Genomic DNA, 57523 nt, shown 5'->3' on the forward strand with positions numbered 1-57523 from the left:
ATGAGTGAAAGCGGGCTTCGGCCCGCTTTTTTTATGGGCTGGCAAATTGGTTGACTCGTCAAATCCTGACGTTGAGGAAGATTCCTGGATCGCCGCCGCGACACGGTGTGGGTAGCTCGATGTTCGGCGCGAACTTACGTGACCTAATTCGTACCGCATCCTGCTAATTCGTTTTAAAAATCGGAAGCGGCTTGCTAAAGCGTGCCAATAATCCGTTCCCGAATGCTAATTTGATCCAACCCAGGGCTTATAAACTAAATCAAACGAATTTCTCGTACGGCGATCCAACTTTTAGGCACATTTAGAAAGGATTGGATCATGTCATACCAGCCAACGCGGGCCGTGAACCTGCCCCTGGAAGATTTCTTCGATCTGGAATTCCATTTTGATGGACAACCGCCCCGGCGAGAATCCCGAGGCGTTCGTGGCACACTCGTGAAGCGCTGGCTCGCGGCCGAAACGGAGCGGCTCGCGCTGCAGAAGAACGGCCGGGCGCTGCGGGGCTTCCAGTGGAAGAATCTCTTTCTTCCCAATGGAACCAGTCTGCGAACCAACTATGCGAACACCATCGAATTTGCCAGGGTTGCCGGCGACTGCATCGTGGCTGACGACGGCGCGAAATTGTCGCCATCGTCGTTTGCGAATCGCCACGACAAGGGCCGCAATGCATGGCGCATGGTCTGGCTGCGTTTCCCCGGTAATGAGTTTTGGGTGCGGGCAGACGACTGCCGTCGGCGCTTCGACGGGGGGCCGCGAAAACGTTCTAAACGTGGATCGGAGACTTCCTAAACATGCTAATTCGAGACAGTCATCCGCGCTAATCTGGGCCAACGATTTTTACGGCGGTACGATTCCGGTCTAAAGTCGCGGACACACCTTCGATTTTGGTACGGGTTAGAAGTTCCTGGGACGATTTGGTAGGGATTAGTTCGGGCGCCGAAAAGGGCAACGGCCTGCACACCCATGGTCGAGCGCAGCGGCGGATTGGCGGCAGGAGCGCTTGCGCCGCGTCTGCATTTCGTCTTGTGCCGCGGTCTTTTCGGCGGCTGCCGCCCGGCCGTTGGCGCCGTTTTTCGCCATCCTCGTCGCAAGGCGCTGGGCGGCAGGATGCGGCCGGGCGAGACTGTTCCTGTCCCAACCGGAAAGGAGCCGCCATGAAGTCCATCATCGCCTGCTGCATCCTGCTGTCCTGCGTATTCAAGACGCAGGCAGCGGGTTTTCAAACCCGGGAAATGACCGGCCCGGCCGGCAAGCCGATCAAACTGGCGATCTGGTACCCCAGCGCCACACCGCCACAAGCCCGCAACACGGGCACCTTCATCCAGCAGGTCGCCAGCGACGGCGAGGTGGCGGGAACTGGCCTGCCGCTCGTGATCATCTCGCACGGAACCGGCGGCTCGCAGTACAGCCACTACGACACGGCGCTCGCCCTGGCCGATGCCGGTTTCATCGTCGTCGCGCCGATCCATCCGGGCGACAACTATGCCGACCGCAGCGAAGCGGCAAACATCCTGGAACGGCCAAGACACATCATCGCGACGCTGGACTACCTGCTCAGGGAGTGGCCGCAACGGGCGCAGATCGCACCCTCACGCATCGGCATCTTCGGGTTCTCGTCGGGCGGCTTCACGGCGCTGGTGAACATCGGCGGGCAGCCCGACCTGCGCAAGGTGGGCGTCCATTGCGCGGCGCATCCCGCGGAGTACGCCTGCCAGCTGGTCGCGCGGCATGGCGACGACTCAAAGCAGGTACCGCACGCCGCGACACCGCAGATGCATGACCGCCGCATCCGCGCCGCCGTCATCGTTGCGCCGGCGCTGGGCTTCACGTTCGACAACGCGGCGCTTGCCAAGGTGGACGTTCCCGTCCAGCTGTGGCGGGCGGAAGACGACATCGTCCTGCCCCATCCCTGGTACGCCGAGCACGTGCGCGCCGCGCTGCCCCGCATGCCCGAGTACCACGTGGTGCCACGCGCCGGCCACCTCGACTTCCTCGCGCCATGCACCGCACAGCTCGCTGCGCTGGTGCCGCAGATCTGCGTGAGCCAGGACGGCTTCGACCGTGGCGATTTCCACAAGCGCTTCAATGCCGACGTTGTCGGGTTTTTCCACCGATCCCTGTGACCGTCGGATTGGTACAGCTCCGGGTCGGCGGCCATTTCGGCAATCCTGAAATGATGGGCAAACAGGCTTACAATGGCCGGCTGTTCCTTTGCCGCATGACCTTTCTTGTCTTCATCACACAACTTGTCGAACGACCACCAATCCATGGCGCCGGAACCCACCGTCGCGCAACTGCAGCGCGAGCTGGCGCAGGCCCGCGAGGCGCTGCAACGGGAGATCGCGCTGCGCGAGGAGGGCGAGCGGCTCGCCGCGGAACATGCCGCCGACCTGGTCGAATTCCTCGACAACGCGGCCGAAGGCATCCACCGCGTGGGACCGGACGGCAGCATCCTGTGGGCCAACAAGGCCGAGCTGGCGATGCTGGGCTACGCGCAGGACCAGTACGTGGGCCGCCACATCGCCGACTTCCACGCCGACCAGCCGGTCATCGACGAGATCCTGCGCAAGCTGCTGGCCGGCGAGACGCTGTATGACCACCCGGCGCGGCTGCGCTGTGCCGACGGCAGCATCCGCCAGGTGCTGATCCACTCGAACGGCTACTTCGTCGACGGCCAGCTGCGCTACACGCGCTGCTTCACGCGCGACGCCAGCGAGCGGCACGAGCGCGACCTGGCCCTGGCCCAGTTGCGCGAGGCGCACCAGGAACGCGAGGCGATCCTGCGCGAGCTCACGGAAGCGAACCGCAACAAGGACCAGTTCCTGGCCATGCTGGGCCACGAGCTGCGCAACCCGCTGGCGCCGGTGGTGATGGCGCTGGAGATCATGGAACGCCATGGCGACGGTGCCACGGCGCCGCAGCGCGCCGTGATGCACCGCCAGGTGGGGCACCTGGTGCGGCTGGTCGACGACCTGCTCGATATCGCCCGCGTGACGCAGGGGAAGGTGGCGCTGCAGGCCGGCCACGTGCGCCTCGCCGATGCGGTTGGCAGCGCGGTGGAAATCGCCTCGGCCGAGGTGCGCCGGCGCGACCACGCACTGCAGGTGCATGCCGATCCGGCGCTGATCGTGCGCGGCGACGCGGTGCGGCTGGCGCAGGTGGTGGCCAACCTGCTGGTGAACGCGGCGCGCTACACGCCCCGCGGCGGCGCGATCCGCCTCGATGCCGTGCGTGCCGGCGATGCCACGGCGCGCATCAGCGTGGCCGACAATGGCCGTGGCATGGCGCCGGAGGAGCTGCGCCAGGCGTTCGACCTGTTCTACCAGGGCGAGCGGGGCATCGACCGGGCCGAGGGCGGCCTCGGCGTGGGCCTGGCGCTGGCGCGGCGCCTGGTGGAACTGCATGGCGGCCGGATCGAGGCCTACAGCGGCGGCCCCGGCACGGGCAGCGAATTCGTCGTGCACCTGCCGCTCGACCTCGATGCGGCCCGGCCGCCGGCGGCGGAGGGGCCGCACGCAGCCGGGCAGGGCACGCGCCGCTCGGTGCTGCTGGTGGACGACAATGTCGACGCGGCCGCCACGCTGGCGATGCTGCTCACCCAGCACGGCCACGCGGTGCAGGTGCGGAACGATCCGGCCGCCGCGCTGGTGCTGCTGCAAACGCTGCGGCCGGACGTGGCGGTGCTCGACATCGGCCTGCCCGGCATGAGCGGCTACGAACTGGCGCGGCGCATGCGTGCCACCCCCGGCGGGGCGCACTGCCGCCTCATCGCGCTGAGCGGCTATGGCCAGCCGGCCGACATCGCCCGCAGCGCCGCCGCCGGTTTCGAGCGGCACTTCGTCAAGCCAGTGCAGCCGGACGTCCTTCTCGCCCTGATCGACGCCGGCACCGAACCGCAGGCCTGACCCCGCGCGCGCCAGCGGCGCCGGTGGTTCCCGGCGGCGATTGCCACCGTTGCCGGCCATAACTATGGTATCGTTTTCAAAACGAAATTCGCCGGCAGCGCGGCCCTGCGCTGCCGGACGATGACAAGGAGACGATGCATGGGAACCACCGAAATCTATCTGCTGGCGATGGTGCTGATCTTCAGCGTGCCGTACCTGATCTGGCGCCTGGGCGGCACCGATTACTACGCACCGCTGGTGGTGGTGCAGATCATCACCGGCATCCTGCTGGGCCCGGGCATCCTGGGCCGCGCCTTCCCCGAGTACTACGGTTTTGTCTTCAACCCGCAGGTGATCACGGCGCTGAACGGCGTGGCCTGGTGGGCCGTGATGATCTTCGTGATGCTGGCCGGGATCGAGCTGGACCTGAAGCAGGCCTGGCGCCACCGCGTCGAGAGCACCATCACGGCAGGCTTCGCGCTCGGCACGCCGCTGCTGTTCGGCTGCGTGGCCGCGCTGGGCATGCTGCAGTACGGCGGCTGGCGCGGCGCCCAGTCGCACGAGTGGCAGTTCGTGCTGGGCGTGGGCATGTCGTGCGCCGTGACGGCGCTGCCGATCCTGATCCTGCTGATGGAAAAGCTGGGCCTACTGCGCCAGCCGATCGGCCAGCGCATCCTGCGCTATGCGAGCCTGGACGATATCGCGATCTGGGGCGTGCTGGCGCTCATCCTGCTGGACTGGGACCGCGTCGGGCGCCAGCTCGGCTTCCTGGCCGCGTTCGCGCTGGCTACCATCGTGTATCGCAGGCTGATGGCCAGGCTGGCCGAGCAGGACCGCTGGTACGTGGCGCTGGTGTGGCTGGCGCTGTGCGCGCTTGCCGCCGACTGGGCCGGTCTGCATTACATGGTGGGCGCCTTCCTGGCCGGCGTGGTGATGGACGCGCACTGGTTCGACCAGCAGAAGCTGGACCAGATGCGCCACCACGTGCTGCTGCTGCTGATGCCGGTGTTCTTCCTGTCCACCGGGCTGCGCACCAACTGGGCGGTGGGCGGCACCGCCGTGTTCGTGGCAGCCGGCGTGCTGCTGGCGGCGTCCGTCGCGGGCAAGCTGGCCGGCGTGCACCTGGCTGGCCGCATCCTGAAATGGGGGCCGGGCGAAGCGTCCATCATCGGCTGGCTGCTGCAGACCAAGGCCCTGATCATGATCATCTTCGTCAATATCCTGCTCGACAAGGGCATCATTTCCAGCGAGACCTTCACGGCGCTGCTGCTGATGGCGATCGGCAGCACGATGCTGACGATCCCGATGGTGGCGCCGATGCTGCGGCGCGTGCAGGCGCTGGTGCTGAAAACCGGCTGAACCGGCAGCGGGCGGGCTAGTGCACCGCCAGCCACTGCTCCAGCGCCGGCGCCGTCAGCGGCTGGCTGATGTAGTTGCCCTGCAGGCTGTTGCAGCCGTGGGCGGCCAGGAAGTCGTGCTGGTCGCGCGTCTCGACGCCCGTGCCCACCACGCGGATGTTCAGGTTGTGGCCGATGTCGAGCATCGTCTTGGCCAGGATGCCGCTGCCCGGCACGCCGTCGATTTCCTGCACGCGCTGGCGCGTCATCTTCAGCTGGCTGACGGGCAGGTGGCGCAGGCAGGTCAGGTTGTTGGCGCCGGCGCCGAACTCGTCGACCGACAGGCGGATGCCCAGTTCCTGCAGGCCGTTGGCCAGCCGCTGCGCCCCTTCCGGGTCCATCATCAGCTGTTCCTCGCGCAGTTCCAGCGTGAGGCTGGCCGTGCGCAGGCCATGGTGCGCCATGCGGCGGGCGATGTAGGGCAGGTAGTCGCGCTGCGAGAACTCGCGGCTCGAGGCGTTGATGGAAATCGGCAGGTCCGGGAAGCCCAGTTCCGCGAGCCGGCGCAGGGTGCCGCACACGTCCTCCAGCACGCGCCGGCCCAGCTGCACGATCAGGCCGTTCTCTTCCGCCTCCGGCAGGAAATCGGCCGGCAGCAGCTCCCCCCGCTCCGGATGGCGCCAGCGCAGCAGCGCCTCCACGCCCAGGATCTTGCCCGTCTCGACGGAGACATGGGGCTGGAACAGCAGGTACAGGTCGTCGCGCTCCAGGGCGTCGCGCAGCGACTGCTCCATGCGCTGGCGTGCTGCGGTATTGGCGGCCATGCCGGGCGAGTAGAAGTGCACCGCATCCGGCCCGCCATGCTTGCCCTGGTACATGGCCGTGTCGGCCGCCTGCAGCAGTTCGCCCACGCTCCGGCCGTCGCTCGGCCAGACGGCCACGCCCATGCTGGCGCCGACCGACAGGAGGCGGCCGTCGATCTCCATCTCGCTGGCCATGGCACGGCGGATGCGGTCGATCATCTTCAGCGTGAAGCGCAGGCTGGGCTGGCCGGCCAGCACCAGCACGAATTCGTCGCCGCCCAGCCGCGCCACGGTGTCCGTTTCGCGCAGCGCCGACTGCAGGCGCTGCGCGACCTGCTTCAACACCTGGTCGCCCGCCGCGTGGCCCATCGTGTCGTTGATTTCCTTGAACTTGTTCAGGTCCAGCAGCACCACGCCCACCATCTCGCTGGCCCGCTGCGCCGCGCCGATCGCATGCTCGAGCCGGTCGCGCAGCAGCAGGCGGTTGGCCAGGCCGGTGAGGGGATCGTGCGTGACGAGGTGCTCGAGCTGCGTGGTGCGCTGCTTCATCGCGGTAATGTCCTCGATGATGCCGATGAAGTGCGTGACGCGCTGGGCGTGGTCGCGTACCGGCGTGACGGTGACGTGATTCCAGAACAGTTCGCCGTTCTTGCGCTGGTTGCGGAACACCACGGTGGCGGGGCGGTGCGAGGCGATGGCGCTGGCCAGCTGGGCGCGCTGGTCGTCGTCCATGCCCGGCGCGGCCATGAAGCGGGCGTCGCGGCCCAGCGATTCGGCTGCGCTGTAGCCGCTGATGTATTCGAAAGCAGGGTTGAGGTAGGCGATCGGGTTCTCGCGGCCATCGTGCCGGGCGATGACGATGCCGTTGCTGGCCGCCATCAGTGCCCGTTCGAACAGCTCCAGCTTGTCGCGCTGGCGGTAGTGCTCGGTCAGGTCCATGCCCAGGCCGCACAGGTAGCGGCCGTCGCCCGGGATTTCCAGCCGCGAGCCGCAGAACACGTATGGCGTGGTGCCGCCGGCGCCATTGCGCAGGCGTCCTTCGATCTGGACCCGTTCGTCCTGCTGGAACACGTTGCAGAACGCCTGGGCGATGTGCGGGCGTTCGGCCGGCTCGAACAGCTCGAGCATGTGGATGCTGCGCAGACGTTCGGCGGACAGGCCGGTGGCCTGCTCGACCTGCCGGTTCCACAGCAGGAAGTAGCCGGCCTCGTCCAGCACGTAGAAGGCGCCGGCCACCAGGTTCAGCATCTCGCGCAGCGGCACGCCGCCGACCATGTCGACCGCTTCCGCCACCGTCCGGCCACTGCCCGGTGCGGCATTCTGCCCGCTTTCTCGCATTTCGTTTCCCGTGTCCGCTGCCAGCTGGCGCAGGACGCCGTGCCTGTCTCCGCTGGCTGTTTTTATCGATGCCGGTCCGGCAAATGCGCTTTGCCGCCGGCGCTGGCAGACCTTCGTCTGTCCCACGGCGAGTATGGACGTTTTTGCAAAACAGGGCGCGCGCTTGCGGCGCGTGGATGAGCCTGCAAGCAAGGGCGGCAGCCAGTTTGCGATGAGCAATGATGCGGAAGGGACAGTGGTTGGCAAGAATGTCTGTCCCAGCTTTGTCCATGCCAGCGTGCTGTCGAGTCCAGGGCCGAACCGGGCCGGCACCACGCCCGGGATAGCCCGGCAGCAGGGGCGGAAATGGCTGACTATTTATCTTGCTAGTGGTTGTTGCGTCTCAAGACGCCGTGCTATCCTAAGCGGCTGTATCTGGGAGCTCGCCGGAGACTTGTCTTTCGGGCAACCAAAGAGTCCTTCCCCCACAACTTGATGTGCGATCCGCTAACCGGTCAGGCCGTGTCGCGGAAGGTTGAATTAACCCGCCCACACTCGCGAAGCGCGAAGAAAGGTGAGCAAGAATGATGCAACAACTCGAGTCCAACTCCTACCTGTTTGGTGGGAATGCGCCGTACGTAGAGGAACTCTACGAAGCGTACCTGGAAAATCCCGGCTCCGTCCCGGACAACTGGCGTTCCTATTTCGACGCGATGCAGCACGTGCCTGCCGTCGATGGCACCAGCAAGCCGGACGTCAACCACTCCTCCGTCATCGCCTCGTTTGCCGAACGCGCCAAATCCGGCCCGATCCGCACCGTGACCGCCTCGGCCGATGCCGAGATGGGCCGCAAGCGCGTTGCCGTCACGCAGCTGATCGCCGCCTACCGCTACCTGGGCTCGCGCTGGGCCAACCTGGACCCGCTGCAGCGCCAGGAGCGCCCGCCGATCCCGGAACTGGATCCGGCCTCGTACGGCTTCACCGATGCGGACATGGACACCGTGTTCAACATCAGCAATACCTACTTCGGCCAGGAAACCGCCTCGCTGCGCGACCTGCTGAACTTCCTGCGCGACACGTACACCCGTTCGATCGGTGCCGAGTACATGTACATCTCCGACCCGGCCGAAAAGCGCTGGCTGCAGGAGCGCCTGGAATCGATCCGTTCCACGCCGAGCTTCGGCGCGGAAAAGAAGAAGCACATCCTGGAACGCCTGACGGCGGCCGAAGGCCTGGAACGCTACCTGCACACCAAGTACGTGGGCCAGAAGCGCTTCTCGCTGGAAGGCGGCGAGACGTTCATCGCCTCGATCGACGAGATCATCCAGCGCGCCGGTGAGAAGGGCGTGCAGGAAATCGTCATCGGCATGGCCCACCGCGGCCGCCTGAACGTGCTGGTGAACACCCTCGGCAAGGCGCCGAAGGACCTGTTCGAGGAATTCGAAGGCAAGCACGGCGACGACCTGCCGGCCGGCGACGTGAAATACCACCAGGGCTTCTCGTCCGACATCTCCACCGCGGGCGGCCCGGTCCACCTGTCGCTGGCGTTCAATCCTTCCCACCTGGAGATCGTCAACCCGGTCGTCGAAGGTTCGGTCAAGGCCCGCATGGACCGCCGCGGCGACACGCTGGGCGCGCAGGTGCTGCCGATCCTGGTGCACGGCGATGCCGCATTCGCCGGCCAGGGCGTGGTGATGGAAACGCTGAACCTGGCGCAGACCCGCGGTTACGGCACGGGCGGCACGGTGCACATCGTGATCAACAACCAGATCGGCTTCACCACCTCCGACCCGCGCGACGCGCGTTCGACGATCTACTGCTCCGACGTCGTGAAGATGATCGAGGCGCCGGTGCTGCACGTGAACGCCGACGATCCGGAAGCGACCGTGCTGGCCTCGCAGATCGCGCTGGACTACCGCGCCGAGTTCCACAAGGATATCGTCGTCGACATCATCTGCTACCGCAAGCTGGGTCACAACGAGCAGGACACCCCGGCGCTGACGCAGCCGCTGATGTACAAGAAGATCGCCCAGCACCCGGGCACCCGCCGCCTGTACGCCGACAAGCTGGCCGTGCAGGGCGTGATCCCGGCCGATGGCGGCGACACGATGGTCGCGGCCTACCGCGATGCCATGGACGCCGGCAAGCACACGGTCGATCCGGTGATCTCGAACTTCAAGGGCAAGTTCGCCGTCGACTGGCTGCCGTTCCTGAACCGCAAGTGGACCGACGCGGCCGACACCGCCGTGCCGCTGACGGAACTGAAGCGCCTGGCCACCCGCATCACCACCGTGCCGGAAGGCTTCAAGGTGCACTCGCTGGTCGAGAAGGTGCTGGGCGACCGCGCCAACATGGGTAAAGGCGAGCTGAACCTGGACTGGGGCATGGGCGAACACCTGGCCTACGCCTCGCTGGTGTCGTCCGGCTATGCCGTGCGCCTGACCGGCCAGGATGCCGGCCGCGGCACGTTCACGCACCGCCATGCCGTGCTGCACGACCAGAACCGCGAACGCTGGGATGCCGGCACCTATGTGCCGCTGCAGAACGTGTCCGAAGGCCAGGCACCGTTCACCGTGATCGACTCCGTGCTGTCCGAAGAAGCGGTGCTGGGCTTCGAATACGGCTACTCGACGGCCGAGCCGAACACGCTGACGATCTGGGAAGCCCAGTTCGGCGACTTCGTCAACGGCGCGCAGGTCGTGATCGACCAGTTCATCAGCTCCGGCGAAGTCAAGTGGGGCCGCGCTTCGGGCCTCGTGATGCTGCTGCCGCACGGTTACGAAGGCCAGGGTCCGGAACACTCGTCCGCCCGTCCGGAACGTTTCCTGCAGCTGTGCGCGGACAACAACATGCAGGTGGCGCAGCCGACGACGGCCGCGCAGATCTTCCACCTGCTGCGCCGCCAGATGGTGCGCCAGTTCCGCAAGCCGCTCGTCGTGATGACGCCGAAATCGCTGCTGCGCAACAAGGACGCCGGCTCGTCGCTGAACGAACTCGCCAAGGGCGCGTTCCAGACCGTGATCGGCGAAGTGGACGACAAGATCGATGCCAAGAAGGTCAAGCGCGTGATCGCCTGCTCCGGCAAGGTGTATTACGACCTGGTCAACGCCCGCAAGACGCGCGGCCAGACCGACACGGCCATCATCCGCGTCGAGCAGCTGTACCCGTTCCCGCACAAGGCCTTCGCCGCCGAACTGAAGAAGTTCCCGTCGCTGGCCGAAGTGGTGTGGGCACAGGACGAGCCGCAGAACCAGGGTCCATGGTTCCAGATCCAGCACAACATCTTCGAGTCGATGGATGCGGGCCAGCGCCTGGCATACGCCGGCCGTCCTGCTTCCGCGTCGCCGGCTGTCGGTTACTACGACAAGCACTACGCGCAGCAGAAGGATCTGCTGGAGACGGCATTCTCGAAGCTGAAGGGCTTCATCCTGACCAAGTAATCGGGCATCTGATCGAGTCTGATCCATCTGGACAGGCCGCGCCGGCCGGTACTTTGAAACCGCCGCGCGGCCCCACGCATAACGAATTCACGGAGTAATACATGGCACAAATCGAAGTCAAAGTTCCTCAACTGTCGGAATCCGTCGCCGAAGCGACCCTGCTGTCCTGGCACAAGAAGGTCGGCGAAGCCGTCACGCGCGACGAAAACATGATCGACATCGAAACCGACAAGGTCGTCCTGGAACTGCCGGCACCGAGCGCCGGCGTGATTGTGCAGCTGCTCAAGGGCGACGGCGCGACCGTCGTGGCCGATGAAGTCATCGCCATCATCGATACCGAAGCCGGCGCGCAAGTCTCGCCGATCGCCGTGACCGCCGCGCCCGCCGCCGCCGCCGCCCCTGCGCCAGCCGCCGCTGCCGCCGCACCGGCTGCCACCGGTGGTTCGAAAGGCGACGTGGCCATGCCGGCCGCCGCCAAGATCCTGTCCGAAAAAGGCCTGTCGGCCGGCGACGTGTCCGGTTCCGGCAAGGACGGCCGCGTGACCAAGGGCGATGCCCTCGGTGCTTCCGCCAAGCCCCCTGCTGCCGCACCGGCCCCCGCCGCTGCCAAGCCGGCCCTGCAGAAAGTGGCCGCACCATCGTCGCCGGCCAGCCTGGGCGACCGCCCGGAAGAGCGCGTGCCGATGAGCCGCCTGCGCGCCCGCATCGCCGAGCGCCTGCTGGACTCGCAAGCCACCAACGCCATCCTGACCACCTTCAACGAGGTGAACATGAAGCCGGTGATGGACCTGCGCAACAAGTACAAGGACAAGTTCGAGAAGGAACACGGCGTCAAGCTGGGCTTCATGTCGTTCTTCGTCAAGGCCGCCGTGGCCGCGCTGAAGAAGTACCCGATCATCAACGCGTCGGTCGACGGTAACGACATCGTCTACCACGGCTACTTCGACATCGGCATCGCCGTCGGCTCGCCGCGCGGCCTGGTGGTGCCGATCCTGCGCAACGCCGACCAGATGTCGATCGCCGAGATCGAGAAGAAGATCGGCGAATTCGGCGCCAAGGCCAAGGAAGGCAAGCTGACGCTGGACGACCTGACCGGCGGCACGTTCTCGATCTCGAACGGCGGTACGTTCGGCTCGATGCTGTCGACCCCGATCATCAACCCGCCGCAGTCGGCCATCCTGGGCGTGCACGCGACCAAGGACCGCGCCGTGGTGGAAAACGGCGAGATCGTCATCCGCCCGATGAACTACCTGGCCATGTCGTACGACCACCGCATCATCGACGGCCGCGAAGCCGTGCTGGGCCTGGTCGCCATGAAGGAAGCGCTGGAAGATCCGGCGCGCCTGCTGCTGGACCTGTAATCGAAGCGTCGTAAATCGCCTGGGGTCTGTCCCGCGGAAGCCGGGGACAGACCCCATAACCTCGGGAGCCAACGCCATGAACGTCTCCGAAGAAATCAAGCGCCTGCACGAGCTGCACCAGGCCGGCGCCCTGACCGACGAGGAATTCGCCCGCGCCAAGGAGCGCCTGCTCAGCGCGGAAGCGAAGGCCGTTAGCGGCTGCGGTTCGCGGTTCCACAAGACGGCACCCGGCGACGCGGCCAACGGCGACCTGACCAGCGAGCTGTCCCGCCTGCGCCGTTCGCGCACGGACCGCTGGCTCGGTGGCGTCTGCGGCGGCATCGCGCAGGTGTCCGGCGTGGCTTCGTGGATCTGGCGCCTGGTGTTCGCGCTGTTTACGATCTCGTTCGGGTTCGGGCTGGCGATTTACATCCTGTTGTGGATATTCGTCCCAGAGGACGAACTGATTGGAAAAGACAATGAGCAATAAAAATTTTGACGTTGTAGTGATCGGCGCCGGTCCCGGCGGGTATATCGCGGCCATCCGCGCAGCGCAGCTGGGCTTTTCCGTTGCCTGTATCGATGAATGGGCCAACGAAAAGGGCGGTCCCGCTCCTGGCGGCACCTGCACCAACGTGGGCTGCATCCCGTCGAAGGCGCTGCTGCAGTCGTCCGAGCATTTCGAACATGCCGGTCACGCGTTCAAGGAACACGGCATCGACGTGGCCGGCCTGTCCCTGAACCTGGGCCAGATGCTCAAGCGCAAGAACAACGTCGTCAAGCAGAACAACGACGGCATCCTGTACCTGTTCAAGAAGAACAAGGTGACCTTCTTCCACGGCCGCGGCGCCTTCGCCGGTGCCGCGGGCGCCGAAGGTTACCCGATCGAGATCACCGGCCCGACCATCGAAACGATCAGCGCCAAGCAGGTGATCGTGGCGACCGGTTCGAACGCGCGTGCCCTGCCGGGCGCACCGTTCGACGAGAAGCTGATCCTGTCGAACACGGGCGCGCTGGCGATCGAAGCCGTGCCGGCCAAGCTGGGCGTCATCGGTGCCGGCGTGATCGGCCTGGAAATGGGTTCCGTGTGGCGCCGCCTGGGTGCCGACGTGACCGTGCTGGAAGGCCTGCCGCAGTTCCTGGGCGCCGTCGACGAGCAGGTGGCCAAGGAAGCGCACAAGCTGTTCACGAAGCAGGGCCTGAAGATCAGCCTGGGCGTGAAGGTCGACAGCGTGACCGCGGGCGACAACAGCGTCACCGTCAAGTACACGGATGACAAGGGCACCGCGACGGAAGCCGTGTTCGACAAGCTGATCGTCTCGATCGGCCGCACGCCGAACACGATCGGCCTGGGGCTTGAGAAGGCCGGCCTGCAGCTGGACGAGCGCGGCTTTATCGCCGTGGACGGCGACTGCAAGACCAACCTGCCGGGCGTGTGGGCGATCGGCGACGTGGTGCGCGGCCCGATGCTGGCGCACAAGGCGGAAGAAGAGGGTGTCGCGGTGGCCGAACGCATCGCCGGCCAGCATGGCCACACCAACTTCGACACGATTCCATGGGTGATCTACACGTCGCCGGAAATCGCCTGGGTCGGCAAGACGGAGCAGCAGCTGAAGGCGGCCGGCACGGCGTACAAGTCCGGCTCGTTCCCGTTCCTGGCCAACGGCCGTGCGCGCGCATTGGGTGACACGTCCGGCTTCGTCAAGTTCCTGGCCGATGCCACGACCGACGAGATCCTGGGCGTGCACATCGTCGGTCCGATGGCCTCCGAGCTGATTTCGGAAGCCGTCGTGGCGATGGAGTTCAAGGCCTCGGCCGAAGACATCGCGCGCATCTGCCACGCCCACCCGTCGCTGTCCGAAGCGACCAAGGAAGCGGCACTGGCCATCGACAAGCGCACGCTGAACTTTTAAGTAAATCGTCGTGCCTCCACCGGGCCGGCCTTCGTGCCGGCCCGGTGTTTTTGTGTGAATCGAATGTCATGAACGTCCTCGAGTTTTACCAGCATGCGCTGGAACAGCGCCACTTCAAGCCCGACGCGGCCCAGCACCGCGCGGTCGAACGGCTGCAGCAGTGCTACGACGAATGGGTCGAGTACAAGGCCCAGCGGTCGAACGGCTTCAAGCGGCTGATCAACCGTCCCGACGTGCCGAAAGGCGTGTACATGTGGGGCGGCGTGGGGCGGGGCAAGTCGTTCCTGATGGACTCGTTCTATTCGGTGGTGCCGGTGGTGCGCAAGACGCGCCTGCACTTCCATGAATTCATGCGTGCCGTGCACATCCAGCTCGACGAGCTGATGGGCATCGCCGACCCGCTCGACGAGGTGGCGAAACGCATCGCGAAGAAATACCGGCTGATCTGCTTCGACGAGTTCCACGTGTCCGACGTGGCCGACGCGATGATCCTGTATAACCTGATGAAGGCGCTGTACGACAACGGCGTGTCGTTCATCATGACTTCCAACTACGAGCCGTCCACGCTGTATCCGGACGGGCTGCACCGCGACCGCATCCTGCCCACCATCGCGCTGCTCAAGGAGCGCATGGACGTGCTCAACGTGGACGCCGGCGTCGACTACCGCAGCCGCGCGCTCGAACAGGTGCAGGCCTATTACATGCCGCTCAATGCGGCCACGGATGCCAAGCTGCGCGAAGCGTTCACCGGCCTGGCCGACACGCAGGAAGAAGATGCCCGCATCACGGTGGAGAACCGCGAGATCCGTGCGCTGCGCCGCGCCGGCACCGTCATCTGGTTCGACTTCCACACGCTGTGCGGCGGTCCCCGCTCGCAGAACGACTACCTTGAAATCGCCAGCCGTTTCCATACCGTGATATTGTCCGGTGTGCCGATGATGTCGGCCGGCCAGTCGTCCGAGGCGCGCCGTTTCACCTGGCTGATCGACGTGTTCTACGACCAGGGCGTGAAGCTGATCATGTCCGCCGAAGTGGAGCCGGAAGAGCTGTACACCTCCGGCGCGCTGGCCAACGAATTCCACCGCACCGTGTCGCGCATCGTCGAGATGCAGTCGCGCGAGTACATGGAAAAGGCCCAGCGCGGCGCGGCCGCGGCACTGACCTGAACGGATAGGAAAGATGGCATTGCATTTCAACGTATCGAAGATCGCACGCGGGCTGCTGGCCTTGTTCTGCACCCTTGCTTGCACTCTGTCCTGCGCCGTGGCGTACGCCGAGCCGGTGCAGACGGTGCAGACGGTGGAGCAGGCCGACGCCGCGCTGCTGCAGGTGAAGGCGGCGCGGGCCGCCGTGGAAAGCGAGTTCGCGGACAGCGAGAAGGTCTGCTACGCGAAGTTCTTCGTCAATAACTGCCTGGACAAGGCCAAGGAACTGCGGCGCGTGCGCCTGGCGGAACTGCGCGCGACGGAAATCGACGCGAACTACTTCAAGCGCAAGAACGCCGTGGAAGTGCGCGACCGCGAGCTGGAGGAACGCGCCCAGCGTGACGCGGCAGAAGAAGCGGCCAACGCGAAGAACCCGCCGAAGCCGCGCCCGAACCCGGCCGACCGCGCCGCACCCGTGCCGCTCAGGAAGCTGCCGGCCCAGCGCGCCGCCGAACACGAGGCGCGCGTGCAGAAGCAGGCCGCCGAGGATGCCGCCAAGGCCGGCGAGCGCGCGAAGAACGTCGAGGAAGCCAAGGCCCGCCAGGCCGAATCGCTGGAACGCCAGAAGCGCGTGGCGGAGAAGGCGGCCGAACGCGCCGCGCGCCAGGCCAGGCGCGCCGCCGATGCCGCCGCGAAGGAAGCGGCGGCGGCGGAGAAGGCCAAGCAGAAGGCGCTGCAAAAATAACGCAGGCTTACGGAAGAGCCCGTGTCCAGGTTGGGGTCTGACCCCAACCTGGACACGGGCTCTGCTGTTTAGACGGCCTGGTCCAGTGCCTGCACCGTGAATGACGTGGCTTTCGCGGCCGGCGCAACTAACCGGATGATGGCCATCGTGCAGTTCTCCGCCTTCTCGCCGGCCCGCTCCTGCGCCTTGTCGATCAGCAGCCCGGCCGCCTCGCGCGGCGTACGGCGCGCCACGACGGCCGCCAGTTCCGAATCCGCAAACCAGGACCACAGCCCGTCGGTGCACAGCAGGAAGCCGTCGCCGGCCTGCAGGTTTTCGTGCGAATCGACCGCCACGAACGGTGCTTTCAGGCGGTTGCCCAGCACATTGTTTAGCAGCCGCGAGCTGCGGTGCCGGCGCGCCGAGTCGGGCGCCACGCCATCGACGGTGACCAGGTGATCGACATAGCCGGCATCGTCCGACCGGCCGGCAGCGGCGCCGTCCGCGAACCGGTACACGCGGCTGTCGCCCACGGTGGCCCAGACGGCCTGCCGGGCCGGCGTGAGCAGCAGCAGTGCCATCGTCGTCTGGTGGTCGCGGGCCAGCGGATCCATCAGCAGCACGTCATGGGTTTCCTGGGCGATGTCGCGCAGCAGCGTGGCCAGGCGGTCGATGCCGGTCGTGCCGCCGGGACGGAAGCCGTCGAACAGCTGCCTGGCCGTGTGGAGCAGCTGGTCCGCCCCGGCCGCAGTGGCGCCGCCATCGGCAACGATCGCCAGCACGTAGCCGGGCGCGTTGGAAGCCGTGAACAGTGTCGCGCGGTCGTTCTGGCGCGGACGGCGACCGGCGTGCTGGCCAGTGCCCGCCTCGAGTTTGTATGCATTCATGGTGGCCGGGGATCCTTGCTGCTTTTTTCTATTGCTTACCTGGGTTAAACTATGCACCGGTTAGCAGTTTTGTTGCAAGCATAAATGTTGCACTGTGGATTGTTGCCAAGCAGAACTTCGGCAAATGCCCAACCCCACCCGGCAGCGAATCCCATGAAGAACGAAGAAGAAATCCGGCGCCGCATCGTTGAACTGGATGTGGAGCACCGCGACCTGGACGCCGTCATCGACATGCTCACGCTCGACGGCCACCACGACCAGCTCCAGCTGCGCCGTTTGAAGAAGCGCAAACTGCAACTGAAAGACTACATCACGCTGCTGAAGATGCAGCTGGTGCCCGACGTACCGGCCTGAACCGCCACCATCCGCGTTCCCACGCAGTAAAAGATCATCTTGAGCGACGACATCCACACGCCCGCCGTCCCCGACGGCGAGGGCGATGCCCCCGCTAGCAATCCCGGCAAGCACGATGCCGAGGTCGAGCGGCTGTTCGGCACCGGCGGCCCGCTGGGCCCGGCCGTGGGCGGTTTTCGTCCCCGCAAGGCGCAGACCGAAATGGCCAAGGCCATCGCCCAGGCCATCACGGAGCAGAGCACGCTGATCGCCGAGGCCGGCACCGGCACGGGCAAGACGTTTGCCTACCTGGTGCCGGCGCTGATGTGGGGCGGCAAGACGATCGTCTCGACGGGCACCAAGAACCTGCAGGACCAGCTGTACCTGCGCGACATCCCCACCGTGCGCGCCGCGCTCAAGGCCCCGGTCTCCGTGGCGCTGCTGAAAGGTCGCGGCAACTACCTGTGCCACTACCACCTGGAGCGCACGCTGGCCAACGGCCGCATGACGTCGCGCGAGGATGTGGGCTACCTGCGCGAGATCTCGCGCTTCCTCAAAATGACGCAGTCCGGCGACAAGGCCGAACTGGCGCGCGTGCCGGAAAACGCGCCGGTCTGGAACCTGGTCACGTCCACGCGGGAAAACTGCGTGGGGCAGGACTGCCAGTACTACCAGGACTGCTTCGTGATGAAGGCGCGCCGCGAGGCGCAGCAGGCCGACGTGGTGGTCGTCAACCACCACCTGTTCTTTGCCGACGTGGCCCTGAAGGACACGGGCGTGGCCGAACTGCTGCCGTCCGCGAACACCATCATCTTCGACGAGGCGCACCAGCTGCCCGATACCGCCACGCTGTTCTTTGGCGAGACGGTGTCCACCAGCCAGGTGCTGGAGCTGTGCCGCGACGTGTTGGCCGAGGGCCTGGCGCATGCGCGCGATGGCGCCAACTGGGCCAGCGTCGTCACCGTGGTGGAGAAGGCCGCGCGCGACCTGCGCCTGACGTTCCCGCAGGACGTGGTGCGGCTGTCGCTGGCGCAGATCGCGCCGTCGTCGGACTTCTTCCCCGCGCTGGCCAAGCTGAAGGAAGAGCTGGACGGCATGCTGGAAGTGCTGGAAGGCCAGGCGCAGCGCGCCGAGACGATCGAGCAGTGCCGCCAGCGCGGCCTGGAGCTCGCGCAGAAATACAAGGACTGGCAAGTCGATCCGAAGGCCAAGGTGCCGCCCGGCCAGGAAGCCGTCTACTGGGTCGAGGCGTTCGCCAGCTCGCTGCAGCTGCACAAGACGCCCCTGTCGATCGCGCAGATCTTCAACAACCAGCGCGAGGGTACGCCGCGCAGCTGGATTTTCACGTCCGCCACGCTGGCCGTCAAAAACGACTTCAAGCACTTCTCGCACCAGCTGGGGCTGTACGACGAGCCGGCCATGTCCTGGCCGAGCCCGTTCAACTACCCGGACCAGGGCATCCTGTACGTGCCGCAGGGGTTGCCGGACCCGAATTCGATGGGCTACACGGATGCCGTGCTCGATGCGGCGCTGCCCGTGATCGAGGCCGCCGGCGGGCGCACCTTCCTGCTGTGCACCACGCTGCGCGCCGTGAAGCGGGCGGCCGAGCGCCTGCGCGACGAATTCGAGAAGCGCGGGCTGAAGTTCCCCCTGTTCGTGCAGGGCGACCGGGGCCGTACCGAGCTGCTGGACCAGTTCCGCAAGGCCGGCAACGGCGTGCTGATCGGCAGCCAGAGCTTCTGGGAAGGCGTGGACGTGCGCGGCGAGGCGCTCTCGCTCGTCATCATCGACAAGCTGCCGTTTGCGCCGCCGGACGATCCCGTGCTGGCCGCGCGCATCGAGGTGATGGAGAAGAAGGGCATGAACGGCTTCGTGCACCACACGCTGCCGGAAGCCATCATCAACCTGAAGCAGGGCGCCGGCCGCCTGATCCGCGACGAAGCGGACCGCGGCGTGCTGATGCTGTGCGACCCGCGGGTGATTTCGAAACCATACGGCCGCCGCATCTGGCAAAGCCTGCCGCCCTTCAAGCGTACCCGGGAACAGGCCGACGTGATCGCGTTTTTCCAGCCGCCGGCAGCCTGATTTTCCCGCCCCGTGGCGGATGACTGCGTAGTCGTTTGACTGCGCAGTACGCGTTTGCGCTGGCGCAAAGTCAGCCTTGACCAGCTTGTTACAGTGGGTCAGCGTCCGTTATAAAAAATACCATCGGGGGAGACACGGGAGGGGATGAAATGACGATCCGCTACGGCTGTTTCTTCAGCTACGCCCATGGCCAGCACGCCTTCATGAGCAAGTTCAAGAACGACTTGGTCGACGCGCTGCGCTGCTACCTCGAACCGCACCTGGACACGGAGAAGGAACTGTTCGTCGACAGCGAGCAGCTGGGTGGAGGAGACGACCTGGACCAGAAGATTGCGCATGCAATGTGCGAGAGCGTCTGCATGATCATGATCTACACGCCGAAGTACGAAGCGCATGCCTACACGCGGCGCGAATTCGCCGCGATGCAGCTGATCGAGGCCGAGCGCCGCACCTGGTATCCGCTGCCGAGCCATTTGATCATCCCCGTCATCATGACGCGCCATCCGGTCAGCCTGCCGCCGCAGGTGAGCGAGGGCTTCTATGTCGATTTTTCCCGCTACACGCTGGCCACCGGCGACCTGAAGACCAACCCGGACTACCTGCCGGACATCGAGAAGATCGTGCAGCGCATCGTGGCGCATTACCACTTCCTGAAGTACAGCATCCCGCCCGGGCACGACTGCAGCCGCTTCGTGCTGCCGCCGCTGCCGCCCGAATGGCGGCCCGTGCCGCCGCCGCATTTTCCCCGCTAGGCCGGTCATTCCCGCCCCGGTCCGCCCGACTCTTCGCAAAGGAACGCCAATGGAACCGCATCGACTGTCCCTGCCGCCGCTCGACGAACCGGGCGAAGTCGCCACCTTCTATTCCCACAAGGGCGGGGCAGGGCGCACGATGGCGCTGGCGAACCTGGCCGTGATGCTGGCGCGCCGCCACAATGCGACCGTGCCCACGCTGATGATCGACTGGGACATGGAAGCGCCAGGGCTGCACCACTACTTCAAGGTGCAGCCCGATGGGCCGGGCGTGCTGGAACTGTTCGAGGCCTGCCGCGACCAGCTGCTGCGGCGCAGCCGCCACGCGGCGGAAAGCTGTGCGGACGAAGGGGAGCGCGATACCGCGCTGGCGCAGGCGGTGCTCGATGCGGTGGGCTGGGAACAGTACGTCACGCGCGCCGACCTGGGTCGCCCCCTGTACCTGATGCGCGCCGGCCGGCAGGATGGCAGCTATGCCGAACGCCTCGCCCGGCTGGACTGGGAGGCGCTGTTCGATGCCTGTCCGGCGCTGTTCCGCGTCTTTGCCGAAAACCTGGCGCGGCGCTTCCGGCACGTGCTGGTCGATGCGCGTGCCGGGCGTACCGAAACGGCCGGCATCTGCACCACGCTGCTGCCGACCCGGCTGGTGCTGGTGTTCACGCCGAACCACCAGCACCTGGAGGGGCTCGAAGCGCTCGTGCAGCGCACCACCACCTGGCGCCGCAGCCACGAGGAGGAACAGCGCCCGCTGCTGATCTACCCGCTGCCGTCGCGCATCGAGATGAACGATTCGGCGCAGCGCGCGCTGTGGCGGCGCGGCGACCCGGAACGCCGCATCCCCGGCTACCAGCCCCTGTTCGAGCGCGCGCTGGGCGAAGCCTATGGGCTGTCCCGCGTGTCGCTGGAGAGCTATTTCAACGAAGTGCAGCTGCAGCAGTCGCGCAGCCTGGCCTGCGGCGAGGCGCTGCCCGTCAACGGCGAGCTCGATGACGACCGCTTCTCCGTCACGCGCACCTTCGAAGCGTTCCTCGGCTGGTTCCTGGGCGGCCACCGGCCCTGGCAGTCGCGGGACGAGATTCCGCTGCTCGATGCCGTGGCGGCCGGGCGGGCCGCGATGGAACGGGGCGGCGGACGTGGCGTGTCGCTGCCGCTGGCGCGCGACCTGGCGCGGCTTGGCCAGCTGTACCGCCGCGAGGGCAGGCTGGAGCAGGCCGCCGCCTGCCTCGAGGAAGGCCTGTCCTTGCACGTGCTGATCCTGGGCGACGACCATGCCGACACGCTGGACAGCAAGGCCGAACTGGCCGACCTGCTGTTCGAGCAGGAAAAGTACCACGAGGCGCACTTCCTGCAGGAAGCGGTGCTGGAAGCGCGCGAACGCATGTTCGGCGCCGGTGCACCGCCCACGCTGGAGGCGTCCACCGCGCTGGCCGCCACGCTGGCGCAGCTGGGCCAGTTCCCGGAGGCGCTGGCGCTGCAGGATGCCGTGATCGATGCCTACAGTCGCCAGCTGGGCGGCGAGCACCTGGCAACGGTGGAGAGCCTGGCGATCCGCGCCGATATCCTGAGCCTGGCCGAACGGATCGAACCGGCGGCCGAACTGCTCGAGCAGGTGCTGGCGCTGCGCACCCGCCTGCTGGGCCCGGAGCATGTGGACACCGTGCGCACCCGCAAGGTGCTGGCCCATGCAAAGGCCCGGCTGCGCCAGCCCGAGCCCCCCGCGGTGCGGGATGTGCATGGCCGCGAGCACCGCATGGTGGGCATCGACCAGCCGCGTGCCGGCTATCCCGCCGCGCAGGCGCACCGGGCGGCGCGGGGCGAGGCGCCGGCGGGCGAACTGTCGGTGCCACGCAGCGTGGTGCGCTGATCGCGCCACACTTTCCGCCATCCGGCCCGCCGGATGCGCTGGCGAAGCGTTGCTTCAGGTAAAATTCTCGTATGAGAATCCTGATCAGCAACGACGATGGCTACCTGGCACCGGGAATCGGTGCGCTGGCCGAAGCGCTGGCCCCCATCGCCGAGATCGTCGTGGTGGCGCCCGACAGCAACCGCTCCGGCGCCTCGAATTCGCTGTCGCTGGACCGGCCCCTGTCCGTGCAGCAGGCAGCGAATGGTTTCTATTTTGTCAATGGCACGCCGACCGACTGCGTGCACATCGCGCTGACCGGCATGCTGGTCGAGCGGCCCGACCTGATCGTCTCCGGCATCAACAACGGCCCGAACATGGGCGACGACACACTGTATTCCGGCACCGTCGCGGCCGCGACCGAAGGCTACCTGTTCGGCATCCCCGCCATCGCGTTTTCCCAGGGCGAGTGGGGCTGGGCGCACATCGCGGACGCGGCGAAGGCGGCGCGCGACATCGTGCAGCGCTATGCCGACGCGATCGCCAGTCCCTACCTGCTGAACGTGAACATCCCGAACCGGCCCTATGAAGAACTGGGACCGCCGCTGGCCACCCGCCTGGGCCGCCGCCACCAGGCCGAGCCCGTGATCAAGTCGCACGACCCGCGCGGCCGGGAAATTTTCTGGATCGGCCCGCCGGGTGCCTGCAAGGATGCGGGCGAGGGCACCGATTTCCATGCCGTGGCGGCCGGCCGCATCTCGATCACGCCGCTGCAGGTCGATCTCACCCACAAAACCCAGCTCGCGCAGCTGGCAAAGGCCCTCGGATGACCGACAAGCCCCGTACTTTCCCGCTGCCCCTGTCGTCGGTGACGGACAAGGGGCAGAAGAAGCCCGGCATCGCCGGCCCGGTCGCCACGCCGCAGACGGCCACCCGCAACGCCGCCCACCATCTGGCCAAGCCGGTGCAGACGTCGCATGCGAGCCCTCCGGCCTATCCATCGCACCTGTCGCTGCCAGCCCATGGAACGGGGCCCGGTCCGGCGAAGCCGATCGCCGCCTACCAGGGCGGGAGCATGGCAACGGTGGCCGGCACGCCGGCCGTCAAGGGGGCTTCGGCCCGGCCGCTGTCCTTCGAGCCGTCCCACCCCGGCATGGCGCGCCGCTATGCGCAGGTGCCCGACTCGGTACGCCGCGCGATGGTGGCGCGCGTGGCGAAGCAGGGCGTGCACGACCAGGCCGTACTGGCCGCGCTGGGCGCCGTGCCGCGCCATATGTTCATGGACGAAGGGCTGGCGGCGCAGGCCTATGTGGACGCCTCCCTGCCGATCGGCCACCAGCAGACCATCTCGCAGCCCTACATCGTGGCCCGCATGCTGGAAGTGCTGCGCCACGGCGGGGAACTGAAGAAAGTGCTGGAAATCGGCACCGGCTGCGGCTACCAGGCGGCTGTTCTTTCATGTATTTCGCAGGACGTGTATTCCATCGAGCGCATCAAGCCGTTACATGAGCTGGCGAAGGCCAACCTGCGGCCCCTGCGGATAGCGAATCTGCGTCTGCATTACGGAGATGGTATGCTTGGGCTGCCCCAGGCAGCGCCGTTCGACGGCATCATCCTCGCGGCCGCGGGACTGGAAGTACCGCAGGCGCTGCTGGATCAGCTGACCATTGGCGGACGGCTGGTGGCTCCCGTTGGCGAGCGCACCCAGCATCTCGAACTCGTCACCCGCGTGACGAGGAACGAATGGGTGCGCCAGACGCTGGAAGACTGCCACTTCGTGCCGCTGCGCGCAGGTACCATTTGAAGGTACCGTTCGAAGGTACCGTTTGAATGCACCGCTTAAAACGACCGTTTGGACGTACTTTGTAAAAGTGCCGCAATGACGGGTGCTGTCCTGCCGGTGCCGCCTTGCGGTACCGTGTTGGACAGTGCCGTATTCCATAGTGCCGCCATGGCCGTAACCCGGTCATGGCGCCGCGATGACCCGCCGGGCGAAGGATGCCACGGCAGGCGTAGAGATCGAGATCGAAACCAGATGAGCATGACGAAAAAAACCTCCCTGTATGCGCCCCTGCTGCTGCCCCTGCTGATGCTGGCAGCCTGTACGACCACCCCGAACCAGGCGCCCGTGATCGAGCGCCCCATCACCCGCCACACGCCGCGTCCCGCGCCGGCCCCGGCCCCGGTGCAGGAAACCAAGGACCGCGACGGCTACTACACCGTCCGCAAGGGCGACACGCTGCTGCGCATCGCACTGGACAACGGCCAGAACTACCGCGACCTGGTCACCTGGAACAACCTGGCCAACCCGAACGACATCAAGGTGGACCAGGTACTGCGCGTGGCGCCGCCGGAAGAGGCGCCGGGCGTGCGCACCGCCGCCGTCGCCATGCCACCGGATACGACGAAGATCGTGCCGCCGCCGAAGAAAACCGAGCCGAAGGGCGACAAGAAGCCGTTCGCCGAAGGCACGCTGGCCGAGCAGCAGAAGCTCGACCGCGATGGCGACGGCAAGCCCGACGCGCCGCCGAAAGCGGAGAAGCCGGTGCAACTGGCCAGCGCCAAGCCGTCCGCGCCGGCGCAGCCCGCACTGTCCGCCGAGGACCGCGATGTCAGCTGGATGTGGCCATCGGACGGCCGCGTCGTCGCCCAGTTCGACGAAGGCAAGAACAAGGGCATCGACATCGCCGGCCGGCCCGGCCAGCAGGTGCTTGCGGCAGGTGCAGGAAAGGTCATGTACGCCGGCAGCGGCATCCGCGGATATGGTAATCTCGTCATCGTCAAGCACAGTAACGGTCTGCTGTCCGCATACGCCCACAACCGGTCGATCCTCGTGAAGGAAGGCCAGACGGTCAACAAGGGCCAGACCATCGCCGAGATGGGGGATTCCGACTCCGACTCCGTCAAGCTGCACTTTGAAATCAGGCAGCAGGGCAAGCCGGTGGATCCTTCGAAGTTCCTGCCTAACCGTTAGGGCTGCCCATGACAAGCGCGCCGCACGATCGACTGGAAGATGACGCTCTGCCGGAAGATTATGCGGAGCGGCTGGCGGACGGGCACCCCACCGACGACGACGAAGGCGACCGCGATCCCGGCGACGTCGATGGCCGCGCGGCCGCCCCCGCCGAAACGGTCGACGAGCTGAAGAAGGTCCTGGCCGCCGAACTGTCCACCGACACCACCCAGCATTACCTGAACCAGATCGGCACCCGGCCGCTGCTCACGGCGCCGCAGGAAGTCCACTTCGCCACGCTGGCGAAAGCCGGCGATTTCGCCGCCCGGCAGAAGATGATCGAGCATAACCTGCGGCTCGTCGTGTCGATCGCCAAGCACTACATCAACCGCGGTGTCGTGCTGCTCGACCTGATCGAGGAAGGCAATATCGGCCTGATGCGCGCGATCGACAAGTTCGAGCCCGAGCGGGGCTTCCGCTTTTCCACCTATGCCACCTGGTGGATCCGCCAGAGCATCGAGCGGGCCATCATGAATCAGGCCCGCACGGTGCGCCTGCCGGTGCACATGGTGCGCGAGCTGAACCAGATCCTGCGCGGCAAGTACCACCTCGAGGCGCAGCACCACAACGGCAAGGATGCCACGGCCGAGGATATCGCCGAACTCGTCGGCCGCCCGGTCGAGGAGGTGCAGGACATCCTGGCGCTGTCCGAGCACGCCACGTCGCTCGATGCGCCGCTGGACAACGACCCGCAGTCGTCGCTGATGGACATGCTGCCCGGTGATGCGGAGGACAGCCCCGATGCGCGCGCCGAGCACCTGGAAATGACCCACCTGGTGCGCGACTGGCTGTCGCGCCTGCCGGACAAGCAGCGCATCGTCATCATGCGCCGCTTCGGCCTCGACAACGACGATCCGGCCACGCTGGAAACCCTGGCCGAGGAAATGGGCGTCACGCGCGAACGGGTGCGGCAGATCCAGCAGGAAGCGCTGGTGAAGCTCAAGCGCGCCATGGCGGCGCGCGGCGTGGTACGCGACTCGCTGCTGTAGTCTCTCCCCACGTTCTGCGCCCCGCCCAGCCAGCTCGGCCGGCATTCCTGCTATCATGTCGCCCTCCGAATTGCATGCCCGCCCGCCGGTGTTCGCCGCTGCGGGGCGCCGGCCAACACTGATACTCATGCACGACAACATCATCGAAATCAAATCGCTCGACCAGGACGCGCGCGGCGTCGGCCACATGGAGGACAACGAGGACGGCACGCCCGGCAAGGTGGTGTTCGTGGAAGGGGCGCTGCCGGGCGAGCGGGTGGGCTTCGAGACCTTCAAGAAAAAGAAGAACTGGGAAGCGGCGCGCATGACGGCGCTGCACCGCCAGTCCGCGCTGCGGGTCACGCCGAAATGCGTGCACTTCGACTACTGCGGCGGCTGCTCGATGCAGCACCTGGAAGCCACCGCGCAGGTGGCCATCAAGCAGCGCTCGCTGGAAGACAACCTGTGGCACCTGTCGAAAGTGAAGTCCGAGCTGATGATGCGCCCGCTGCAGGGCCCCACCTGGGGTTACCGCTACCGCGCGCGTCTCTCGGCCCGCTGGGTGGCCAAGAAGAACACCGTGCTGGTCGGCTTCCACGAGAAGAAATCCGTGTTCGTGGCCGATATCCGGAGCTGCCAGGTCGTGCCGAAATTTGTCTCCGACATGTTCATGCCGCTGCGCGCGCTGATCGGCTCGCTGAGCATCTACGACAAGGTGCCGCAGCTGGAGCTGGCGATCGGCGAGGCGCTGACGGTGCTGGTGATGCGCAATATGGCGCCGCTGACGGCCGATGACGAGGCGAAGCTGAAGGCGTTTGCCGACCAGTACGCCATCCAGTGGTGGCTGCAGCCGAAGGGCCCGGAGACCGCCTACCCGTTCTACCCGCTGGGCAAGGAGCTGTACTACACGCTGCCGGAATTCGGCATCCGCATGCCGTTCAAGCCCGTCGACTTCACGCAGGTGAACCACCAGATCAACCGCGTGCTGGTGCACAAGGCACTGCGGCACCTGGACGTGCAGCCGCAGGACCGCGTGGCCGACCTGTTCTGCGGCCTGGGCAACTTCACGCTGCCGCTGGCCACGCAGGCGCGCGAGGTGGTGGGCATCGAGGGCAGCACCACGCTGACCGAGCGGGCGCAGGAGAATGCGGTCGTCAACGGCGTCGGCGACAAGACCACGTTCTACTGCCGCAACCTGTTCGAAGTGACGAAGGACGACCTGGTCGCCCTGGGCAAGTTCGACCGCATGCTGATCGACCCGCCGCGCGATGGCGCGATGGCCCTGTCGCTCGCGCTGGCCGACCTGAAGGAAAGCCATCCCGAAATGCTGCCGAAGCGCATCGTTTACGTCTCGTGCAGCCCCTCCACGCTGGCACGCGACGCCGGCGTGCTGGTGCACCGCGCCGGCTACGTGCTCAAGCAGGCCGGCGTGATGAACATGTTCCCGCATACCTCGCACGTGGAATCGATGGCGGTGTTCGACCTGGCGTGACGGGAATCTTTCTGCAGGACGTAAAAAAGCCGGCGCGAAGCCGGCTTTTCGTTACTGCAAGGAAGCTTAGTCGCGGCTGCCGCCGGCGAAGCCCAGGATCTGCAGCAGGCTCGTGAAGATGTTGTACACGTCCAGGTACAGGGCCAGCGTGGCGCTCACGTAGTTGGTTTCGCCGCCGTTGACGATGCGCTGCACGTCATACAGGATGAAGGCGGAGAAGATGCCGATGGCCAGCACGGAGATCGTCAGCGTCAGGGCCGGGATGGCGAAGAAGATGTTCGCCAGCGAGGCCAGGATGATGCCGACCAGGCCGATCATCGCGAACTTGGCGACGCCGGAGAAATCCCGCTTGGAGACGGTGGCGATGCTGGCCAGCACGGCGAAGATCGACGCGGTACCGCCGAACGCCAGCATGATCAGCGTGCCGCCGTTCGAGAAGCCCAGCGTGCGCGTGAGCAGCGGTGTGAGCATCAGGCCCATGAAGAAGGTGAAGCCGAGCAGCAGGGCCACGCCCGCGCCGCTGTGCTTGTTCTTCTCGATCGCCCAGATGAAGCCGAACGCGATGCCCAGGAACAGCAGCGCGCCCAGGAAGCCGGCCGGGATCGGAACGCCGAACGCCACGCCCACGGCGGCGCCCAGCACTGTCGGGATCATCGACAGCGAAAGCAGCCAGTAGGTGTTGCGCAGGACCTTGTTGCGGGTGACGGACTGTCCACCCGCGTAGTCGTAGGTTTTTTGCAGATTTGCCATCGTTTACTCCTAGTTTGTCGGTACGGTGTACCCTTGCCCACTGAGGGCCTTGATGCAAAAGGGCTGATGCCCGCCGGTGATGGTCTGTCGTACGTCTTGCGACGAGTCTGTTCTTCGCTGCCGATCTCGCTGGTGCCCGCGAACGGCTGGGCTTCCCAGCCATTACCGTCCGCAACGCGATTTCGGGAGCGCTTGTGACGCCATCTTCCGCCCCAACATGCATAGTATATGGGGTGTTGTATGCTAAAATCAAAGGTTGATCGAGAAATCAATTCTGTTTTAAACCTTTCTTTTAATTGGAGTTTCTAATAATGGCAATCGAACGCACCCTGTCCATCATCAAACCGGACGCAGTGGCGAAGAACGTCATCGGCCAGATCTACAGCCGTTTCGAAGGCGCTGGCCTGAAAATCGTTGCGGCCCGCATGGCCCAACTGTCGCGCGCCGAAGCCGAAGGCTTCTACGCAGTGCACTCCGCCCGTCCGTTCTTCAAGGATCTGGTCGACTTCATGGTGTCCGGCCCGGTCATGATCCAGGTCCTGGAAGGTGAAGACGCCATCTCGAAGCACCGCGACCTGATGGGTGCTACCGATCCGAAGAAAGCCGAAAAAGGCACGATCCGCGCCGATTTCGCCGATTCGATCGATGCCAACGCCGTGCACGGTTCGGATGCTGCCGAAACCGCCGCTACGGAAATCGCTTACTACTTCCCGGCACTGAACGTCTACTCGCGTTAATCGTTGCTCCGGTAACGATAGCGGTTGGATGTTCCCCACCGAGGGGTAAATGCTGTACCCGCCACACGCCCCGGCACTGTCCGGGGCGCGGGCGTTTTGAAAGAAGATTGAAAAGGCCATGGAAACGACTCTGACCAACCTGCTGGACCTCGATCCCGCGCAACTGATCGACTACTGCGCGCAGTTGGGTGAGAAGCCGTTCCGCGCCAAGCAGCTGCAACGCTGGATCCACCAGTTCGGTGCGTCGGACTTCGACAGCATGACGGACCTGGCCAAGTCGCTGCGCGAAAAACTCAAGACCCGCGCCCACATCACGGCGCCGGCCATCGTCAGCGACAACACGTCCACGGACGGCACGCGCAAATGGCTGGTCGATGTGGGCAACGGCAACGCCGTCGAAACGGTGTTCATCCCCGAGGAAAACCGCGGCACGCTGTGCATTTCCACCCAGGCCGGTTGCGCCGTGAACTGCCGCTTCTGCTCGACGGGCAAGCAGGGCTTCAACCGCAACCTGACGGTGGCCGAGATCATCGGCCAGCTGTGGATGGCCGAGTTCGAGCTGCGCCGCACCAAGGGCATCGAGCCGGGCCCTAAGGGCGAGCGCCAGATCACCAACGTGGTGATGATGGGCATGGGCGAGCCGCTGCTGAACTACGAGCCGACCGCCACCGCGCTGAAACTGATGCTGGACGATAACGCCTACGGCCTGTCGCGCCGCCGCGTGACCTTGTCCACCTCCGGCGTGGTGCCGATGATCGACAAGCTGTCCCAGGATGTGCCTGTGGCCCTCGCCGTGTCGCTGCACGCGTCCAACGACGAGCTGCGCAACGGCCTCGTGCCGCTGAACAAGAAATACCCGCTGGCCGAGCTGCTGGCCGCCTGCAAGCGCTATCTCGAATTTGCGCCGCGCGACTTCATCACCTTCGAATACTGCATGCTGGACGGTTTCAACGACAGCGACGAGCATGCGCGCGAGCTGGTCGCGCTGGTCAATCACCCCGTGTACGGCGTGAATTGCAAGTTCAACCTGATTCCGTTCAACCCCTTCCCGGAGTCGGGCCTGACGCGTTCGAAAAATCCCCGCATCAAGGCTTTTTCCGAAGTGCTGATGAATGCTGGTATCGTGACGACCATTCGCAAGACCCGCGGCGACGATATCGACGCCGCCTGCGGCCAGCTGGCCGGCGAGGTGAAGGACCGTACCCGCGTGCAGCAGCGCATGGAAAAAATGACGGAATATCAAGCCAAATTCGGTGCCGATTTCGGCAAGATCGTGGAGATCCGCTCCTGATGCGGGGCGCCGCCCAGCGCCGCGTCCGCCTGATCGGCCCCCTCGTGGCCGGCATGGCGGCGTGCACGCTGCTGGCGGCCTGCGCGGGCCCGGGCGGCACGGCCAACGGGGCCGGTGCCACCAGCGGCAAGGCGGACCTGCCCACTCTGTCGGATGCCACGGCAGCGCAGAAGCGCGCCCAGATCCGCCTGCAGCTGGCGGTCGGCTACTACGAACAGGGCCAGCTGCCGGTGGCGCTGGACGAGATCAAGAAGGCGATCGACGCCGATCCCGGCTATGCCGATGCCTATGGCGTGCGCGCGCTGATCTACATGGGCATGGGCGAAACCGTGCTGGCGGACGATAATTTCAAGCGCGCGCTGGCGCTGGCGCCGAACAATCCGGATGTGGCGAACAACTACGGTTCGTTCCTGTGCCAGAACGGCCGCGTGCCGGAATCGTTCCGCTGGTTCGACGCGGCGCTGGCCAGCCGGCAGTACGCGTCGCCGGCCAAGGCGCTGAACAATGCCGGCAGTTGCGCGCTGAAAGTGAAGGATCTCGACCGGGCCGAGAAGTACTTGCTGCAGGCGCTGCAGCTGGCACCGGACCAGCCGTCGGCCAACGCCAACCTGGCGCGGGTCTACTATGAGCGCCGCGACAACGTGCGCGCCAATTTTTTCATTACCCGCCTTGGCAAGATTGCCAGGGCCGACAGCCTGACGGCCGATGTGCTGTGGCTGGCGATTAAGGTGCAGCATCGGCTGGGCGACGACGGGGCGGAGCAGCAATGGGCAACGCAGTTGCGCCGCCGGCATGCCATGTCGCCCGAGTATGCTGCGTATCAACGTGGGGCGTTCGATGAGTGATACAGGGGTAACAATGGATTCAGAAGGGCAGAAACAGCCGCAAGGCGAGCCGCAGTCCGACAGCCGGCGCCATGCGGCGCCCGGTGCGCAGCTGGCCGCGGGGCGCGAAGCGATGGGCCTGAGCATTGAACAGGTGGCGGACCAGCTGAAGCTGGCACCGCGCCAGGTGGTGGCGCTCGAGCAGGGCGACTATGCGTCGCTGCCGAACATGGCCGTCACGCGCGGCTTCATCCGCGCCTATGCGAAGGTGGTGCGGCTCGATCCGGCGCCCCTGGTGGCGCAGATCGAAGTGGCGCCGGCCGTCGTCAACACCGAGCACGCGCCGATCAGGCGCGAGAAGATTCCCGCCAGCTTCTCGTCCTCGCGGTTCCCCACGCTGGCCTCGCGCCAGTCGAAGCCGAAAGGCTGGATCATCGGCGGCGTGGTGGTGCTGGCCGTCGTGGCTGCCGCCGGCGCCTGGCAGGCCGGCCTGATCACGCTGCCCGCGTTCCACAAGACCGCCTCGACGGAAGTGCCCGCCACCGTTGCCGGCACGGCGTCGACGACGCCGTCCGCGCCCATCCAGACCAACGTGCCGCTGGTGCAGCCGCCGGCCTCGCCGGACAATACCGCGCCGCTGGTCACGGGGCCGGCCACGCCGCTCGTGACGGGCACGCCGGCCGAACCTGCCGCGGTACCGGCAACGACGCCAGCGGCAGCGCCGGCAGCGACGACGCCCGCAGTCACGCCACCGGCACCCGCCGCCGCGACGCCTGCTGCAGCAACGTCCGGAGCGCCGGGCGCCAACACGCTGACCCTCACGTTCGAGGAAGACTCGTGGGTGGAAATCCGCCGCCCCGGCACGTCGTCGCTGATCTCGCGCCTCGTCAAGGCGGGCAGCACGGAAACCTTTGAAATCGACCGCCAGGCGACGCTCATCGTCGGCAAGCCGGACGGTGTGCGCGCCACGCTGCGCGGCCAGCCGCTGGCCCTGCCGAAGGTCGCGAACGGCACCATTTCCCGCGTCCAGATCAAGTAATGAGCTCTTACGAAACAAACACCGCCATCCCGTCCGGTCCCCTCGCGCGCCGCAGCAGCCAGGGCGTGCTGGTCGCGCACGGCGACCGCAAGGTCTGGGTCGGCGGCGCCCACCCGGTCGTCGTGCAGTCGATGACGAACACGGATACCGCCGATGCCGTCGGTACCGCCATCCAGATCAAGGAACTGGCCCGCGCCGGCTCCGAGCTGGTGCGCCTGACGGTGGACCGGCCGGAAGCGGCGCAGGCCGTGCCGTACATCCGCGACCAGCTCGACAGGATGGGGGTCGACGTGCCGCTGGTGGGCGACTTCCACTACAACGGCCACACGCTGCTGACGGAATACCCGGACTGCGCCGCGGCGCTGTCGAAGTACCGCATCAACCCCGGCAACGTGGGCAAGGGCGCCAAGCGCGACACGCAGTTCGCCCAGATGATCGAAGTGGCGATCCGCCACCAGAAGCCGGTGCGCATCGGCGTCAACTGGGGCTCGCTCGACCAGGCGCTGCTGGCCCGCATCATGGACGAGAACGCGGCACGCGCCAACCCATGGAGCGCGCAGGCGGTGATGTACGAAGCGCTGATCACATCCGCCATCGAGAACGCCGTGCGCGCCGAGGAGATCGGACTGGGACGGGACAAGATCGTCCTGTCCTGCAAGGTCTCCGGTGTGCAGGACCTGATCGCCGTGTACCGCGAACTCGCGAAGCGCTGCGACTACGCGCTGCACCTGGGCCTGACGGAAGCGGGCATGGGCAGCAAGGGCATCGTCGCCTCCACGGCCGCGCTGTCCGTGCTGCTGCAGGAAGGGATCGGCGACACGATCCGCATCTCGCTCACACCGGAACCCGGTGGCGACCGCACGAAGGAAGTCATCGTCGGCCAGGAAATCCTGCAGACGATGGGGCTGCGCAAGTTCATGCCGATGGTGATCGCATGCCCGGGTTGCGGCCGCACCACGTCCACCACGTTCCAGGAGCTGGCGGACGATATCCAGACCTTCCTGCGCGAGCAGATGCCGGAATGGAAGAAGAGCTACCCGGGCGTGGAGGCGATGAACGTGGCCGTGATGGGCTGCATCGTCAACGGCCCCGGCGAATCGAAGCACGCCAATATCGGCATCAGCCTGCCCGGCACGGGCGAATCGCCGGCCGCGCCGGTGTTCGTCGACGGCCAGAAATTCGCCACCTTGCGCGGCGAAGGCATCGTGCAGGAATTCCAGCAGATCGTGCTCGATTACGTGCAGAAGAACTACTCACCAGTCACCGTATAAACAGTTTATTTCCCAGTTCATGTCTGACAATAAAAAACCTGAAAAGATCACCGCCGTCAAAGGGATGCCCGACGTCCTGCCGGCCGATGCCCACCTGTGGGAGATCTTCGAGAACACCGCGCAGTCGATCCTGCAGAGCTACGGCTACCAGAACATCCGCACGCCGATCGTCGAGGAAACCCGCCTGTTCGCGCGCGCCATCGGCGCCGTGACCGACATCGTCGAGAAGGAGATGTATTCCTTCGAGGATTCGATGAACGGCGACCTGCTCACCCTGCGTCCTGAAGGCACGGCCGGCGTGGTGCGCGCCGTGCTGGAACATAACCTCGTCTACGACGGCCCGAAACGGCTGTGGTACAAGGGCCAGATGTTCCGCCACGAGCGTCCGCAGCGTGGCCGCTACCGCCAGTTCCACCAGTTCGGCGCGGAAGCCGTGGGCTTCACGGGCCCGGACATCGACGCGGAACTGATCCTGCTGTGCCGCCGCCTGTGGGACGACCTGGGCCTGCCGGACATCCGCCTGGAGATCAATTCGATCGGCGACGCGGCCGAGCGCGCGGCGCACCGCGTGGACCTGATCAAGTACCTGCAGCAGCATGAGGAAGTGCTGGATGCGGATGCCAAGCGCCGCCTGCACACCAACCCGCTGCGCATCCTCGACACGAAGAATCCGGCGCTGCAGGACATCGTCAACAACGCGCCGAAGCTGATGGACTACCTGGGCGCCGAGTCGCTGGCCCACTTCAACGGCGTGCGCAACCTGCTGGACCGCAATGCCGTGCAGTACACGGTGAACACGCGCCTGGTGCGCGGCATCGACTACTACAACCGCACCGTGTTCGAATGGGTGACGGACGAACTGGGCGCGCAGGGCACCGTCTGTGCCGGCGGCCGCTACGACCCGCTGATCGAGCAGTTCGGCGGCAAGCCGACGCCGGCCGTGGGCTTCGCGATGGGCATCGAACGCCTGATCGAGCTGATGAAATCGGCCGGCGACACGGCCGCGCCGAACCAGTGCGACGTCTACCTCGTGCACCAGGGCGAAGAGGCGCAGCTGCAGGCCTTCATCCTGGGCGAACGCATCCGCGACGCCGGCCTGGACGTGATCCTGCACTGTGCCACGCCGGCCGGCGCCGGCTCGTTCAAGAGCCAGATGAAGAAGGCCGACGGCAGCGGCGCCTCGTTCGCCATCATCATCGGTGCCGACGAAGTGGCCAGCAACACCGCCAGCGTGAAGGCGCTGCGCGGTGAAGAGGGCGAACAGCAGCAGGCTTCCGTGGTGTTCGAGGAAGTCGTCGACTACATCGTCGCGCAGATCACCGGCGGCCACGAATGTGGCGAAGACTGCGACGATCACATGCACCACCATTAATATCGAAAGAGACAGACATGGCATTCGATCACGAAGAACAAGAACAGCTCGACACCCTGAAGGCGTGGTGGGCGAAGTACGGCAATGCGGCGACCTGGGTGGTCGTCGCGGGTCTGGCGGCTTACTCCGGCTGGACCGGCTGGCAGTACTACCAGCGCACCCAGGCCGTCGAGGCGTCGTCGCTGTACGACGCGCTGCAGGAAGCGAACGGCAAGGACAATGCGAAGGTGCAGCGCGCTGCCGCCGACATCGAGAAACGCTACGGCAGCACGTCGTATGCGGCGATGGGCGCGCTGACGGCCGCCAAGAGCGCCTTCGATGCGAACGACCTGAAGACGGCGAAAGCCCAGCTGCAGTGGGCGATCGAGCATGGCAACGACGAGTACAAAACGGTCGCCAAGATCCGCCTGGCCGGCGTGCTGCTGGACGAGAAGGCCTACGACGAGGCGCTGAAAACGCTGGGCGGCGACGTGCCGGCGCAGTACACCGCATCCGTCAATGACCGCAAGGGCGATGTGCTGGCCGCGCAGAACAAGCTGGCCGAGGCGCGCGCCGCCTACCAGGCCGCGCTGGCGGGCATGGACAAGAAAAGCCCGGCACGCCAGCTCGTGGAGCTGAAGCTGGAAGCCGTCGGCGGCACGGTGCCGGAAGAGAAGCCGGCCGCCGCGGCCTGAGCCCGACAGCATCCCGCGCGCGCTGCCATCGGCGGCGCGCCGCCACGGTACCAACGTAAGTCAGAACAAGGTTGAATCTATGCGTATCACCGGTAAAGTAATCGGCGTGAGCCTGCTCTCCATGACGGCCGCCTGCAGCACGATGAACAAGCTCAATCCGTTCAAGGAAAAGGACAAGAACCCGCCCGCCGAGCTGGTGGACATCAAGTCGCCGATCGCGGCCAAGATCGTCTGGAAGCACTCGGCGGGCAAGGCCGGCCTGTACACGTTCTCGCCGGCGCTGGCCGACAACGCCGTGTTCGTGGCCGATACGGATGGCACGATCGAGCGTCTCGATGCCGCCACCGGCCGTTCGCAGTGGCGCGTGAAGGCCGGCACCGATCTGACGGCCGGCGTGGGCGCGAATGCGAAAACCGTCGCCGTGGGCGGCGTGAAGGGCACCGTGCTGGCATTCGATGCCGCCACCGGCAAGCAGCTGTGGAAGATCGAGGCTTCATCCGAGATCCTGTCCGCGCCGGCCGTGACCGATGAACTGGTGATCGTGCGCAGCATGGACAACAAGATCGCCGCCTACGACACGAAGACGGGCGAGCGCAAGTGGTTCCTGCAGCGCACGACGCCGCCGCTCACGCTGCGCAATGCGCCGGGCATGGTGGTGGCGCAGCCGAACGTCTACGTGGCGCAGCCGGCCGGCAAGCTGCTGGCGCTGTCGCTGGCCAACGGCGTGCCGCGCTTCGAAGTGTCGGTGGCCGAGCCGCGCGGTACCACGGAGCTGGAACGCGTGTCCGACATCGGCGGCACGCCCGTCGTGCAGGGTGCCGACATCTGCACGGTCACGTACCAGGGCAAGGCCGGCTGTTTCGACCTGACCACGGGCGCGGCCAAGTGGACCAAGGCGACGTCGTCGGATGTCGGCGTGGGCGTCGACCAGCGCTTCGTGTTCGTTGCCGACGACAAGGGCGCCGTGTCCGCGTTCAGCCGCGAAAGCGGTGCCAGCGCGTGGAAGAACGACTCGCTGGGCAACCGCGTGCTGTCCACGCCGCTGTCGTACGGCCGCGTCGTCGCGGTCGGCGACTTCCAGGGCTATGTGCACCTGCTGTCGCGCGAAGATGGCGCGATGCTGGGCCGGATCGCCACCGACGGCAGCCCGATCAGATCGGTGCCGCTGGTCTCGGGATCGAACATGATCTTCCAGACCCAGTCGGGCACCGTGGCCGCCATCGCGGTCGAGTAACAGATTTTTCAGTAATCCTTTCAACACCAAGCAGCACTGATGACCGCGCGAGCGGTTGAGTAGAAAACAAGAATGAAGCCGGTAATTGCACTCGTGGGTCGCCCGAACGTCGGGAAATCGACCCTCTTCAATCGTCTGACCCGCTCGCGCGACGCGCTGGTGGCGGACCTCCCAGGGCTGACGCGCGATCGTCACTATGGCGAGGGCCGCGTCGGCGAACGTCCCTTCCTGGTCATCGATACCGGCGGTTTCGAACCGGTCGCGAAGGAAGGCATCATGTTCCAGATGGCCCTGCAGACCAAGCAGGCCGTCGCGGAGGCGGACATCGTCGTGTTCCTCGTCGACGGCCGCCAGGGCATGACGCCGCACGACAAGACCATCACGGACTTCCTGCGCCGCAGCGGCCGTCCCGTGCTGCTGGTCGTGAACAAGGCCGAGGGCATGAAGTACACCTCCGCCGTGTCCGACTTCTACGAACTGGGCCTGGGCGATCCGTATGCGATCTCCGGCGCCCATGGCGATGGCGTGCACGACCTGGTGGACGAGGCGCTGGACAAGGCCTTCGCCGCCCGTCCCGAGAACGAGGAAGAGCTGCTGCCGGCCGAGCGGGGCATCAAGCTGGCCCTGGTGGGCCGCCCGAACGTGGGCAAGTCCACGCTGATCAATACGCTGCTGGGCGAAGAACGCGTGATCGCCTTCGACATGCCGGGCACCACGCGCGATTCGATCGAGATTCCGTTCGAGCGCGACAACCAGCACTACACGCTGATCGACACGGCCGGCATCCGCCGCCGCGGCAAGGTGTTCGAGGCGATCGAGAAATTCTCGGTCGTCAAGACGCTGCAGTCGATCTCGGAAGCGAACGTGGTCGTGCTGATGCTCGACGCGCAGCAGGATATCTCCGAGCAGGATGCGCACATCGCCGGCTTCATCCTGGAATCGGGCCGCGCGCTGGTGGTGGCCGTGAACAAGTGGGACGGCCTGCAGTCGCACGAGCGCGACGAGATCAAGAACACGATGGACCGCAAGCTGGACTTCCTCGGCTTCGCCAAGACGCACTTCATCTCGGCGCTGAAGGGCACCAATATCGGCCCGCTGATGAAGGCCGTCGACTCGGCCTACCGCGCCGCGATGGCCGACCTGTCCACGCCGAAGCTCACGCGCGCATTGCAGGAAGCGGTGGAGAAGCAGGAGCCGAAACGCAAGGGCGGCCTGCGGCCGAAGCTGCGCTACGCCCACCAGGGTGGCATGAACCCGCCCGTGATCGTCATCCACGGCAATTCGCTGGACGCCATCAGCGAGCCGTACAAGCGCTATCTGGAAAAGCATTTCCGCGATACGTTCCAGCTCGTCGGCACGCCGCTGCGCATCGAGCTGCGCACGGGCAAGAACCCGTTCGACAAGCGCGAGAAGAGCTGATCCCCGCTTCTTCCATGCATGGTAATTTTTTCACCATTTCAGCCGAACGCCCCCTGCATATTTCGCCAAAACAGGTTACAGTAGCCTCGAAGCATGTCCGTCGCCGCCCGGGTGTTTTCACTCTGCGGCAACGAGTACGGATGGCTTGAAATCTGGTGTTGAAATTTAGTGTTTCGCCTCCAATTCCAACAATACAACATCAACTGGAGCTGTTATGAGCAATAAAGGGCAATTGTTACAAGACCCATTCCTGAACGCGCTGCGCAAAGAGCACGTTCCCGTCTCGATCTACCTCGTCAACGGCATCAAGTTGCAAGGTCATATCGAGTCGTTCGACCAATACGTGGTCCTGCTGCGTAACACCGTTACGCAAATGGTGTACAAGCATGCCATCTCGACGGTGGTGCCGGCCCGCGCCGTCAACCTCAACATTGACTCCGACGCGGAGTAAGGTGTTGATCGTAGCGACAACGCAGCAAGAGAGCCGCCCGCGCAGTTCCACGCGCAGTTTCACTTACCGTTCCCTGGCCACTCCATGCGCGCAGCTTTAGTCGGTGTGGACTTCGGTCAGGGGGACTTTGCCGCCAGCATCGAAGAGTTGAACCTGCTCGCGCGTTCCGCGGGAGCGGAGCCCGTCACCACCGTGACGGGCAAGCGTTCCAGTCCGGACGCAGCGTATTTCGTCGGCAGCGGCAAGGCCGATGAAATCGGTCATGCCGTGCAGGACCATGCGCTGGAAATCGTCATCTTCAATCACGCCCTGTCGCCCGCGCAGCAGCGCAACCTGGAAAAGCGCCTGAATGTCCGGGTGCTGGACCGTACCAGCCTGATCCTCGATATCTTCGCCCAGCGGGCCCAGAGCCACGAGGGCAAGCTGCAGGTCGAGCTGGCGCAGCTGCAGCACCTGTCCACCCGCCTGATCCGCGGCTGGACCCACCTGGAACGGCAGAAGGGCGGTATCGGCCTGCGCGGTCCCGGTGAAACCCAGCTGGAGACCGACCGCCGGCTGATCGGCGAAAGGGTCAAGGCCCTGCGGGCCCGTCTCGCCAAGCTGCGCAAGCAGCACGAGACGCAGCGCCGTGCGCGCGGTCGCAACCAGACATTTTCCGTGTCCCTCGTCGGCTACACCAATGCCGGCAAATCCACGCTCTTCAATACCATGACGAAGGCCGGCGTCTACGTGGCGAACCAGCTGTTCGCCACGCTGGACACCACGTCCCGCCGCATCTACATGGGCGAGGAGGCCGGCAATGTCGTGGTCAGCGACACGGTCGGCTTCGTGCGCGAGCTGCCCCACCAGCTGGTGGCGGCATTCCGCGCCACGCTGGAGGAAACCATCCACGCCGACCTGCTGCTGCATGTCGTCGACAGCGCCAGTCCGGTGCGGATGGAGCAGGTCGAACAGGTCAACGAAGTGCTGCGCGAGATCGGCGCAGACCATATTCCCCAGATCCTCGTGTGGAACAAGATCGATGCCGCCGGGCTGGACCCGACGGTCGAGCGTGATGAGCATGATAAGATTTCACGCGTATTCATCAGCGCCCACACGGGTGCCGGCCTGGATCTGCTGCGGGCAGCGATCACCGAGACAGCCCAGGCTCACCGGGCAGCGAACGGCGGCAGCAGCAATGCGCAGCCGGGCGAAGCCATTTCCACTTTCACCGATGTCTAACAACATGCCTCTTTCCTCACTTGCGAAAAGATTAGGCTTGAAGCTGTCATTGAACGACCCCCGCTGGGGCGAGGACAAGGACGGCAACAGGCAGGCCCAGGAAGGCAAGAAGCCTGGCGACGGGCCGCCCGACCTGGACCAGCTGTGGCGCGATTTCAACCAGCGCCTGAACGGCCTGTTCGGCAACAAGAACCGCAACGGCAATGGCGGCGGTAACGGCGGCAGCGGCGGCGGTGGCGAACTGAAAGGCGCCGGCGTCACCGTCGGTGCCGTCGCCGCGATCGCCGTGCTGGTCTGGCTGGCCAGCGGCGCGTTCATCGTGCAGGAAGGCCAGAAGGGCATCGTCACCACGTTCGGCCGCTACAGCCATGAAACGGCGGCCGGCTTCAACTGGCGCTGGCCGTATCCGTTCCAGGCCAACGAGACCGTCAACGTGTCGCAGGTGCGCTCCGTGGAAGTGGGCTACCGCGGCAATATCCGCAACAAGCAGGCGCGCGAATCGCTGATGCTGACGGACGACGAGAACATCATCGACATCCAGTTCGCCGTGCAGTACCGCCTGAAGGATCCGGTGGCCTGGCTGTACAACAACCGCGACGCGGAAGACACCGTGCGCCAGGTGGCGGAGACGGCGATCCGCGAGATCGTCGGCCGCAGCAAGATGGACTTCGTGCTGTACGAGGGCCGCGAGAAGGTTGCGTACGACACGCAGCAACTGATGCAGCAGATCCTCGACCGCTATGCGTCCGGCGCACTCGTCACCAACGTGACGATGCAGGGCGTGCAGCCGCCGGAGCAGGTGCAGGCCGCGTTCGACGATGCCGTGAAAGCGGGCCAGGACCGCGAGCGCCAGAAGAACGAAGGCCAGGCCTATGCCAACGACATCGTGCCGAAGGCGCGTGGCGCGGCGTTCCGCCTGCTGCAGGAAGCGGAAGCCTATCGCTCGATGGTCACCGAGAACGCCTCGGGCAATGCCGACCGCTTCAAGTCCGTGCTGGCCGAGTACCAGAAGGCACCGGGCGTGACGCGCGACCGCATGTACCTGGACACGATGCAGCAGATCTTCTCCAGCACCAGCAAGGTGATGGTCGACTCGAAGGCAGGCAGCAACCTGCTGTACCTGCCGCTCGACAAACTGATCGCCCAGGTGGCCGCCACCGAGGCGCAGCGCGCCAACGTGACGGCACCGCCGCCTGCCGCCGTGCTGCTGCCACCCGAGCCCACCTACGCCGACCCGCACCGCGACGGCCGTGCGCGTGAATCGTCGCGCGACAGGGAGACCCGTTAATGAACCGTATCGTCACTCTCCTCGTCACGGCGTTCATCGCGCTGATGCTGCTGTCGTCCACCGTGTTCGTCGTCGACCAGCGCAAGTTCGCCATCGTGTTCGCACTCGGCGAAGTGAAGCAGGTGATCCGCGAACCGGGCCTGCACTTCAAGCTGCCGCCGCCGTTCCAGAACGTGCAGTACCTGGACAAGCGCATCCTCACGCTCGACTCGCCGGAGGCGGACCGCTTCATCACGGCCGAGAAGATGAACATCCTGGTCGATTCCTTCGTCAAGTGGCGCATCGTGGAGCCGCGCCTGTACTTCGTCAGCTTCGGCGGCGATGAAGGCCGGGCGCGCGACCGCCTGGCGCAGATCGTCAAGGCCTCGCTGAACGACGAGATCACCAAGCGCACCGTGCGCGAAGTGATCTCCGGCCAGCGCGGCAAGGTGATGGATTCGATCCGCGCCAAGGTCGTCAAGGAAGCGGAACAGATCGGCGTGCAGATCCTGGACGTGCGGCTCAAGCGCGTCGACTACGTGGAGCAGATCAACAACTCCGTGTACGAGCGCATGAAGGCCGAGCGCGTGCGCGTCGCCAACGAACTGCGTTCCACCGGCGCCGCCGATTCGGAGAAGATCCGTGCCGACGCCGACAAGCAGCGCACCGTGATCCTGGCCGAAGCCTACCGCGAAGCCGAGAAGATCCGCGGCGAAGGCGACGCCAAGGCCAGCGGCATCTACGCCGAAGCGTTCGGCCGCAATGCGGAGTTCTACAAGTTCTACCGCAGCCTGGAAGCCTACCGCACGTCGTTCAAGACGAAGGCGGACGTGATGCTGATCGATCCGAACTCGGACTTCTTCAAGTACTTCAAGGGGGCTGGCGGTGCCGGGGCTGCGCCGGCGAAGAAGTAGGCGGCAAGAAAACCGGCATTTCGTCTGGGGTCAGTTCCCGCTGCTCGGGGACTGACCCCGATTTCGTCAGCGTACCGACTACGCCGCGGAAAATCGGGGTCAGTCCCCCACATGCCGGGGACAGACCCCGGGTGCATCGACAGGCGCCAACGCCGGCAAGCACCACCCATCCAACTGCCCTCGGCCTCATCCCCGAGGGCAGTTTTTTTCCTCTCTGACCACCTTTTCGCGTAAAATATGCGGTTCGGCCTCGCTGCCGAGCGTCAGCTCGTGCGCGCTGCACCCGTTGCGCCGCATCGAAGCTGGCTGGTGCCGAATTAACGTTTTCAACAACGCGTTTCACAACGTCCGTTTTCCATGCCGAATTGGCTTCTGCCTGAACATATCGCCGATGTCCTGCCGTCCGAGGCGCGCAAGATCGAAGAGTTGCGCCGCCTGATGCTGGATAACTTCCGCCGCTACGGCTACGAGCTCGTGATGCCGCCGCTGCTGGAGTACGTCGAGTCCCTGATGACCGGTGCCGGCCAGGACACCGACCTGCGCACCTTCAAGCTGGTGGACCAGATCTCCGGCCGCATGCTGGGCCTGCGCGCGGACATGACCACCCAGGTCGCCCGCATCGATGCGCACCTGCTCAACCGCGCCACCGTCACGCGCCTGTGCTATGCCGGTCCCGTGCTGCATACCCGTCCGTCGGGCCTGCATGCCACCCGCGAGCCGCTGCAGATCGGCGCCGAGATCTATGGCCATGCCGGCCTGGAAGCGGATGCCGAGATCCAGGAACTGGCGCTCGCCTCGCTGGAGCTGGCCGGCTTCACGGAAGTGCGGCTGGACCTGGCCCACGTGGGCGTGCTGCGCGCGATCCTGGAACCGGATGCCGCTGCCCAGCGCGACCACGACGCCATCGTTGCGCTGCTGCGCGCCAAGGACGTGCCGGGCCTGCGCGAGCTGACCGCAAGCTATGAGCCGACCACGCGCGCCGCGCTGCTGGAACTGCCGAACCTGTACGGCGACGTGGACGTGCTCACGACCGCCAAGCACAAGCTGCCCGATTCGCCCGGCATCGCCAAGGCGCTGGCCGAACTGGCCGCACTGGCCGCATCGGCACTGGGCCGCGTGGACGTGGCCATCGACCTGGCCGACCTGCGCGGCTACCAGTACGAGAGCGGCGCGATGTTCGCGCTGTACGTGCCGGGCCTGCCGAACGCGGTGGCGCGCGGCGGCCGCTACGATCACGTGGGCGAAGCATTCGGCCGCGCCCGTCCCGCCACCGGCTTCTCGCTGGACCTGCGCGAACTGGCGCGCCTGCTGCCGACGGCGGACCGCAGCCATGCGATCCGCGCACCCTGGGGCAATGCGCCCGAGCTGAAGGAAACAATCGCCGCGCTGCGCAAGTCCGGCGAAGTCGTGATCCAGTCCCTGCCGGGTCACGACAATGAACAGGACGAGTTCGAGTGCGACCGCGCGCTGGTGCTCGACGATAGTGGTAGTAACTGGATTCTTAAAAACTTAGGTTAAGTGTGATGTCAAAGAAAATCACTGCAAAAAACGTCGTCGTCATCGGTACCCAGTGGGGCGATGAAGGCAAGGGCAAAATCGTCGACTGGCTGACCGAGCACGCGCAAGGCGTGGTGCGCTTCCAGGGCGGCCACAACGCCGGCCACACGCTGGTCATCGGCGGCGTGAAGACGGCGCTGCAGCTGATCCCGTCGGGCATCATGCGCCCGGGCGTGGCCTGCTACATCGGCAACGGCGTCGTGGTCTCCGTGCCGGACGTGCTGCGCGAAATCGACAAGCTCGAAGCGGTCGGTGTCGAAGTGGCCTCGCGCCTGAAGATCTCCGAAGCCTCGCCGGCGATCCTGCCTTACCACACCGCGCTGGACGCGGCCCGTGAAGCGGCCCGCGGCGCCGCCAAGATCGGCACCACGGGCAAGGGCATCGGCCCGGCCTACGAAGACAAGGTGGCCCGCCGCGCCATCCGCATCGCCGACCTGCTGAACGAGCAGCGCTTTGCCGAGAAGCTGGCCGAAAACCTGGACTACCACAACTTCGTGCTGGAACACTACCTGAAGGCCCCGAAGGTCGAGTACCAGAAGACCCTGGACGATGCGCTGGCCTACGTGCCGCGCCTGCGCCCGATGGTGGCGGACGTGTCGAGCGCGCTGTACGCCGCGCACAAGGCCGGCGCCAACCTGCTGTTCGAAGGCGCGCAGGGTTCGCTGCTGGACGTCGACCACGGCACCTACCCGTTCGTCACCTCGTCGAACTGCGTGGCCGGCAATGCCGCCGCCGGTGCCGGCGTGGGCCCGAACATGCTGCACTACGTCCTGGGCATCACCAAGGCGTACACGACGCGCGTGGGTTCCGGCCCGTTCCCGTCCGAGCTGCCGACCGATGCCGGCGTCGGTCATCACCTGGCGCAAGTGGGCCATGAATTCGGCACCGTGACGGGCCGCGCCCGCCGCTGCGGCTGGTTCGATGCCGCGCTGCTGCGCCGCTCCGTGCAGATCAACGGCGTGTCCGGCATGTGCCTCACGAAGCTGGACGTGCTGGACGGCCTGGAAACGCTCAAGCTGTGCACCGGCTACAAGGTCGACGGCAAGCAGGTCGATATCTTCCCGGTCGGCGCCGAGGAAGCGGCCCGCTGCGAGCCGATCTACGAAGAGATGCCCGGCTGGACGGACAGCACCGTCGGCGCGAAGTCGCTGGCGGCACTGCCGGCCACCGCGCGTGCCTACATCAAGCGCATCGAAGAGCTGGTCGGCGTGCCCGTCGACATGGTCTCCACCGGTCCGGACCGCGAAGAAACCATCGTGCTCCGTCACCCGTTCGAATAAGCAGTACTAGTACAAATCGCAGCAGAAGGAATTACATGAGCACTCCTGAATCCAACGAAAAGCACCTGTGGGTGTCCTGGGATGAATACCACCGCCTGATCGAGCGCCTGGCGCTGAAGGTGCACGAGTCGGGCTGGAAGTTCGACATGGTGCTGTGCCTCGCGCGCGGCGGCGTGCGTCCCGGTGACGTGTTCTCGCGCATCTTCGACGTGCCGCTGGCGATCCTGTCGACCAGCTCCTACCGCGCCGACAAGGGCACGGTGCAGGGCGACCTCGACATCGCCAAGTACATGACGATGACGAAGGGCCCCCTGTCCGGCCGCATCCTGCTGGTCGACGACCTGGCCGATTCCGGTGTCACGCTGACGAAAGTGATGCAGCACCTGAAGGACAATTTCGAAGGCGTGACGGAAGTGAAATCGGCCGTGATCTGGACCAAGGGCTCGTCGGCCTTCCGTCCGGATTACCAGATGGAAGAACTGCCGCACAACCCGTGGATCCACCAGCCGTTCGAAGACTACGACGGCCTGCGCCCGCACCAGCTGGCGGCGTGGATCAAGAAGGGCGAAGCGAACTCGTAAGGGTTGGGCTTCTTCATGAAAAGCGGAGGGCTGCGAGGCCTTCCGCTTTTTTTCGTCTTGCGACCATCGGGGACAGGCACCTATTTATGAGCAACACGCGTGTTGCTCATAAATAGGTGCCTGTCCCCGATTCTGCGGCGCGCTACCTGTGCGTCAACCGATACAACAACGGCAGCACCAGCAACGTCAACGCCGTCGACGACAGGATCCCGCCGATGACGACAGTGGCCAGCGGCCGCTGAACCTCCGCACCGGTTCCCGTGGCCAGCGCCATCGGCACGAAGCCGAGCGAGGCCACGAGCGCCGTCATCAGCACGGGCCGCAGCCGCAGCAGGGCGCCCTGGCGCACGGCGTCATCGACACCCAGCCCCTCGTCACGCAGTCCGCGGATCGCATGCACGAGCACCAGCCCATTGAGCACGGCGACACCGCTCAGCGCGATGAACCCCACGGCCGCCGAGATCGACAGCGGTATCCCCCGCAGGTAGAGGGCCGCGATCCCGCCCGTCAGCGCGAACGGAATCCCGGTGAACACCAGCAGCCCGTCCTTCAGCGTACCGAACATCGCCAGCAGCAGCGCCAGCACGAGCAGCAGCGCGGCCGGCACCACGTAGGCCAGGCGCGCGGTGGCGGCCTGCAGCTGCTCGAACTGCCCACCCCAGCCCAGCCACACGCCAGCCGGCAGCGGCACCTTCTTCAACGCCGCCTGCGCTTCCGCGACGAACGACGAGATGTCGCGCCCGTCCACGTTCACGTTGACGAGCACGCGCCGTTTGCCGTTCTCGCGACTGAGCTGGTTCGGGCCTTCCTCGATCGACAGGGTCGCCACCTCGCTCAGCGGCACGAAAGCACGCTTGTCGCCCGGCAGTGCCAGCGGCAGGCGCCGTAGCGCATCGAGATCGGAGCGCGCGCCTTCCGGCAGCCGCACCAGCACATCGAAGCGGCGCTCGCCCTCGAACATGCTGCCGGCCACCTTGCCGCCCGTGGCGATGGCCACCGTCTCCTGGATGTCGGCCGCGTTCAGCCCCAGGCGGCCGGCGCGGTCGCGGTCAACCCCCACGTTCAGCACGGGCAGGCCGGCACTCTGCTCGACACTCACTTCCGCCGCACCCTGCACGCGCTGCAGCCGCGCTGCGATGCGCGCCGCAATGGCCGCCATCATGTCCGGATCGTCGCCGAAGACTTTCACGGCCACGTCGCCCCGCGCACCGGAAATCAGCTCGTTGAAGCGCAGCTGCACCGGTTGCGAGAACTCGTAGCGCTGGCCGGGCAGGGCTTCGACGGCCTCGCGGATGGCCGCCAGCAGATCGTCCCGTTCACGCTTCGGATCCGGCCATTCTGCTCTTGGCTTCAACATCACGTAGCCATCCGAGACGTTCGGCGGCATCGGGTCGGACGCGATTTCCGCCGTGCCCGTGCGCGCGAACACCCGCTCGATCTCGGGGAAGCGTTTCAGCAGGGCCGTCTCCAGCTGCTGCTGCAGCGCCACCGACTGCGTCAGGCTCGTGCCGGGCATGCGCAGCGCCTGGATGCTGTAGTCGCCTTCATCGAGCTGCGGCGCGAACTCGCTGCCCATGCGCACCGCCGCCAGCCCTCCCACCAGCACCGTCACCACCGCGAACGTGATGACGACGGGCGCATTGGCCAGCACGCGCTCCAGCAGCGGCGCGTACCAGCGGCGCGCGATGCGCATCGCACCGTTTTCCTTTTCGACGGCGTGGTCGCCGATCCACAGCGCCACGGCGGCCGGCACGAACGTCACGGACAGCAGCATGGCGGCCAGCAGCGCGATGACGACGGTGACCGCCATCGGCTGGAACATGCGGCCTTCCACGCCGGACAGCGCGAACAGCGGCAGGTACACGGCGATGATGATCAGCTGGCCGTACAGCAGCGGGCGGCGGGCCTCGCGGGCCGCGTCGAACACTTCGTCGTGACGCTCCTGCCGCGTGAGCGGCCGGCCCAGTGCCGCGCGGGCATGGGACAGGCGCCGCACGCAGTTCTCGACGATGACCACGGCGCCATCGACGATGATGCCGAAGTCCAGCGCGCCCAGGCTGAGCAGGTTGGCACTGACGTGCTGCGTCATCATGCCCGTGAAGGTCAGCAGCATCGCCAGCGGAATCACCAGTGCCGTGATGAGGGCGGCGCGCACGTTGCCGAGGAAGACCAGCAGCACGGCGATCACCAGCACGGCGCCTTCCAGCAGGTTGTTGCGCACCGTGCCGATGGCCTTGTTGACGAGCACCGTGCGGTCGTACATGGCAACGGCCTGCACGCCTCCCGGCAAGGAACGGTTGATGTCGGCGAGACGCTCCGCGCAGGCGCTTGCCACGGTGCGGCTGTTTTCGCCGACCAGCATCAGCGCCGTGCCGAGCACGGCTTCCTGGCCGTCGACGGTGGCCGCGCCGGTCCGCAGCTCGCCGCCCGTGCCGACCGTGGCGACATCACGTACGCGCAGCGGCACGCCATCGTTGGCCGCGACGACGACGTTGCCGACATCGTCGGCCGAGCGCAGGCGGCCCGGCACGCGCACCAGCAGCTGCTCGCCGTTGCGTTCCACGTAGCCAGCGCCGGTGTCGCCGTTGTTGCGCTCCAGCGCTTCGGTCAGCGCACGCAACGTCAGGCCGTGTGCGGCGAGGCGTTGCACGTCCGGCGCCACCAGCACGGCGCGCACGATGCCGCCGATTGCGTTGACGTCCGCCACGCCGCGCACCGTGCGCAGTTGCGGGCGGATGATCCAGTCCTGGATCTCGCGCAGGTCGGCCGTCGTGTAGGCCGTGCCGTCCGGCTTGCGCGCTGCCGGATCGGCCTGCACCTGCCACTGGTAGATCTCGCCCAGGCCGGAGGAGGGCGGGCCGAGCGCCGGCTGCGTATCGGGCGGCAGTGCGCCGCGCGCCTGCTGCACTCGTTCGCTGACGAGCTGGCGCGCGAAGTACAGGTCCGTACCGTCGCGGAACACCACCGTGATCTGCGACAGGCCGTAGCGCGACAGGGAGCGCGTCTGCTCCAGCTTGGGTAGGCCGGCCATCGCCAGTTCCAGCGGCTGCGAGATGCGCTGCTCCACTTCGAGCGGCGACAGGCCCGGTGCTGCCGTGTTGATCTGGACCTGGACATTGGTGATGTCCGGCAGCGCGTCGATGGGCAGCAGGCGGTAGCTGGCGGTGCCGGCCACCACGCCCCCCAGCACCAGCAGCATCACGAGCAGGCGCTGCGTGATGGCGAAGCGGATCAGGCGGTCGAACAGGTTGGGACCGTGCTGCATCTCAGTGGCCATGCTCGTCGCCTTCCTTGCCCAGTTCCGCCTTCAGCAGCCAGCTGTTGGCAGCCGCGTAGGGCGTGCCGGCCGGCAGGCCCGCCACGACTTCCGTGAGCTTGCCGTCCGTGCGGCCGGTGCGGACCGGCCGGATGGTGAAGCCACCCTGCGCCGGCAGGAACAGCACGCTGCGTCCTTCCACCGTATGGATCGCATCGCTGCGCACGGCGACGGCTGCCGCGACGGGCGGTGCGGGTACCACCGCGTCGACCAGCAGGCCGGGACGCCACGCGCCGCCCGTGTTGGACAGGGCGATGCGCGCGGTAGCCTGGCGCGTCTGCTCGCCCAGCGCGGCACCCACCTGCACCACGGCGCCTTCCGCGCTCAGTCCGAGTGCCGGTGCCCGGATCGTCGCCTTGGTGCCGACGGCGAGCCGGTTCAGGTCCGCCGGCGACGCGGCCACTTCGGCCCACACCGTTGCCAGGTCCGACATGGTGAAGATGGCCGTGTCGTTGCCCACCGCTTCACCGACGGCGATATGCTTCTGCAGCACGGTGCCATCGATGGGCGCGCGCAGCTCGTAGGTGTCGAGGCGACCGGTCTGGCCCGCGCCCAGCACGGCCAGCCGCGCCTGGGCGTTGCGGGCGGCGATCTGCGCCTCGGCATGGGCGGCGCGGGCCTGCAGCACGTCCTGCTCGGGCGAGATGCGTTCGCGCCACAGCTTTTCCTCGCGCACGACGGTCTCGCGGGCCAGGTCGAGCCGCCGCTGCGCCGCGAACAGCGTGCTGCGGCGTTCGGCCAGTTCGTCGCTGCTGACGACGGCCAGCAGCTGGCCCTTTCGCACCCGCTGTCCCAGGTCGGCCAGCACGCGCTCGACGCGGCCGGGCACGCGCGGCACCACGTGGGCCGTGCGGTCGGCGTTGGCGTGGATCTCGCCGGGCAGCGTCATCGACACGCTCAATGGCGCGGGACCGGCGGTGGCCAGCGTGATGCCGGCGGTGCGGATGCGGGCGGCGTCGAACGGCACGTGGTCGTGGTTTTCGGTGGCCGCTGCTTCCGGTGCCGCGTCGTGGCCGCTGGTGAGCCAGATGGCGACACCGAGCACGAGGCCCAGTGCCACGATGGCGGCGATGACGTAGAGTTGATGGCGTTTCATCGTGCATGTTCCCAATGGTGGCCCAGCTGGCGTTCCAGCTCGGCGGCGGCGCGGTGGCCCGAGGCCAGCGCGTCCAGGTAATCGGCGCGGGCGCGCAGCAGCGTGCGCTGGGCGTCCAGCACATCCGTCACGCCGAACTTGCCGTATTCGAAGCCCTTGCCGGCGGCTTCATACGCTTCCTGTGCGGCGGGCATGACTTCATGGCGTAGCGTGGCGGCGGCCGCACTGGCCGAGGCCAGGTCGGCAGCGGCCTGGCCGGCGGCGATGCGTACCTCCAGCTGCGCCGCTTCCATGGCAAGGCTGGCCTGCTGGGCGCGGCGCGTGGCCTGCAGCGTGGCGCCCTGGTTGCGGTCGAACAGCGGCAGCGGCACGGACAGGCCGGCGATGGTGGCGCGGTGGCCCGTTTCGCCGAAGCGCTTGCTGCCCAAGGTGACGGCGACATCGGGCAGGCGCTCGGCGCGCGCCAGCTGCACCTGCGCATCGCGCTGGTCGCGTTCGCGCTGTGCCAGATGGACGGCCGGGGAGGTCATCACCAGCAGATCGAGCGTGGCGCCGGCGGGCGGTTCGGGCAGCACGTCGGCATTGCCGTCCGCCGTGACCGCTTCGCCGCACAGTGCGGCCAGCTGCACCTGCGCCTGCGCCAGCGTATTGCCCAGCTGGCTGCGTTCCAGGCGGGCCTGCGCTACGGCGACGCCAGCGCGCAGTTCCTCGACCGGCGACAGTTTGCCCGCCGCGACCTTGCGTGCGACGGCATCGCGGGCGCGCGTGGCCAGCATCACGCCATCATCCGCCAGGCGCACGCGTTCCTGCGCCAGCAGCAGGGCGCGGAAGGCTGCCACGGCCTGCGCATGCACTTCGGCGTCGCGCAGGCCTTGCGTGGCAGCGGCGGCGCTTTGTTCGGCGCGGGCGACGGCGATGCGGCCATCGCGCTTGGCTGGCGCCTGCAGCGGCTGGGTCAGCAGCCAGGTGGTTTCGCGTTCGTCGAGGCGGCCGCGCTGCGCATCGAACGACAGCGTGGGGTTGGGACGTGCGGCGGCCTGCTGGAGGGCGCCATCATACGATTCGGTGTCGAGGCGGGCCGCAGCCAGCGCAGGACTGTGCCGGGCCGCCAGCGCCAGGGCGCCGGGCAGGTCGACGGCTTCGCTGCGCAAGGGCGCGGCGAAGAGGCAGGTGCACAGCAGCAGGCGCCCGCAAATGGGAGATGCATGGGTTGGCATCGAATTCTCCGTATCGGTTCATACGATTGAAATTCGACGGGACGGCGCGGCCGGGCAGCCGCCTGGATGATGGTCGTCCCGCCGCGTCAGGCGGGAGCGCGCCAGTCGGGCCGCTGGCGGCCTTCGGCGATGTGGGAGGTGAAGTGGAGGGTGTCCTGCGGCGGCCAGGCGGCGCGCGTGGCCGGCAGTGGCGCGAACCACTCGATGCCCAGCCAGGCCTGGTGGCCGAACTGGCAGGCGGCGCAGTCGGCATGCACCTTGGCCGGCTGGTGTTTCTTGTCCGGGTGATCGTGGTTGTCCACCTGGCCGCCGCCGTGCTGCTGGTGCGAGTGGTGGCCGAAGTGCGAACGCTTGCCCGCTTCGTGATCGCAGTACGCAGCAGCGGCCGCCCAGGCATATTGCAGGGGCAGCAGGGCAAGCAGCAGGATCAGGAACAGACGCTTCATCCCCCGATTCTAGCATTGCCACGCATTGCCGCGACTTGCCACGATTGCATGCGCCGGTGGCTGCAGGTACCATCCCTCTTTGCCCGACCGTGAGCGACCATGACCGAAAACTTCTTCCAGACCTTCATCCTGCTGCTGCTGGTGACCGACCCGTTCGGCAACGTGCCGCTGTTCGCCACCGCGCTGGCACCGGTGCCAACGGCGCGCCGGCCGAAGATCGTCATCCGCGAATGCCTGATCGCGTTCCTGGTGCTGCTGGTGTTCATGTTCTTCGGCGGCCCGTTCCTGAAGGCGCTGAGTCTCTCCGAAGTCTCGCTGCGCATCGCCGGCAGCGTGATCCTGCTGATGATCGCGATCCGCATGGTGTTTCCGCATCCGGACGGAGTACTGGGCCGCAGCGAAGGCGGCGAGCCGTTCATCGTGCCGCTGGCGATCCCCGCGCTGGCCGGTCCCTCCGCACTCGCCACCGTGCTGCTGTTCTCCCGCGAGACGACCGGTGAAGTCATGATCCACGTGGCGGCGCTGGCCGCCGTCGTCGTCGTGTGGCTGGCCGTGTTCCTGGGCGCCGAGAAGCTGCAGAAGGTGCTGGGCACGCAGGTGATGACGGCGTTCGAGCGCCTGATGGGCCTGATCCTCGCCGCCATGTCGATCGAGATGCTGCTGGGCGGCATCCGCGAATTCGTCAAGACGCCGTAGCCATGGTCGAACTCTACGTGCTGCCGATCGTGGGCCTGGCGTTCGTGGCGTTGTTCACGCGCGAAGTCATCGCGCCCGCATCGCGCAACCATTGCGACCGGCGCTGGCTCATCCTGGCTTCGATGACGGGCGCGGCGACGGTGCTGGTGACGCTGGCCGCCGGCTACTTCTTCGGCACGGCCATCAGCCGCGTGGCGCTGGTCGAAGCGGGGCGCTGGCTGCCGGACCCGCTGGTGGGCTTCCTCAGCTTCCTGGTCACCAGCTTCCTGTTCTACTGGTGGCACCGCGCCACGCATCATTCGGACTGGCTCTGGCGCGTGTTCCACCAGCTGCATCACAGCGCGCGGCGGGTGGAGGCATTGACCGCGTTCTACGCGCATCCGCTCGATACGGCGGCCGCCATCTGCATCAGCGGCGGCGTCAGCTACCTGCTGCTGGGCGCCAGCCCGGTTGCCGCCGCCATCGCACTGCTGCTGACGGGGATCTTCGACCTGTTCCTGCACAGCGACGTGCGCACGCCCCGCTGGCTCGGCTACCTCATCCAGCGCCCCGAGATGCACACGGTGCACCACCAGCTGAACCACCACGCGCAGAACTACGGCCTGCCGATCTGGGATCTGCTGTTCGGCACCTGGGTCAATCCGGCCGAGCGCTCCGTGCAGCTGGGGTTTTCCGGCGACAAGCCGGAGCGCATCACGGACATGCTGCTGTTCAGGGACGTGCACCGCAAGCGCAAGTCCTAGCGTTCTGCCAGCGGTGCGCGGGTTGGCGGATCGCCACGCGCCCTGTATGCTGCGCCGGCATCCGATTTTGCATAACCATCACGAAAGACCACCATGAAACAACTGATTTCCACCTGCGCCCTCGGCCTGGCCCTCACGCTGGCGCTCGCCGGCTGCGACCGTAACAAGACGCCGGCGCCGGAGGCGGCACCGGCGGCGGCGCCAGCAGCGGCCGATGCGGCGCCGATCGCCCTGCAGAAGATCGATACCGTCACCGGTACCGGCAAGGAAGCCATTGCCGGCGCCACGGCCGTCGTCAACTACACGGGCTGGATGTACGTGCCGACCGCGGCGGACAAGCACGGCGACAAGTTCGACTCGTCGATCGGCCGCGAGCCGTTCAGCTTCCAGCTGGGCGGCGGCCAGGTCATCCGCGGCTGGGACGAAGGCGTGCAGGGCATGAAGGTGGGCGGCAAGCGCACGCTGATCGTGCCGGCCGAGATGGGCTATGGCGCGGGTGGCGCGGGGCCGATTCCGCCGAATTCGAATCTGATTTTCGACGTGGAGCTGCTGGACGTGCGCTGAGTTGAAGAACGCAGGTGAGGCAAACGGTGCCTGACACCGCCGCTCATCGGCCAGCACATAAAAAAACGCCGCGTTGAACGCGGCGTTTTGCATGCAGCACGGGGTGCTTACTGCCCGGTGATCGAGATGACATCGGCGCCCGGCGCACCGAACAGCTGCTCCTTGAGCAGATGCAGCTGGTCGCGCACCTGGGCGGCCTTCTCGAACTCCAGGTTCTTCGCGTGGTCGACCATCATCTTTTCGAGGCGCTTGATCTCCTTCGAGATCTGCTTCTCGTTCATCGACTCGTACTTCGCGCTCTCCTGGGCAGCCTCCAGCGCCACGACCTGCTTGTTCGGGTCGTAGACGCCGTCGATCATGTCCTTGATGACCTTGTTCACGCCGCGCGCGACGATGCCGTGCTTCTCGTTGTGGGCGAGCTGCTTGGCGCGGCGGCGTTCCGTCTCGTCGATGGCCTTCTTCATCGAGTCCGTCATCTGGTCCGCGTACAGCAGCGCCACGCCGTTCAGGTTACGCGCCGCGCGGCCGATCGTCTGGATCAGCGAGCGTTCCGAACGCAGGAAGCCTTCCTTGTCGGCGTCCAGGATCGCCACCAGCGACACCTCCGGCAGGTCGAGGCCCTCGCGCAGCAGGTTGATGCCGACGACGACGTCGAACGTGCCGATGCGCAGGTCGCGCAGGATCTCCACCCGTTCCACCGTCTCGATATCGCTGTGCAGGTAGCGCACCTTGATGCCGTGGTCGGTCAGGTATTCCGTCAGCTGCTCGGACATGCGCTTGGTCAGCGTCGTCACCAGCACGCGTTCGTCCTTGGCGATGCGGTCGTTGATCTCGGAGAGCAGGTCGTCGACCTGCGTGCGGGCCGGGCGCACGATCACCAGCGGATCGACGAGGCCCGTGGGACGCACCACCTGTTCCACCACCTGGTCGGCATGCTTGTTCTCGTACTCGGCCGGCGTGGCCGAGACGAAGATCATCTGCCGCATCTTGTTCTCGAACTCCTCGAACTTGAGCGGCCGGTTGTCCAGCGCGGACGGCAGGCGGAAACCGTAATCCACCAGGTTCGTCTTGCGCGAGCGGTCGCCGTTGTACATGGCCGACAGCTGGCCGACCAGCACGTGCGACTCGTCCATGAACATCAGCGCGTCCTTCGGCAGGTAGTCGATCAGCGTTGGCGGCGGCTGGCCCGGCATGGCGCCACTCAGGTGGCGCGAGTAGTTCTCGATGCCTTTGGTGAAGCCGATTTCGGCCATCATCTCCAGGTCGAAGCGGGTGCGCTGCTCGAGGCGCTGCTCTTCGATGAGCTTGCCCTCCTGGCGGAAGAACTCCAGGCGGTCGCGCAGTTCGGCCTTGATGCTCTCGATCGCGCGCAGCACCGTCGAGCGGGGCGTCACGTAGTGCGAACCCGGATAGACGGTGAAGCGGGGGATCTTCTGGCGCACGCGGCCCGTGAGCGGATCGAACAGCTGGATCGATTCCAGCTCGTCGTCGAACATCTCCAGCCGCACGGCCAGCTCCGCGTGCTCGGCGGGGAAGATGTCGATCGTGTCGCCGCGCACGCGGAACGTGCCGCGGCCGAAGTCGACCTCGTTGCGCGAGTACTGCATCTGGATCAGGCGCGCGATGATGTCGCGCTGGCTCACCTTGTCCTTGGCGCGCAGGGTCAGGATCATCTGGTGGTATTCGTTCGGATTACCGATACCGTAGATGGCCGACACGGTGGCGACGATGACGACGTCGCGCCGTTCCATCAGCGACTTGGTGCACGACAGGCGCATCTGCTCGATATGCTCGTTGATCGACGAGTCCTTCTCGATGAACAGGTCGCGCTGCGGCACGTAGGCTTCCGGCTGGTAGTAATCGTAGTACGACACGAAGTACTCGACGGCGTTCTGCGGGAAGAACTCGCGGAACTCGCTGTACAGCTGGGCCGCCAGCGTCTTGTTCGGGGCGAACACGATCGCCGGACGGCCCATGCGGGCGATCACGTTGGCCATCGTGTAGGTCTTGCCGGAGCCCGTCACGCCCAGCAGCGTCTGGAACGACAGGCCATCCTCGATGCCTTCGCACAGGCTGGCGATGGCCGTCGGCTGGTCGCCGGCGGGCGGGAAGGGCTGGTGCAGTTTGAAGGGGGAGTTCGGAAACGTGATGACGTCCGGTCCATCCGTGCCGGTTCCGGCGAGTGATAAATCAGCCATGAGGTCAGACCTTTGCTAGAATAGTGCGCTGCACACAACCTGTGCAGTCATTGCGCGGCAACCGGGATACAGGCCGTCGTCGCGCGTCGTAATTGCCGTGCATCGTGACCGCGTTGTACCAAGATTGCCGCTGTAGCTCTCTGTAGTTCTACCTGCTTATCGCTGCGAACCGCTTCCAATCGAATCCAATCCTATCATGACGAACCCTTCCGTTTTCAGTGCCATCGAGATGGCTCCGCGCGACCCGATCCTGGGGATCACCGAAGCTTTTAACGCGGACACCAATCCCAATAAAATCAACCTGGGTGTCGGTGTTTATTATGACGATAACGGCAAGGTGCCGCTGTTAGCGTGCGTACAGAAGGCGGAAAGCATCCTGATTGAACAGCCGACCCCGCGTACCTACCTGCCGATCGAGGGCCTGGCCGCGTACGACAAGGCGGTGCAGGAGCTGGTATTTGGTGCCGACAACGCCGTTATTCAAGAGCGCCGCGCCATCACGGCGCAGGCCGTCGGCGGCACGGGCGCACTGAAGCTGGGCGCCGATTTCCTGAAGCGTTTCTCGCCGGATTCCGAGGTCTACATCAGCGACCCAAGCTGGGAAAACCACCGCGCGCTGTTCGAAAGCGCCGGTTTCAAGGTCAACAATTATGCCTACTACGACGCGGCCACCCACGGCGTGAACTTCCCGGCCTTCCTGGCCGCGCTGAAGGCCATGCCGAAGGGCGCCATCGTGGTGCTGCACGCCTGCTGCCACAACCCGACCGGCGCCGACCTCACGCAGGACCAGTGGGGCCAGGTCATCGATGCCGTCGTCACGAACGGCCTGGTGCCGTTCCTGGACATGGCCTACCAGGGCTTCGGCGCCGGCATCGCGGAAGATGGCGCCGTGGTGCGCCGCTTCACCGAGACGGGCGTGCCGCTGCTGGTGTCGAACTCGTTCTCGAAGTCGTTCTCGCTGTACGGCGAGCGCGTGGGTGCACTGTCGATCGTCGCCTCGAGCGCGGAAGAAGCATCGCGCCTGCTGTCGCAGCTGAAGCGCGTCATCCGCACCAACTATTCGAACCCGCCGGTCCATGGCGGCAAGGTCGTCGCCACCGTGCTGGCCACGCCGGAACTGCGCCAGCTGTGGGAAGAGGAGCTGGCAGCCATGCGCGTGCGCATCAAGGCCACCCGCGAAGCGTTCGTGCAGAAGCTGAAGGACAAGGCGCCGGGCCACGACTTCGACTTCGTGCGCGAGCAGGTGGGCATGTTCTCGTACTCGGGCCTGACGAAAGAACAGGTCGCCAAGCTGCGCGAGCAGTCGATCTACGCCGTGGACACGGGCCGCATCTGCGTGGCCGCGCTGAACTCGAAGAATATCGACGTGGTTGTTGACGCGATCGCCAAAGTTCTCTAAACTCTTGCTTCTTTCGTTGACGCAAGTGAGCGAAAAGGTGATGGACGATACGATTGAGTAAGCTTGCAAATGTTGCTTCAGACGTATAAGATGTTGCCTTCAATTCCCTGATAGCTCAGTCGGTAGAGCGACGGACTGTTAATCCGCAGGTCCCTGGTTCGAGTCCAGGTCGGGGAGCCAGAATTTAAAAGCCCAGCAGCGATGCTGGGCTTTTTGCATTGTCGGGTCGGTTTTCGCGGCCGTCGAGGGGCGTTTCACGGTTGCCTGGCGCGGTTTCGTCGCCCTGCCGTTGCAGTTGCGTGCCCGCCGCGCCAGAATGCGTCATCCCGTTGCCGAGAATGACCATGCGCCAGCCTGCCATGCCCGCCGAAGACAGCCTGCCACGCCGCCACGCATTGCCATGGCGCCGCTTCTTCACGGACGCGATCGTGATGCCGGTGGTCGTGCTGATCTGTGCGGTGCTGGTGACGTGGGGTTTTGGCGATGGGACCGGGTTCCTGCGCAACCTCCTGATTTCCGGCTGTATCGGCATGATTGCATTCGTCGTTATCCGCGGCAGCCTGCTGGTGTTCTGGAACCGCGGCGCGGCGCCGCCGCGGCTGGTCTACTTTGCCCTGATCGGCCTGGCTACGCCGGTGTCGCTGCTCGGCGGTGGCTGGCTGGCAGGCCTGATGCTGGGCGAGCACATCC

49 protein-coding genes and 1 tRNA gene (1 of these 50 running past the window's edge) are annotated in these 57523 nt (G+C 66.1%); 41 read left to right on the top strand and 9 right to left on the bottom strand.

All coding sequences use genetic code 11. The features are described 5' to 3' along the window. The first annotated feature begins 318 nt into the window (after window positions 1–318). From IP91_RS11005 to IP91_RS11020, 4 genes are all read left to right on the top strand, one after another. The gene (locus tag IP91_RS11005) at window positions 319–789 is read left to right on the top strand and encodes a hypothetical protein (protein ID WP_145649010.1); all 471 of its coding nucleotides are present in this window, start codon (window positions 319–321) and stop codon (window positions 787–789) included. Window positions 790–1154: 365 nt separating this feature from the next. Further along, window positions 1155–2123, top strand: a complete 969-nt coding sequence (locus IP91_RS11010) for an alpha/beta hydrolase family protein (RefSeq protein ID WP_145649011.1) — start codon at window positions 1155–1157, stop codon at window positions 2121–2123. A gap of 144 nt (window positions 2124–2267) precedes the next feature. Further along, on the top strand, window positions 2268–3905 hold the full coding sequence (locus IP91_RS11015; protein WP_145649012.1) for a hybrid sensor histidine kinase/response regulator: 1638 nt from the start codon (window positions 2268–2270) through the stop codon (window positions 3903–3905). 138 nt (window positions 3906–4043) lie between these two features. Continuing rightward, entirely contained in the window at window positions 4044–5243 is a 1200-nt protein-coding gene (locus IP91_RS11020) for a cation:proton antiporter (RefSeq protein ID WP_145649013.1), read from the top strand. Between the two features lie 16 nt (window positions 5244–5259). Here the strand turns inward: IP91_RS11020 and IP91_RS11025 are convergent, their stop codons facing one another. Next, window positions 5260–7362 (bottom strand): putative bifunctional diguanylate cyclase/phosphodiesterase, encoded by a 2103-nt coding sequence (locus IP91_RS11025; protein ID WP_145649014.1) that lies wholly within the window; start codon window positions 7360–7362, stop codon window positions 5260–5262. A 563-nt stretch (window positions 7363–7925) separates the two neighbouring features. On the opposite strand from IP91_RS11025, the gene IP91_RS11030 reads away from it, so the two are divergent. The 6 genes from IP91_RS11030 (at window position 7926) to IP91_RS11055 (ending at window position 15924) form a co-directional block, all read left to right on the top strand. Beyond that, window positions 7926–10781, top strand: coding sequence for a 2-oxoglutarate dehydrogenase E1 component (locus IP91_RS11030; RefSeq protein WP_145649015.1), 2856 nt, complete (start codon window positions 7926–7928; stop codon window positions 10779–10781). A gap of 101 nt (window positions 10782–10882) precedes the next feature. Beyond that, window positions 10883–12142 carry a 2-oxoglutarate dehydrogenase complex dihydrolipoyllysine-residue succinyltransferase gene (gene odhB, locus IP91_RS11035; RefSeq protein WP_145649016.1) on the top strand — a complete coding sequence of 420 codons (1260 nt, stop codon included), beginning with the start codon at window positions 10883–10885 and terminating at the stop codon, window positions 12140–12142. 76 nt (window positions 12143–12218) lie between these two features. Further along, a complete protein-coding gene (locus tag IP91_RS11040; RefSeq protein ID WP_145649017.1) occupies window positions 12219–12611 on the top strand; it encodes a PspC domain-containing protein in 393 nt (130 codons plus the stop codon). Further along, window positions 12601–14034, top strand: coding sequence for a dihydrolipoyl dehydrogenase (lpdA, locus tag IP91_RS11045; protein WP_145649018.1), 1434 nt, complete (start codon window positions 12601–12603; stop codon window positions 14032–14034). The genes IP91_RS11040 and lpdA overlap by 11 nt, the downstream gene beginning before the upstream one ends. Window positions 14035–14102: 68 nt before the next feature. After that, entirely contained in the window at window positions 14103–15200 is a 1098-nt protein-coding gene (zapE, locus tag IP91_RS11050; protein ID WP_145649019.1) for a cell division protein ZapE, read from the top strand. Window positions 15201–15213: 13 nt separating this feature from the next. Then, a complete protein-coding gene (locus IP91_RS11055) occupies window positions 15214–15924 on the top strand; it encodes a hypothetical protein (RefSeq protein ID WP_145649020.1) in 711 nt (236 codons plus the stop codon). A 68-nt stretch (window positions 15925–15992) separates the two neighbouring features. On the opposite strand, the gene IP91_RS11060 is transcribed toward IP91_RS11055, so the two are convergent. Beyond that, on the bottom strand, window positions 15993–16790 hold the full coding sequence (locus tag IP91_RS11060) for a PP2C family protein-serine/threonine phosphatase (protein ID WP_145649021.1): 798 nt from the start codon (window positions 16788–16790) through the stop codon (window positions 15993–15995). A gap of 153 nt (window positions 16791–16943) precedes the next feature. Here IP91_RS11060 and IP91_RS11065 point away from each other — a divergent pair, with 153 nt between their 5' ends. From IP91_RS11065 to rlmD, 9 genes are all read left to right on the top strand, one after another. Next, on the top strand, window positions 16944–17144 hold the full coding sequence (locus IP91_RS11065; RefSeq protein WP_145649022.1) for a YdcH family protein: 201 nt from the start codon (window positions 16944–16946) through the stop codon (window positions 17142–17144). A 39-nt stretch (window positions 17145–17183) separates the two neighbouring features. Further along, window positions 17184–19208, top strand: coding sequence for a DNA repair helicase YoaA (gene yoaA / locus IP91_RS11070; protein WP_371860613.1), 2025 nt, complete (start codon window positions 17184–17186; stop codon window positions 19206–19208). Between the two features lie 149 nt (window positions 19209–19357). Beyond that, a complete protein-coding gene (locus IP91_RS11075; protein WP_145649023.1) occupies window positions 19358–19960 on the top strand; it encodes a toll/interleukin-1 receptor domain-containing protein in 603 nt (200 codons plus the stop codon). Window positions 19961–20009: 49 nt separating this feature from the next. Further along, a complete protein-coding gene (locus IP91_RS11080; protein WP_145649024.1) occupies window positions 20010–21824 on the top strand; it encodes a KGGVGR-motif variant AAA ATPase in 1815 nt (604 codons plus the stop codon). A gap of 71 nt (window positions 21825–21895) precedes the next feature. Further along, window positions 21896–22633: a 5'/3'-nucleotidase SurE gene (gene surE / locus IP91_RS11085; RefSeq protein WP_145649025.1), complete on the top strand. Its 738-nt coding sequence runs from the start codon at window positions 21896–21898 to the stop codon at window positions 22631–22633. Next, window positions 22630–23607: a protein-L-isoaspartate(D-aspartate) O-methyltransferase gene (locus IP91_RS11090; protein WP_145649026.1), complete on the top strand. Its 978-nt coding sequence runs from the start codon at window positions 22630–22632 to the stop codon at window positions 23605–23607. Before surE ends, IP91_RS11090 begins: the two co-directional genes overlap by 4 nt. Window positions 23608–23844: 237 nt before the next feature. Beyond that, window positions 23845–24777, top strand: a complete 933-nt coding sequence (locus IP91_RS11095) for a peptidoglycan DD-metalloendopeptidase family protein (RefSeq protein ID WP_145649027.1) — start codon at window positions 23845–23847, stop codon at window positions 24775–24777. An 8-nt stretch (window positions 24778–24785) separates the two neighbouring features. Then, on the top strand, window positions 24786–25805 hold the full coding sequence (gene rpoS / locus IP91_RS11100) for an RNA polymerase sigma factor RpoS (protein WP_145649028.1): 1020 nt from the start codon (window positions 24786–24788) through the stop codon (window positions 25803–25805). 127 nt (window positions 25806–25932) lie between these two features. Then, window positions 25933–27276 (top strand): 23S rRNA (uracil(1939)-C(5))-methyltransferase RlmD, encoded by a 1344-nt coding sequence (gene rlmD, locus IP91_RS11105; protein ID WP_145649029.1) that lies wholly within the window; start codon window positions 25933–25935, stop codon window positions 27274–27276. Window positions 27277–27342: 66 nt separating this feature from the next. On the opposite strand, the gene IP91_RS11110 is transcribed toward rlmD, so the two are convergent. Then, window positions 27343–28026 carry a Bax inhibitor-1/YccA family protein gene (locus tag IP91_RS11110; protein WP_145649030.1) on the bottom strand — a complete coding sequence of 228 codons (684 nt, stop codon included), beginning with the start codon at window positions 28024–28026 and terminating at the stop codon, window positions 27343–27345. A 311-nt stretch (window positions 28027–28337) separates the two neighbouring features. On the opposite strand from IP91_RS11110, the gene ndk reads away from it, so the two are divergent. From ndk to IP91_RS11190, 16 genes are all read left to right on the top strand, one after another. Continuing rightward, window positions 28338–28763 (top strand): nucleoside-diphosphate kinase, encoded by a 426-nt coding sequence (ndk, locus tag IP91_RS11115; RefSeq protein ID WP_145649031.1) that lies wholly within the window; start codon window positions 28338–28340, stop codon window positions 28761–28763. Window positions 28764–28881: 118 nt separating this feature from the next. Then, window positions 28882–30054: a dual-specificity RNA methyltransferase RlmN gene (gene rlmN, locus IP91_RS11120; RefSeq protein WP_145649032.1), complete on the top strand. Its 1173-nt coding sequence runs from the start codon at window positions 28882–28884 to the stop codon at window positions 30052–30054. Continuing rightward, complete coding sequence (gene pilW / locus IP91_RS11125; RefSeq protein ID WP_145649033.1) at window positions 30054–30899, top strand: type IV pilus biogenesis/stability protein PilW; 846 nt, start codon at window positions 30054–30056, stop codon at window positions 30897–30899. The genes rlmN and pilW overlap by 1 nt, the downstream gene beginning before the upstream one ends. 13 nt (window positions 30900–30912) lie before the next feature. After that, window positions 30913–31917, top strand: coding sequence for a helix-turn-helix domain-containing protein (locus IP91_RS11130; RefSeq protein ID WP_145649034.1), 1005 nt, complete (start codon window positions 30913–30915; stop codon window positions 31915–31917). After that, window positions 31917–33188, top strand: a complete 1272-nt coding sequence (gene ispG, locus IP91_RS11135; RefSeq protein WP_145649035.1) for a flavodoxin-dependent (E)-4-hydroxy-3-methylbut-2-enyl-diphosphate synthase — start codon at window positions 31917–31919, stop codon at window positions 33186–33188. Before IP91_RS11130 ends, ispG begins: the two co-directional genes overlap by 1 nt. Window positions 33189–33207: 19 nt before the next feature. Continuing rightward, the gene (hisS, locus tag IP91_RS11140; RefSeq protein WP_145649036.1) at window positions 33208–34560 is read left to right on the top strand and encodes a histidine--tRNA ligase; all 1353 of its coding nucleotides are present in this window, start codon (window positions 33208–33210) and stop codon (window positions 34558–34560) included. Window positions 34561–34577: 17 nt separating this feature from the next. Continuing rightward, on the top strand, window positions 34578–35234 hold the full coding sequence (locus tag IP91_RS11145) for a YfgM family protein (protein ID WP_145649037.1): 657 nt from the start codon (window positions 34578–34580) through the stop codon (window positions 35232–35234). Window positions 35235–35340: 106 nt separating this feature from the next. Further along, entirely contained in the window at window positions 35341–36468 is a 1128-nt protein-coding gene (bamB, locus tag IP91_RS11150; RefSeq protein ID WP_503826402.1) for an outer membrane protein assembly factor BamB, read from the top strand. Window positions 36469–36540: 72 nt separating this feature from the next. Continuing rightward, window positions 36541–37887 carry a ribosome biogenesis GTPase Der gene (der, locus tag IP91_RS11155; RefSeq protein WP_145649039.1) on the top strand — a complete coding sequence of 449 codons (1347 nt, stop codon included), beginning with the start codon at window positions 36541–36543 and terminating at the stop codon, window positions 37885–37887. Between the two features lie 214 nt (window positions 37888–38101). Further along, window positions 38102–38338: an RNA chaperone Hfq gene (hfq, locus tag IP91_RS11160; RefSeq protein WP_145649040.1), complete on the top strand. Its 237-nt coding sequence runs from the start codon at window positions 38102–38104 to the stop codon at window positions 38336–38338. Between the two features lie 84 nt (window positions 38339–38422). Further along, window positions 38423–39559 (top strand): GTPase HflX, encoded by a 1137-nt coding sequence (gene hflX / locus IP91_RS11165; protein WP_145649041.1) that lies wholly within the window; start codon window positions 38423–38425, stop codon window positions 39557–39559. Between the two features lie 4 nt (window positions 39560–39563). Then, window positions 39564–40847 (top strand): FtsH protease activity modulator HflK, encoded by a 1284-nt coding sequence (hflK, locus tag IP91_RS11170; RefSeq protein WP_145649042.1) that lies wholly within the window; start codon window positions 39564–39566, stop codon window positions 40845–40847. Beyond that, entirely contained in the window at window positions 40847–41740 is an 894-nt protein-coding gene (gene hflC, locus IP91_RS11175; RefSeq protein WP_145649043.1) for a protease modulator HflC, read from the top strand. The genes hflK and hflC overlap by 1 nt, the downstream gene beginning before the upstream one ends. A gap of 357 nt (window positions 41741–42097) precedes the next feature. Further along, window positions 42098–43258 carry an ATP phosphoribosyltransferase regulatory subunit gene (locus IP91_RS11180; protein ID WP_145649044.1) on the top strand — a complete coding sequence of 387 codons (1161 nt, stop codon included), beginning with the start codon at window positions 42098–42100 and terminating at the stop codon, window positions 43256–43258. 5 nt (window positions 43259–43263) lie between these two features. Further along, window positions 43264–44577: an adenylosuccinate synthase gene (locus IP91_RS11185; RefSeq protein ID WP_145649045.1), complete on the top strand. Its 1314-nt coding sequence runs from the start codon at window positions 43264–43266 to the stop codon at window positions 44575–44577. 35 nt (window positions 44578–44612) lie between these two features. Next, window positions 44613–45158: a phosphoribosyltransferase gene (locus tag IP91_RS11190; RefSeq protein ID WP_145649046.1), complete on the top strand. Its 546-nt coding sequence runs from the start codon at window positions 44613–44615 to the stop codon at window positions 45156–45158. 142 nt (window positions 45159–45300) lie between these two features. Here IP91_RS11190 and IP91_RS11195 read toward each other — a convergent pair whose 3' ends face one another. The 4 genes from IP91_RS11195 to IP91_RS11210 form a co-directional block, all read right to left on the bottom strand. Then, window positions 45301–48405, bottom strand: coding sequence for an efflux RND transporter permease subunit (locus IP91_RS11195; RefSeq protein WP_145649283.1), 3105 nt, complete (start codon window positions 48403–48405; stop codon window positions 45301–45303). Between the two features lie 19 nt (window positions 48406–48424). Continuing rightward, complete coding sequence (locus tag IP91_RS11200) at window positions 48425–49570, bottom strand: efflux RND transporter periplasmic adaptor subunit (protein ID WP_145649047.1); 1146 nt, start codon at window positions 49568–49570, stop codon at window positions 48425–48427. Continuing rightward, window positions 49567–50787, bottom strand: coding sequence for a TolC family protein (locus tag IP91_RS11205; protein ID WP_145649048.1), 1221 nt, complete (start codon window positions 50785–50787; stop codon window positions 49567–49569). The genes IP91_RS11200 and IP91_RS11205 overlap by 4 nt, the downstream gene beginning before the upstream one ends. A gap of 86 nt (window positions 50788–50873) precedes the next feature. Beyond that, window positions 50874–51233, bottom strand: coding sequence for a DUF2946 family protein (locus tag IP91_RS11210; RefSeq protein WP_145649049.1), 360 nt, complete (start codon window positions 51231–51233; stop codon window positions 50874–50876). A gap of 99 nt (window positions 51234–51332) precedes the next feature. Between IP91_RS11210 and IP91_RS11215 the strand changes: the two genes are divergently transcribed. The 3 genes from IP91_RS11215 (at window position 51333) to IP91_RS11225 (ending at window position 53236) form a co-directional block, all read left to right on the top strand. Further along, window positions 51333–51929 carry a MarC family protein gene (locus tag IP91_RS11215; RefSeq protein ID WP_145649050.1) on the top strand — a complete coding sequence of 199 codons (597 nt, stop codon included), beginning with the start codon at window positions 51333–51335 and terminating at the stop codon, window positions 51927–51929. 2 nt (window positions 51930–51931) lie between these two features. Next, on the top strand, window positions 51932–52672 hold the full coding sequence (locus IP91_RS11220) for a sterol desaturase family protein (RefSeq protein WP_145649051.1): 741 nt from the start codon (window positions 51932–51934) through the stop codon (window positions 52670–52672). 93 nt (window positions 52673–52765) lie between these two features. Continuing rightward, window positions 52766–53236: an FKBP-type peptidyl-prolyl cis-trans isomerase gene (locus IP91_RS11225; protein WP_145649052.1), complete on the top strand. Its 471-nt coding sequence runs from the start codon at window positions 52766–52768 to the stop codon at window positions 53234–53236. Window positions 53237–53343: 107 nt separating this feature from the next. On the opposite strand, the gene uvrB is transcribed toward IP91_RS11225, so the two are convergent. Then, on the bottom strand, window positions 53344–55434 hold the full coding sequence (uvrB, locus tag IP91_RS11230) for an excinuclease ABC subunit UvrB (RefSeq protein WP_145649053.1): 2091 nt from the start codon (window positions 55432–55434) through the stop codon (window positions 53344–53346). 196 nt (window positions 55435–55630) lie between these two features. Here uvrB and IP91_RS11235 point away from each other — a divergent pair, with 196 nt between their 5' ends. Further along, complete coding sequence (locus IP91_RS11235) at window positions 55631–56833, top strand: amino acid aminotransferase (protein WP_145649054.1); 1203 nt, start codon at window positions 55631–55633, stop codon at window positions 56831–56833. 104 nt (window positions 56834–56937) lie between these two features. Next, window positions 56938–57013 (top strand) — tRNA-Asn (locus IP91_RS11240). 4 nt (window positions 57014–57017) lie between these two features. Here the strand turns inward: IP91_RS11240 and IP91_RS26015 are convergent. Next, complete coding sequence (locus IP91_RS26015; protein WP_158643126.1) at window positions 57018–57179, bottom strand: hypothetical protein; 162 nt, start codon at window positions 57177–57179, stop codon at window positions 57018–57020. On the opposite strand from IP91_RS26015, the gene IP91_RS11245 reads away from it, so the two are divergent. Next, a protein-coding gene (locus IP91_RS11245; RefSeq protein WP_158643127.1) for a sensor histidine kinase crosses the window boundary here: on the top strand, window positions 57178–57523 show its 5' end (the start). The gene runs 746 nt beyond the window's last position; only the first 346 of its 1092 coding nucleotides appear in the window; it begins with the start codon at window positions 57178–57180; its stop codon lies off the right edge, out of view. The two genes, IP91_RS26015 and IP91_RS11245, sit on opposite strands and share 2 nt — an antisense overlap.

Source organism: Pseudoduganella lurida, assembly GCF_007830455.1.
Classification (GTDB): Bacteria; Pseudomonadota; Gammaproteobacteria; order Burkholderiales; family Burkholderiaceae_D; genus Rugamonas; species Rugamonas lurida.

What these genes read in the sequence shown, in the direction of transcription:
- IP91_RS11005 (WP_145649010.1), top strand. Translation starts at nt 319, where the DNA reads ATGTCATACCAGCCAACGCGGGCCGTGAACCTGCCCCTGGAAGATTTC.
- IP91_RS11010 (WP_145649011.1), top strand. Translation starts at nt 1,155, where the DNA reads ATGAAGTCCATCATCGCCTGCTGCATCCTGCTGTCCTGCGTATTCAAG.
- IP91_RS11015 (WP_145649012.1), top strand. Translation starts at nt 2,268, where the DNA reads ATGGCGCCGGAACCCACCGTCGCGCAACTGCAGCGCGAGCTGGCGCAG.
- IP91_RS11020 (WP_145649013.1), top strand. Translation starts at nt 4,044, where the DNA reads ATGGGAACCACCGAAATCTATCTGCTGGCGATGGTGCTGATCTTCAGC.
- IP91_RS11025 (WP_145649014.1), bottom strand. Translation starts at nt 7,362, where the DNA reads ATGCGAGAAAGCGGGCAGAATGCCGCACCGGGCAGTGGCCGGACGGTG.
- IP91_RS11030 (WP_145649015.1), top strand. Translation starts at nt 7,926, where the DNA reads ATGATGCAACAACTCGAGTCCAACTCCTACCTGTTTGGTGGGAATGCG.
- odhB (WP_145649016.1), top strand. Translation starts at nt 10,883, where the DNA reads ATGGCACAAATCGAAGTCAAAGTTCCTCAACTGTCGGAATCCGTCGCC.
- IP91_RS11040 (WP_145649017.1), top strand. Translation starts at nt 12,219, where the DNA reads ATGAACGTCTCCGAAGAAATCAAGCGCCTGCACGAGCTGCACCAGGCC.
- lpdA (WP_145649018.1), top strand. Translation starts at nt 12,601, where the DNA reads ATGAGCAATAAAAATTTTGACGTTGTAGTGATCGGCGCCGGTCCCGGC.
- zapE (WP_145649019.1), top strand. Translation starts at nt 14,103, where the DNA reads ATGAACGTCCTCGAGTTTTACCAGCATGCGCTGGAACAGCGCCACTTC.
- IP91_RS11055 (WP_145649020.1), top strand. Translation starts at nt 15,214, where the DNA reads ATGGCATTGCATTTCAACGTATCGAAGATCGCACGCGGGCTGCTGGCC.
- IP91_RS11060 (WP_145649021.1), bottom strand. Translation starts at nt 16,790, where the DNA reads ATGAATGCATACAAACTCGAGGCGGGCACTGGCCAGCACGCCGGTCGC.
- IP91_RS11065 (WP_145649022.1), top strand. Translation starts at nt 16,944, where the DNA reads ATGAAGAACGAAGAAGAAATCCGGCGCCGCATCGTTGAACTGGATGTG.
- IP91_RS11075 (WP_145649023.1), top strand. Translation starts at nt 19,358, where the DNA reads ATGACGATCCGCTACGGCTGTTTCTTCAGCTACGCCCATGGCCAGCAC.
- IP91_RS11080 (WP_145649024.1), top strand. Translation starts at nt 20,010, where the DNA reads ATGGAACCGCATCGACTGTCCCTGCCGCCGCTCGACGAACCGGGCGAA.
- surE (WP_145649025.1), top strand. Translation starts at nt 21,896, where the DNA reads ATGAGAATCCTGATCAGCAACGACGATGGCTACCTGGCACCGGGAATC.
- IP91_RS11090 (WP_145649026.1), top strand. Translation starts at nt 22,630, where the DNA reads ATGACCGACAAGCCCCGTACTTTCCCGCTGCCCCTGTCGTCGGTGACG.
- IP91_RS11095 (WP_145649027.1), top strand. Translation starts at nt 23,845, where the DNA reads ATGACGAAAAAAACCTCCCTGTATGCGCCCCTGCTGCTGCCCCTGCTG.
- rpoS (WP_145649028.1), top strand. Translation starts at nt 24,786, where the DNA reads ATGACAAGCGCGCCGCACGATCGACTGGAAGATGACGCTCTGCCGGAA.
- rlmD (WP_145649029.1), top strand. Translation starts at nt 25,933, where the DNA reads ATGCACGACAACATCATCGAAATCAAATCGCTCGACCAGGACGCGCGC.
- IP91_RS11110 (WP_145649030.1), bottom strand. Translation starts at nt 28,026, where the DNA reads ATGGCAAATCTGCAAAAAACCTACGACTACGCGGGTGGACAGTCCGTC.
- ndk (WP_145649031.1), top strand. Translation starts at nt 28,338, where the DNA reads ATGGCAATCGAACGCACCCTGTCCATCATCAAACCGGACGCAGTGGCG.
- rlmN (WP_145649032.1), top strand. Translation starts at nt 28,882, where the DNA reads ATGGAAACGACTCTGACCAACCTGCTGGACCTCGATCCCGCGCAACTG.
- pilW (WP_145649033.1), top strand. Translation starts at nt 30,054, where the DNA reads ATGCGGGGCGCCGCCCAGCGCCGCGTCCGCCTGATCGGCCCCCTCGTG.
- IP91_RS11130 (WP_145649034.1), top strand. Translation starts at nt 30,913, where the DNA reads ATGGATTCAGAAGGGCAGAAACAGCCGCAAGGCGAGCCGCAGTCCGAC.
- ispG (WP_145649035.1), top strand. Translation starts at nt 31,917, where the DNA reads ATGAGCTCTTACGAAACAAACACCGCCATCCCGTCCGGTCCCCTCGCG.
- hisS (WP_145649036.1), top strand. Translation starts at nt 33,208, where the DNA reads ATGTCTGACAATAAAAAACCTGAAAAGATCACCGCCGTCAAAGGGATG.
- IP91_RS11145 (WP_145649037.1), top strand. Translation starts at nt 34,578, where the DNA reads ATGGCATTCGATCACGAAGAACAAGAACAGCTCGACACCCTGAAGGCG.
- der (WP_145649039.1), top strand. Translation starts at nt 36,541, where the DNA reads ATGAAGCCGGTAATTGCACTCGTGGGTCGCCCGAACGTCGGGAAATCG.
- hfq (WP_145649040.1), top strand. Translation starts at nt 38,102, where the DNA reads ATGAGCAATAAAGGGCAATTGTTACAAGACCCATTCCTGAACGCGCTG.
- hflX (WP_145649041.1), top strand. Translation starts at nt 38,423, where the DNA reads ATGCGCGCAGCTTTAGTCGGTGTGGACTTCGGTCAGGGGGACTTTGCC.
- hflK (WP_145649042.1), top strand. Translation starts at nt 39,564, where the DNA reads ATGCCTCTTTCCTCACTTGCGAAAAGATTAGGCTTGAAGCTGTCATTG.
- hflC (WP_145649043.1), top strand. Translation starts at nt 40,847, where the DNA reads ATGAACCGTATCGTCACTCTCCTCGTCACGGCGTTCATCGCGCTGATG.
- IP91_RS11180 (WP_145649044.1), top strand. Translation starts at nt 42,098, where the DNA reads ATGCCGAATTGGCTTCTGCCTGAACATATCGCCGATGTCCTGCCGTCC.
- IP91_RS11185 (WP_145649045.1), top strand. Translation starts at nt 43,264, where the DNA reads ATGTCAAAGAAAATCACTGCAAAAAACGTCGTCGTCATCGGTACCCAG.
- IP91_RS11190 (WP_145649046.1), top strand. Translation starts at nt 44,613, where the DNA reads ATGAGCACTCCTGAATCCAACGAAAAGCACCTGTGGGTGTCCTGGGAT.
- IP91_RS11200 (WP_145649047.1), bottom strand. Translation starts at nt 49,570, where the DNA reads ATGAAACGCCATCAACTCTACGTCATCGCCGCCATCGTGGCACTGGGC.
- IP91_RS11205 (WP_145649048.1), bottom strand. Translation starts at nt 50,787, where the DNA reads ATGCCAACCCATGCATCTCCCATTTGCGGGCGCCTGCTGCTGTGCACC.
- IP91_RS11210 (WP_145649049.1), bottom strand. Translation starts at nt 51,233, where the DNA reads ATGAAGCGTCTGTTCCTGATCCTGCTGCTTGCCCTGCTGCCCCTGCAA.
- IP91_RS11215 (WP_145649050.1), top strand. Translation starts at nt 51,333, where the DNA reads ATGACCGAAAACTTCTTCCAGACCTTCATCCTGCTGCTGCTGGTGACC.
- IP91_RS11220 (WP_145649051.1), top strand. Translation starts at nt 51,932, where the DNA reads ATGGTCGAACTCTACGTGCTGCCGATCGTGGGCCTGGCGTTCGTGGCG.
- IP91_RS11225 (WP_145649052.1), top strand. Translation starts at nt 52,766, where the DNA reads ATGAAACAACTGATTTCCACCTGCGCCCTCGGCCTGGCCCTCACGCTG.
- uvrB (WP_145649053.1), bottom strand. Translation starts at nt 55,434, where the DNA reads ATGGCTGATTTATCACTCGCCGGAACCGGCACGGATGGACCGGACGTC.
- IP91_RS11235 (WP_145649054.1), top strand. Translation starts at nt 55,631, where the DNA reads ATGACGAACCCTTCCGTTTTCAGTGCCATCGAGATGGCTCCGCGCGAC.
- IP91_RS26015 (WP_158643126.1), bottom strand. Translation starts at nt 57,179, where the DNA reads ATGGTCATTCTCGGCAACGGGATGACGCATTCTGGCGCGGCGGGCACG.